General features: G+C 67.1%; 57 protein-coding genes and 4 tRNA genes (2 of these 61 only partly in view). 29 read left to right on the top strand and 32 right to left on the bottom strand.

The features are described 5' to 3' along the window. From ctaD to C3E79_RS08890, 3 genes are all read left to right on the top strand, one after another. Positions 1 to 795: the 3' portion of an aa3-type cytochrome oxidase subunit I gene (gene ctaD / locus C3E79_RS08900; protein WP_108404594.1), read on the top strand. Its footprint begins 984 nt before the window's first position; 795 of the gene's 1779 nt are visible here — the last part of the coding sequence; its start codon lies beyond the left edge, outside the window; the stop codon is at positions 793 to 795. 164 nt (positions 796 to 959) lie between these two features. Continuing rightward, the gene (gene serB, locus C3E79_RS08895) at positions 960 to 2213 is read left to right on the top strand and encodes a phosphoserine phosphatase SerB (protein ID WP_108404593.1); all 1254 of its coding nucleotides are present in this window, start codon (positions 960 to 962) and stop codon (positions 2211 to 2213) included. Between the two features lie 14 nt (positions 2214 to 2227). Then, positions 2228 to 2950 (top strand): aminoacyl-tRNA hydrolase, encoded by a 723-nt coding sequence (locus tag C3E79_RS08890; protein WP_235840707.1) that lies wholly within the window; start codon positions 2228 to 2230, stop codon positions 2948 to 2950. Here the strand turns inward: C3E79_RS08890 and C3E79_RS08885 are convergent. Both C3E79_RS08885 and C3E79_RS08880 read right to left on the bottom strand, forming a co-directional pair. Next, on the bottom strand, positions 2947 to 4917 hold the full coding sequence (locus tag C3E79_RS08885; RefSeq protein ID WP_108405137.1) for an ATP-dependent DNA helicase: 1971 nt from the start codon (positions 4915 to 4917) through the stop codon (positions 2947 to 2949). The genes C3E79_RS08890 and C3E79_RS08885 overlap by 4 nt on opposite strands. 39 nt (positions 4918 to 4956) lie before the next feature. Further along, positions 4957 to 6294: a nicotinate phosphoribosyltransferase gene (locus C3E79_RS08880; RefSeq protein ID WP_108404592.1), complete on the bottom strand. Its 1338-nt coding sequence runs from the start codon at positions 6292 to 6294 to the stop codon at positions 4957 to 4959. Between the two features lie 103 nt (positions 6295 to 6397). Here C3E79_RS08880 and clpS point away from each other — a divergent pair, with 103 nt between their 5' ends. Both clpS and C3E79_RS08870 read left to right on the top strand, forming a co-directional pair. Then, on the top strand, positions 6398 to 6697 hold the full coding sequence (clpS, locus tag C3E79_RS08875) for an ATP-dependent Clp protease adapter ClpS (RefSeq protein WP_108404591.1): 300 nt from the start codon (positions 6398 to 6400) through the stop codon (positions 6695 to 6697). 16 nt (positions 6698 to 6713) lie between these two features. Next, positions 6714 to 7262, top strand: a complete 549-nt coding sequence (locus C3E79_RS08870) for a DUF2017 domain-containing protein (RefSeq protein WP_108404590.1) — start codon at positions 6714 to 6716, stop codon at positions 7260 to 7262. On the opposite strand, the gene C3E79_RS08865 is transcribed toward C3E79_RS08870, so the two are convergent. Further along, a complete protein-coding gene (locus C3E79_RS08865; protein WP_108404589.1) occupies positions 7259 to 8929 on the bottom strand; it encodes an inorganic phosphate transporter in 1671 nt (556 codons plus the stop codon). The two genes, C3E79_RS08870 and C3E79_RS08865, sit on opposite strands and share 4 nt — an antisense overlap. 139 nt (positions 8930 to 9068) lie before the next feature. Further along, complete coding sequence (locus C3E79_RS08860) at positions 9069 to 11675, bottom strand: excinuclease ABC subunit UvrA (protein WP_108404588.1); 2607 nt, start codon at positions 11673 to 11675, stop codon at positions 9069 to 9071. Positions 11676 to 11732: 57 nt separating this feature from the next. Here C3E79_RS08860 and C3E79_RS08855 point away from each other — a divergent pair, with 57 nt between their 5' ends. Genes C3E79_RS08855 through C3E79_RS08825 form a run of 7 tightly spaced genes read left to right on the top strand, consistent with a single transcriptional unit; the run spans position 11733 to position 16915 of the window. Beyond that, on the top strand, positions 11733 to 12782 hold the full coding sequence (locus tag C3E79_RS08855) for a P1 family peptidase (RefSeq protein ID WP_108404587.1): 1050 nt from the start codon (positions 11733 to 11735) through the stop codon (positions 12780 to 12782). A gap of 11 nt (positions 12783 to 12793) precedes the next feature. Continuing rightward, on the top strand, positions 12794 to 13588 hold the full coding sequence (locus C3E79_RS08850; protein ID WP_108404586.1) for a rhomboid family intramembrane serine protease: 795 nt from the start codon (positions 12794 to 12796) through the stop codon (positions 13586 to 13588). Beyond that, positions 13581 to 14378: a glutamate racemase gene (murI, locus tag C3E79_RS08845; RefSeq protein WP_108404585.1), complete on the top strand. Its 798-nt coding sequence runs from the start codon at positions 13581 to 13583 to the stop codon at positions 14376 to 14378. Before C3E79_RS08850 ends, murI begins: the two co-directional genes overlap by 8 nt. 32 nt (positions 14379 to 14410) lie before the next feature. Then, complete coding sequence (locus C3E79_RS08840) at positions 14411 to 15181, top strand: MBL fold metallo-hydrolase (protein WP_108404584.1); 771 nt, start codon at positions 14411 to 14413, stop codon at positions 15179 to 15181. A 13-nt stretch (positions 15182 to 15194) separates the two neighbouring features. Then, positions 15195 to 15929 carry a ribonuclease PH gene (rph, locus tag C3E79_RS08835; RefSeq protein ID WP_108404583.1) on the top strand — a complete coding sequence of 245 codons (735 nt, stop codon included), beginning with the start codon at positions 15195 to 15197 and terminating at the stop codon, positions 15927 to 15929. Then, positions 15923 to 16528 (top strand): RdgB/HAM1 family non-canonical purine NTP pyrophosphatase, encoded by a 606-nt coding sequence (gene rdgB / locus C3E79_RS08830; RefSeq protein WP_108404582.1) that lies wholly within the window; start codon positions 15923 to 15925, stop codon positions 16526 to 16528. The genes rph and rdgB overlap by 7 nt, the downstream gene beginning before the upstream one ends. Positions 16529 to 16537: 9 nt before the next feature. Continuing rightward, the gene (locus C3E79_RS08825; RefSeq protein ID WP_108404581.1) at positions 16538 to 16915 is read left to right on the top strand and encodes a hypothetical protein; all 378 of its coding nucleotides are present in this window, start codon (positions 16538 to 16540) and stop codon (positions 16913 to 16915) included. 26 nt (positions 16916 to 16941) lie between these two features. Here C3E79_RS08825 and C3E79_RS08820 read toward each other — a convergent pair whose 3' ends face one another. Further along, positions 16942 to 17319 (bottom strand): DUF3817 domain-containing protein, encoded by a 378-nt coding sequence (locus C3E79_RS08820; protein WP_108404580.1) that lies wholly within the window; start codon positions 17317 to 17319, stop codon positions 16942 to 16944. Further along, positions 17316 to 17810: a hypothetical protein gene (locus tag C3E79_RS08815; RefSeq protein ID WP_412778876.1), complete on the bottom strand. Its 495-nt coding sequence runs from the start codon at positions 17808 to 17810 to the stop codon at positions 17316 to 17318. Before C3E79_RS08815 ends, C3E79_RS08820 begins: the two co-directional genes overlap by 4 nt. Before the next feature lie 149 nt (positions 17811 to 17959). Between C3E79_RS08815 and C3E79_RS08810 the strand changes: the two genes are divergently transcribed. Beyond that, positions 17960 to 18041: transfer RNA gene (locus tag C3E79_RS08810), tRNA-Leu, on the top strand. Positions 18042 to 18073: 32 nt separating this feature from the next. Here C3E79_RS08810 and bcp read toward each other — a convergent pair. Continuing rightward, the gene (gene bcp, locus C3E79_RS08805; RefSeq protein ID WP_108404579.1) at positions 18074 to 18547 is read right to left on the bottom strand and encodes a thioredoxin-dependent thiol peroxidase; all 474 of its coding nucleotides are present in this window, start codon (positions 18545 to 18547) and stop codon (positions 18074 to 18076) included. A 75-nt stretch (positions 18548 to 18622) separates the two neighbouring features. On the opposite strand from bcp, the gene C3E79_RS08800 reads away from it, so the two are divergent. Further along, positions 18623 to 18898, top strand: coding sequence for a DUF3618 domain-containing protein (locus C3E79_RS08800; RefSeq protein WP_108404578.1), 276 nt, complete (start codon positions 18623 to 18625; stop codon positions 18896 to 18898). A gap of 59 nt (positions 18899 to 18957) precedes the next feature. On the opposite strand, the gene C3E79_RS08795 is transcribed toward C3E79_RS08800, so the two are convergent. Further along, positions 18958 to 19509 carry a nicotinamidase gene (locus C3E79_RS08795; protein WP_108405135.1) on the bottom strand — a complete coding sequence of 184 codons (552 nt, stop codon included), beginning with the start codon at positions 19507 to 19509 and terminating at the stop codon, positions 18958 to 18960. 82 nt (positions 19510 to 19591) lie between these two features. Then, positions 19592 to 19664 (bottom strand) — tRNA-Lys (locus C3E79_RS08790). 199 nt (positions 19665 to 19863) lie between these two features. Here C3E79_RS08790 and C3E79_RS08785 point away from each other — a divergent pair. Continuing rightward, positions 19864 to 21042: a L,D-transpeptidase gene (locus tag C3E79_RS08785; protein WP_412778878.1), complete on the top strand. Its 1179-nt coding sequence runs from the start codon at positions 19864 to 19866 to the stop codon at positions 21040 to 21042. Here C3E79_RS08785 and C3E79_RS08780 read toward each other — a convergent pair. The 11 genes from C3E79_RS08780 to C3E79_RS08730 form a co-directional block, all read right to left on the bottom strand. After that, a complete protein-coding gene (locus tag C3E79_RS08780) occupies positions 20994 to 22520 on the bottom strand; it encodes a hypothetical protein (RefSeq protein ID WP_146183419.1) in 1527 nt (508 codons plus the stop codon). The two genes, C3E79_RS08785 and C3E79_RS08780, sit on opposite strands and share 49 nt — an antisense overlap. A gap of 56 nt (positions 22521 to 22576) precedes the next feature. Continuing rightward, on the bottom strand, positions 22577 to 23506 hold the full coding sequence (locus tag C3E79_RS08775) for an NADP-dependent oxidoreductase (RefSeq protein ID WP_108404575.1): 930 nt from the start codon (positions 23504 to 23506) through the stop codon (positions 22577 to 22579). Positions 23507 to 23652: 146 nt separating this feature from the next. Continuing rightward, positions 23653 to 23725: transfer RNA gene (locus C3E79_RS08770), tRNA-His, on the bottom strand. A gap of 23 nt (positions 23726 to 23748) precedes the next feature. After that, positions 23749 to 24408, bottom strand: a complete 660-nt coding sequence (gene orn / locus C3E79_RS08765) for an oligoribonuclease (protein WP_108404574.1) — start codon at positions 24406 to 24408, stop codon at positions 23749 to 23751. Next, complete coding sequence (cmrA, locus tag C3E79_RS08760) at positions 24409 to 25215, bottom strand: mycolate reductase (RefSeq protein ID WP_108404573.1); 807 nt, start codon at positions 25213 to 25215, stop codon at positions 24409 to 24411. A gap of 23 nt (positions 25216 to 25238) precedes the next feature. After that, positions 25239 to 25457, bottom strand: a complete 219-nt coding sequence (locus tag C3E79_RS08755; RefSeq protein WP_108404572.1) for a helix-turn-helix domain-containing protein — start codon at positions 25455 to 25457, stop codon at positions 25239 to 25241. Then, on the bottom strand, positions 25450 to 25977 hold the full coding sequence (locus tag C3E79_RS08750) for a hypothetical protein (RefSeq protein WP_108404571.1): 528 nt from the start codon (positions 25975 to 25977) through the stop codon (positions 25450 to 25452). The genes C3E79_RS08755 and C3E79_RS08750 overlap by 8 nt, the downstream gene beginning before the upstream one ends. 302 nt (positions 25978 to 26279) lie before the next feature. After that, positions 26280 to 28292 (bottom strand): NADPH-dependent 2,4-dienoyl-CoA reductase, encoded by a 2013-nt coding sequence (locus C3E79_RS08745; protein WP_108404570.1) that lies wholly within the window; start codon positions 28290 to 28292, stop codon positions 26280 to 26282. Positions 28293 to 28459: 167 nt separating this feature from the next. Then, positions 28460 to 28780: a transcriptional regulator gene (locus tag C3E79_RS08740; RefSeq protein WP_108404569.1), complete on the bottom strand. Its 321-nt coding sequence runs from the start codon at positions 28778 to 28780 to the stop codon at positions 28460 to 28462. Continuing rightward, positions 28770 to 29198: a hypothetical protein gene (locus C3E79_RS08735; protein ID WP_146183420.1), complete on the bottom strand. Its 429-nt coding sequence runs from the start codon at positions 29196 to 29198 to the stop codon at positions 28770 to 28772. The genes C3E79_RS08740 and C3E79_RS08735 overlap by 11 nt, the downstream gene beginning before the upstream one ends. Before the next feature lie 51 nt (positions 29199 to 29249). Next, the gene (locus C3E79_RS08730; protein ID WP_179948271.1) at positions 29250 to 30617 is read right to left on the bottom strand and encodes an MFS transporter; all 1368 of its coding nucleotides are present in this window, start codon (positions 30615 to 30617) and stop codon (positions 29250 to 29252) included. A gap of 148 nt (positions 30618 to 30765) precedes the next feature. Here C3E79_RS08730 and C3E79_RS08725 point away from each other — a divergent pair, with 148 nt between their 5' ends. Both C3E79_RS08725 and C3E79_RS08720 read left to right on the top strand, forming a co-directional pair. Next, positions 30766 to 31029, top strand: a complete 264-nt coding sequence (locus tag C3E79_RS08725; RefSeq protein WP_108404567.1) for an LGFP repeat-containing protein — start codon at positions 30766 to 30768, stop codon at positions 31027 to 31029. A 572-nt stretch (positions 31030 to 31601) separates the two neighbouring features. Beyond that, complete coding sequence (locus C3E79_RS08720) at positions 31602 to 32042, top strand: hypothetical protein (RefSeq protein ID WP_146183421.1); 441 nt, start codon at positions 31602 to 31604, stop codon at positions 32040 to 32042. A gap of 62 nt (positions 32043 to 32104) precedes the next feature. Here C3E79_RS08720 and C3E79_RS08715 read toward each other — a convergent pair. Then, a tRNA-Arg gene (locus tag C3E79_RS08715) sits at positions 32105 to 32181 on the bottom strand. 73 nt (positions 32182 to 32254) lie between these two features. On the opposite strand from C3E79_RS08715, the gene C3E79_RS08710 reads away from it, so the two are divergent. The 5 genes from C3E79_RS08710 (at position 32255) to C3E79_RS08690 (ending at position 37835) form a co-directional block, all read left to right on the top strand. Continuing rightward, the gene (locus tag C3E79_RS08710) at positions 32255 to 34243 is read left to right on the top strand and encodes a bifunctional copper resistance protein CopD/cytochrome c oxidase assembly protein (RefSeq protein WP_108404565.1); all 1989 of its coding nucleotides are present in this window, start codon (positions 32255 to 32257) and stop codon (positions 34241 to 34243) included. Between the two features lie 196 nt (positions 34244 to 34439). Further along, positions 34440 to 35027, top strand: a complete 588-nt coding sequence (locus tag C3E79_RS08705) for a single-stranded DNA-binding protein (RefSeq protein ID WP_108404564.1) — start codon at positions 34440 to 34442, stop codon at positions 35025 to 35027. 72 nt (positions 35028 to 35099) lie between these two features. Further along, positions 35100 to 36770, top strand: coding sequence for an energy-dependent translational throttle protein EttA (gene ettA / locus C3E79_RS08700; RefSeq protein ID WP_108404563.1), 1671 nt, complete (start codon positions 35100 to 35102; stop codon positions 36768 to 36770). Between the two features lie 13 nt (positions 36771 to 36783). Beyond that, positions 36784 to 37206 (top strand): acyl-CoA thioesterase, encoded by a 423-nt coding sequence (locus tag C3E79_RS08695; protein ID WP_108404562.1) that lies wholly within the window; start codon positions 36784 to 36786, stop codon positions 37204 to 37206. Continuing rightward, positions 37203 to 37835 carry a DUF8185 domain-containing protein gene (locus C3E79_RS08690; RefSeq protein WP_108404561.1) on the top strand — a complete coding sequence of 211 codons (633 nt, stop codon included), beginning with the start codon at positions 37203 to 37205 and terminating at the stop codon, positions 37833 to 37835. The genes C3E79_RS08695 and C3E79_RS08690 overlap by 4 nt, the downstream gene beginning before the upstream one ends. Here C3E79_RS08690 and C3E79_RS08685 read toward each other — a convergent pair. From C3E79_RS08685 to C3E79_RS08670, 4 genes are read right to left on the bottom strand one after another with little or no spacing between them, the layout of a single operon-like run. Further along, positions 37832 to 39160, bottom strand: a complete 1329-nt coding sequence (locus C3E79_RS08685) for a D-arabinono-1,4-lactone oxidase (RefSeq protein ID WP_279629118.1) — start codon at positions 39158 to 39160, stop codon at positions 37832 to 37834. The two genes, C3E79_RS08690 and C3E79_RS08685, sit on opposite strands and share 4 nt — an antisense overlap. After that, on the bottom strand, positions 39157 to 40362 hold the full coding sequence (locus C3E79_RS08680) for an alanine racemase (RefSeq protein ID WP_108404559.1): 1206 nt from the start codon (positions 40360 to 40362) through the stop codon (positions 39157 to 39159). Before C3E79_RS08680 ends, C3E79_RS08685 begins: the two co-directional genes overlap by 4 nt. Before the next feature lie 48 nt (positions 40363 to 40410). Further along, a complete protein-coding gene (locus C3E79_RS08675) occupies positions 40411 to 40815 on the bottom strand; it encodes a globin (RefSeq protein ID WP_108404558.1) in 405 nt (134 codons plus the stop codon). A 22-nt stretch (positions 40816 to 40837) separates the two neighbouring features. Further along, positions 40838 to 41824 (bottom strand): mechanosensitive ion channel family protein, encoded by a 987-nt coding sequence (locus tag C3E79_RS08670; protein ID WP_108404557.1) that lies wholly within the window; start codon positions 41822 to 41824, stop codon positions 40838 to 40840. Positions 41825 to 41921: 97 nt separating this feature from the next. Here C3E79_RS08670 and C3E79_RS08665 point away from each other — a divergent pair, with 97 nt between their 5' ends. After that, positions 41922 to 43058: a cystathionine gamma-synthase gene (locus C3E79_RS08665; RefSeq protein WP_108404556.1), complete on the top strand. Its 1137-nt coding sequence runs from the start codon at positions 41922 to 41924 to the stop codon at positions 43056 to 43058. On the opposite strand, the gene pepN is transcribed toward C3E79_RS08665, so the two are convergent. Further along, positions 43055 to 45439, bottom strand: coding sequence for an aminopeptidase N (gene pepN / locus C3E79_RS08660; RefSeq protein ID WP_108404555.1), 2385 nt, complete (start codon positions 45437 to 45439; stop codon positions 43055 to 43057). The two genes, C3E79_RS08665 and pepN, sit on opposite strands and share 4 nt — an antisense overlap. Before the next feature lie 46 nt (positions 45440 to 45485). On the opposite strand from pepN, the gene C3E79_RS08655 reads away from it, so the two are divergent. Together C3E79_RS08655 and C3E79_RS08650 are read left to right on the top strand one after the other, a co-directional pair. Further along, positions 45486 to 46100 (top strand): DsbA family protein, encoded by a 615-nt coding sequence (locus C3E79_RS08655; RefSeq protein ID WP_108404554.1) that lies wholly within the window; start codon positions 45486 to 45488, stop codon positions 46098 to 46100. Positions 46101 to 46258: 158 nt separating this feature from the next. Continuing rightward, the gene (locus C3E79_RS08650; protein WP_108404553.1) at positions 46259 to 46591 is read left to right on the top strand and encodes a hypothetical protein; all 333 of its coding nucleotides are present in this window, start codon (positions 46259 to 46261) and stop codon (positions 46589 to 46591) included. 28 nt (positions 46592 to 46619) lie between these two features. Here C3E79_RS08650 and C3E79_RS08645 read toward each other — a convergent pair whose 3' ends face one another. Together C3E79_RS08645 and C3E79_RS08640 are read right to left on the bottom strand one after the other, a co-directional pair. Then, positions 46620 to 46802: a Dyp-type peroxidase domain-containing protein gene (locus C3E79_RS08645; RefSeq protein WP_108404552.1), complete on the bottom strand. Its 183-nt coding sequence runs from the start codon at positions 46800 to 46802 to the stop codon at positions 46620 to 46622. Next, complete coding sequence (locus tag C3E79_RS08640) at positions 46799 to 47020, bottom strand: FTR1 family protein (RefSeq protein WP_108404551.1); 222 nt, start codon at positions 47018 to 47020, stop codon at positions 46799 to 46801. The genes C3E79_RS08645 and C3E79_RS08640 overlap by 4 nt, the downstream gene beginning before the upstream one ends. 206 nt (positions 47021 to 47226) lie before the next feature. Between C3E79_RS08640 and C3E79_RS08635 the strand changes: the two genes are divergently transcribed. After that, a complete protein-coding gene (locus C3E79_RS08635; RefSeq protein ID WP_108404550.1) occupies positions 47227 to 47700 on the top strand; it encodes a ribose-5-phosphate isomerase in 474 nt (157 codons plus the stop codon). Positions 47701 to 47736: 36 nt separating this feature from the next. On the opposite strand, the gene C3E79_RS08630 is transcribed toward C3E79_RS08635, so the two are convergent. From C3E79_RS08630 to C3E79_RS08620, 3 genes are read right to left on the bottom strand one after another with little or no spacing between them, the layout of a single operon-like run. Continuing rightward, positions 47737 to 48885: a glycosyltransferase family 2 protein gene (locus C3E79_RS08630; RefSeq protein ID WP_108404549.1), complete on the bottom strand. Its 1149-nt coding sequence runs from the start codon at positions 48883 to 48885 to the stop codon at positions 47737 to 47739. Further along, a complete protein-coding gene (locus tag C3E79_RS08625) occupies positions 48870 to 49787 on the bottom strand; it encodes a glycosyltransferase family protein (protein ID WP_235840712.1) in 918 nt (305 codons plus the stop codon). The genes C3E79_RS08630 and C3E79_RS08625 overlap by 16 nt, the downstream gene beginning before the upstream one ends. 15 nt (positions 49788 to 49802) lie before the next feature. Beyond that, positions 49803 to 50648, bottom strand: coding sequence for a WcbI family polysaccharide biosynthesis putative acetyltransferase (locus C3E79_RS08620; protein WP_108404548.1), 846 nt, complete (start codon positions 50646 to 50648; stop codon positions 49803 to 49805). Between the two features lie 61 nt (positions 50649 to 50709). Here C3E79_RS08620 and C3E79_RS08615 point away from each other — a divergent pair, with 61 nt between their 5' ends. Genes C3E79_RS08615 through C3E79_RS08605 form a run of 3 tightly spaced genes read left to right on the top strand, consistent with a single transcriptional unit; the run spans position 50710 to position 54610 of the window. Continuing rightward, a complete protein-coding gene (locus tag C3E79_RS08615; RefSeq protein ID WP_108404547.1) occupies positions 50710 to 51726 on the top strand; it encodes a glycosyltransferase in 1017 nt (338 codons plus the stop codon). Next, complete coding sequence (locus C3E79_RS08610; protein ID WP_108405132.1) at positions 51723 to 52826, top strand: glycosyltransferase; 1104 nt, start codon at positions 51723 to 51725, stop codon at positions 52824 to 52826. The genes C3E79_RS08615 and C3E79_RS08610 overlap by 4 nt, the downstream gene beginning before the upstream one ends. Then, the gene (locus C3E79_RS08605) at positions 52823 to 54610 is read left to right on the top strand and encodes a glycosyltransferase (RefSeq protein WP_108404546.1); all 1788 of its coding nucleotides are present in this window, start codon (positions 52823 to 52825) and stop codon (positions 54608 to 54610) included. The genes C3E79_RS08610 and C3E79_RS08605 overlap by 4 nt, the downstream gene beginning before the upstream one ends. Here C3E79_RS08605 and C3E79_RS08600 read toward each other — a convergent pair. Then, positions 54607 to 55076: the 3' end of a cytochrome b/b6 domain-containing protein gene (locus C3E79_RS08600; RefSeq protein WP_108404545.1), read on the bottom strand. It continues 928 nt past the right edge of the window; 470 of the gene's 1398 nt are visible here — the last part of the coding sequence; its start codon lies off the right edge, out of view; the stop codon is at positions 54607 to 54609. The genes C3E79_RS08605 and C3E79_RS08600 overlap by 4 nt on opposite strands.

Raw genomic sequence — 55076 nt, 5'->3', positions numbered from 1 at the left:
TTCATGACCTTCCTCATCGCGGTGCCGACGGGCGTGAAGTTCTTCAACTGGCTCGGCACCATCTGGAACGGCCACCTCACCTTCGAGACCCCGATGCTCTGGGCAATGGGCTTTTTGTTCACCTTCCTCTTCGGTGGTCTGACCGGCATCATGCTCGCCGCCCCGCCGCTGGACTTCCACCTGCACGACTCCTACTTCGTCGTCGCGCACTTCCACTACACCCTGTTCGGCACGGTTGTGTTCGCCTCCACAGCGGGCGTGTACTACTGGTTCCCGAAGATGACTGGGCGCATGCTCGACGAGCGGCTGGGCAAGATCCACTTCTGGTTCACCGTCATCGGCTTCAACATGACCTTCCTGGTGCAGCACTGGCTGGGCAACATGGGCATGCCGCGCCGCTACGCCGACTACCTCGACACCGATGGTTTCACCCTGCTCAACCAGGTCTCGACCGTTGGCGCGTTCATCCTCGGCATCGGCATGCTGCCGTTTATCTGGAACGTGTTCAAGTCCTGGCGCTATGGCGAGGTCGTTACCGTGGACGATCCGTGGGGCTACGGCAACTCGCTGGAGTGGGCGACCTCGTGCCCGCCGCCGCGCCACAACTTCACCTCCCTGCCGCGCATCCGCTCGGAGCGCCCCGCCTTCGAGCTGCACTACCCGCACATGGTTGGCCGGATGCGCCGCGAGGCTCACACCGGGCACGGTAAGGACCCTTACAAGGGTGCGCACCACGAGTTCGACTCCCAAGGCAACAAGGCCGAAGCGCAGGAGGCTGCGGGAACGCACAGCTAAGCACCTGCTGCACTGACTGACAACGAGCTAGCCCCCGCCTCCACGTGAGAGGCGGGGGCTAGCGTCGAACAGGGCACCGAAGCAGTTGGGTAGCATAAGCGGTGTGCGTGGGTCTTCGTACACACGCCCGGTCGCCTTAGCACTCACAGATTCAAGGACGCTTCATGCCCGCATTCGAAGTAGAGCTCCAAGAAGGACTCAAGCACGCCGTCATCACCACCACGGGGCCGGACCGTCCCGGGGTCTCCGCCGCGTTCTTTACCGCCCTGGCCAATCACGGCGTGCAGCTTCTTGATGTCTCCCAGGTCGATTTCCGCGGCCAGCTCATGCTCTCGACCTTTGTCGGCATGGACCCGCTGGGACTCACTGATCTAGAGCGCGAGCTGCGCGCCGGACTCTGGGAGTTCGGCCAACGCGTCACCATCGAGACGGGCCAGGCTGCCGGTGCGGTCTCGCGCCCGCGCTCGACTCACGTCATCGTCATGCTCGGCAACCCGGTACAGGCCGAACAGGTCTCCCGGCTCGGCCACCTGCTGGCGGGCTTCGGGGCGAACATCGACCGCATCAACGGCATCTCGGACTACCCTGTCACAGGGTTGGAACTGCGCGTCACCCTGCCGGACTATTCCCCGGGTGGCGGGCGTAAGATCCGGGAGGCGCTCGCGGGGCTATCTACAGAGCTCGGCGTCGACCTCGCCATGGAGCACGCTGGCCTGCACCGGCGCGCGAAGCGGCTCGTGTGCTTCGATTGCGACTCCACGCTCATTACCGGCGAGGTCATCGAAATGCTCGCCGCGCGCGCAGGGCGGGAGGAGGAAGTCGCAGCGGTGACCGAGCGGGCGATGCGTGGAGAGCTCGATTTTGAGCAGTCCCTTCGCGAGCGTGTGGCCACGCTCGCCGGGCTCGATGCCTCCGTGATTGACGACGTCGCCGCCGAGATCGAGCTTACCCCGGGAGCGCGCACGACGATCCGCACGCTGAAGTCCATGGGGTATCGCACCGCCGTCGTCTCCGGCGGGTTCATCCAGGTCCTCGACGGCCTTGCCGAGGACCTCGGGCTCGACTACGTGCGGGCGAACACGCTGGAGATCGTTGACGGCAAGCTCACCGGGAAGGTGGTGGGGGAGGTCGTCGATAGACAGGCGAAGGCGCGGCTGCTCACGGAGTTCGCAGCCGATTCCGGCCTCACCATGCGCCAGACCGTGGCGGTGGGCGACGGCGCGAACGACATCGACATGCTCGGCGTGGCAGGCCTCGGAATCGCGTTTAACGCCAAGCCGGCGCTCAAGGAGGTTGCCGACGCGAGCGTCAACCACCCCTTCCTCGACGAGGTGCTCTACATCCTCGGCATCCCGCGCGAGGAGATCGACTTTGCCAACGAGGCCGCGGGCATCGACGGCCGCGTGGCGCTGAGCTAGGCCGTCGAGTCGACGTGGAGAGCCTCGCCGCCGCGCACGAGCTGCTGCGCACTTGCCTGGAGGAGGGCAGGCGCGAGCCGGAGGATGCCGCCGCCGTCTTCGCCATGCCGATCGTGCTCAACCTGCCCAAGGGTGAGGCCGGGGCGCGGCTCGCACGCGAGGACGTGCTGGCGGACGCGGCCAGGGCCGTGGTCATGCTCTGCCTCGACCCGCGCGCAGGCCAGGAGGGCGAGCTGCGCGATGGGCTCGCCCGGTGGTATAGCGGGAGGATACGCAAGCTCGCGCGCCGCTGCAGGGGCTCGGCGTGGGAGGCGGTGCAGGAACTTCCCGGTGTCACGTGCGGACACGCCCGGGCTTTCGTGCCGTGCGCGGTCTCCCGGCCGCCGCGGCAGATAGCGAAGCTGCAGATCAGCGGCACGGACCTCCCCGCGGGCCGCGAACCTGAGCCGCTGCGCGCCTCGGCGCCCGTCGTTGCCGTCAACGGCGAGCTTGGGATGACGCTGGGCAAGGCCGCCGCCCAGGTCGGGCACGCCTCGATGCTGCTCGCCGCCCACCGCCCCCTCGCCTGGGTGCGCGCGTGGGCGGAGCAGGGTTTCCCGCTGGGCGTGCGAGAGGTCGACGGAGCGCGCTTCGCCGCGCTGGCGACGTCCCCCGGGGCGGTGCCTGTTATCGACGCCGGGTTTACCGAGGTCGCGCCAGGATCGACGACCGTGGTGGCGCTTCAGGGCGCAGGCTAGCGCTTCCGGGGGCCTGCGTTGGCGCGCGAGACAAGGCGGCGCAGCGCCGCCTTCACCGTGGCGGGGTCGGTCGTCGTCCAGAAATCGGGCATGCTCCGGCGCAGGTAGGATCCGTAGCGCTTTGTCGCCAAGCGACTATCGAGCACGGCGACGACCCCGCGGTCGTCCACCGAGCGCAGCAGACGCCCCGCGCCTTGAGCCAGCAGCAGGGCGGCGTGGGTGGCGGAGACCTCCATGAAGCCCGAGCGCCCCGCCGCATCGGCGGCCTTGGAGCGGGCCTGCAACAGCGGGTCGTCCGGGCGGGGAAACGGGATGCGGTCGATGATGACCAAGGACAGCGAGCTGCCGGGTACGTCCACGCCCTGCCACAGCGACAGGGTGCCAAACAGGCAGGAGTTCTCGCTAGCGGAAAACGCGGCGACCAGCGCACCCGTGGAGTCCTCTCCCTGAACCAGGATGTCGAAGGGCAACCGCTCCCGCATCACCTCGGCGGCCTGCTCGGCGGCGCGGCGCGAGGAAAACAGGCCGAGCGTGCGCCCGCCTGCCGCGGTGATGAGCTCGGTGATCTCGTCCAGCGCGGCCGCGCTGAGCCCGTCGCGTCCCGGCGGGGGAAGGTGTGCGGCCGTGTAGAGGATGCCGCTGCGCCGCGGGTCAAACGGGGTGCCCACGTCCATGCTGTCCCACGTCCCGTCGGGCAGCCCCCATGCCGCTGCGAGGGCCTTGACGTTGCCGCCGACACTCAAGGTCGCCGAGGTGAGCACCGCCGTGTGCTCGGCGAAGAGGCGCTCTCGCAACAATGGAGCGACGGAGAGCGGGGCGACGGAGACGGAGTCGCCGTAGCGCTCCGAGCGGGTCAGCCAGACCACGTCTGTGTGCTTGGAGGGGTCATCCTCGTCGAAGACCTCGAGGATGCGCACGACGGTATCGTGCAGTTCCTCGAGGTGGTTTTTGAGGTTTTCGCGCTCGGCGAAGGTCTCCGGGTCATTGGTGGATTCGCCGTCCGGGGCTCTCCCTACCGCTTCCCGGGCTCGCCACAGCTCGTCGCGCACGGCGACGAAGCCGCCGCGGGCGGCCTCGGAAATGGTGGTCCAACGGCCGGGCTCTTCGAGGGCCACGGCGGCCGCGAAGTCGTCGACACGCAAAGCGAGCTCACCCTTCGCGGCGCCGAGCTTATCTGCGCGTTTCGACGCCATCGTCAGCGCCCGCGCCGAGAGTTCGTTCGTCGCCACCGAGGTAATGCGGGAGTCGAGCTCGTGCGCCTCGTCGATGATGACGACGTCGTGCTCGGGCAGCACCGCGGTATCCGCGAGCGCATCGATTGCCAGCAGCGCGTGGTTGGTCACGACCACGTCGACGCCGCGGGTGCGCTCTCGGGCAAGCTCGGCGAAGCAGTCCTCCCCGTGCGGGCAGCGCGTGGCGCCCAGGCACTCCGACGAGCTCACCGAGACCTGCTGCCACGCCGCGTCCGGCACCCCCGGCTCCAGCTCGTCGCGATCCCCCGTCTTGGATTCCTGCGCCCACTCGTGGACCCGCTTGACCTGGCCGCCCAGTCGAGATAGGTCCTGCGGGCCCATGAGCGCGGTCGCGCCCTCCACGGGCTCCGGCACGGAGAGCTTGTGCAGACAGACATAGTTATTGCGCCCCTTTTGGATCGCAAACGTTGGCCGCCGCTCAAGCAGGGGCTCGAGGGCGTCCGCGAGGCGGGGCAGGTCGCGTTCGATGAGCTGGCGCTGCAGCGCGATCGTCGCCGTGGAGACGACGACCGTCGAGCCGGTCGCCTGAGCGTGGCGCAGGGCGGGCACGAGGTAGGCCAGGGACTTTCCAGTGCCGGTACCGGCCTGCACCGCGAGGTGGCGCTCCTTCTCGACGGCGCTGGTCACGGCCTCGGCCATGGCGACCTGCCCAGGGCGCCGCGCACCGCCGAGCGCCTCGACCGCGGCGGCGAGCAGCTCCGACGTGGACGGCATGAGCGGGTTATCGGTGGGGTGTTTCACACGCGTATGGCCCTACTCCGAGGGCTCGGGGAAGCCGACGAAACGGCTCGGAATCGCCGGTTCGTCGCGGGAGAGGGCAAGGCCCTCCCACGGTAGGGTCCGACGGGCGGCGTCGAGGTAGTCTCGCGTCTGCTCGAGGTCATTGAGGTCTTCGACGATATTGCCGTCGCGGACCAAGGGGATGACCATTTCCCGGTAGGTCAGCGACTTCTTGCGCGGAATCTCCACCCCCGCGGGGTGGATGAGTTCGGCGACGGCCACACCGGAGGCGCGGTAAGCACGCAATGCGGACTTCGTCCCGCCGAAGGTCACCTTGCCGCTCGAGCGCTTGGCTACCGGGTGGCCCTCGACCTCGACGAGCTTGTAGACCATGCCTGCAGTCGGGCTACCGGACCCAGTGACGACGGATGTGCCTACGCCGAAGCTGTCGACGGGGTCGCCGCGCAAGCCCGCGATGACGAATTCGTCGAGATCGGAAGAGACGATGATCCTAGTGTCAATCGCCCCGGCGTCGTCAAGCTGCTTGCGCACCTGCCGGGAGACGATGCCGAGATCGCCAGAGTCGATGCGCACCGCGCCGAGCTTTGGCCCGGCGACCGCGAGAGCGTTTTTCACGCCCTGGGTGATATCGAACGTATCGACAAGCAGCGTGGTGTCGGCGCCGAGGCTGGCAACCTGCGAGCGAAATGCCGCGACTTCATCCGGCTTGCCCTCATCGTCGACGTGCAACAACATCCAGGCGTGCGCGGCAGTGCCAGAAGAAGGAATGCCGTAGCGCAGGGAGGCTTCCATATTCGACGTGGAGGAAAACCCTGCGATGTAGGCGGCGCGCGCGGCCGAGACGGCGGCGCGCTCATTCGCGCGGCGCGATCCCATTTCCATGATCGGGCGGCCCTCCGCCGCGGTGACCATGCGCGAGGCGGCGGAGGCCACCGCGGAATCGGAGTTGAGGATGGAGAGAATCACCGTTTCCAAGATGACGCACTCGGCGAATGTGCCGCGCACCGTCATCAACGGGGAATAAGGGAAATAAATCTCGCCCTCGCGGTAGCCGTCGATCTGCCCGGAAAAGCGATAATTGCGCAGGTAGTCCTTCGCGCGCTCGGAGAGGAAATCGGCGGAGTCGAGCTGTTCCTCAGTGAAGCGGAAGTGGCAGATGGCATCGAGCACCCGCTGGGTGCCCGCGAGAACGCCGTAGCGGCGGCCATCGGCAAGCCTGCGGGCGAAGACCTCGAACGTGCACCGGCGCTCGGCAGTGCCGTCCTTAAAAGCGGCGTCGAGCATGGTGAGCTCGTACATGTCCGTCAAAAACGCCGTCGAGTGGTGCGAAGATGCCGCGGGATCAACCATGCGTCATAGACTACCCGCGCTGGCGGACGGGGAGGGGCGTGGCCAGGAGGTTGCGAGTAGTGTCGTACCCATGAATCGTTTAGCTGCGATCACTCCCCAGGCCATGGGATCGCCCGTAGCCACCCCGGACCTCGATGAGCACGTCGACGTCGACGTCGTCGTGAGCGAAAACCTCCCCTGGATGTGCATCGTGTGGGACGACCCCGTCAACCTCATGAGCTACGTCAGCTACGTCTTCCAAACCGTGCTCGGCTACGACCGCAAGCGCGCACACGAACTGATGATGCAGGTCCACACCGAAGGCAAGGCAGTCGTGTCCTCCGGGGAGAAAGACAAGGTCGAAGGCGACGTGAAGAAGCTTCACACCGCGGGGCTGTGGGCGACCATGCAACAGGCAGGTTAGGAGGACAGGCGAGAAGATGGAGCATTGGCGTCGCAAGAAGGGGCTCATGCGCGCGGGGGCGAAGTTCACCACCAAGTTCGACCCGCTGGAGCGAGAGGTCATCGGCGATCTCACCGCGACGGTCTCTGAGGCCCTCATCCAGCGGGCGCAGTCAGCACCGAAAGATGAGCTCGCCGAGATGATGGGGCTTCGCCCCGGACATTCGCAGCCGCCGGAGGACCCGAAACTCAAGCGCCTCCTGCCGGACTTCGAGATGGAGGGCGACGAGGAGTTCGACGGCGAGTCTGGGCTGCTCAGAAGCCTCCACGAAAACGACATCATCAAGGCCAAGCTTGTCAACCTGCAGGTGGTAAACGAGGCGCTCGGGCCCACCGGAGGGGTCGTGGTTACCATCGATGAAGAAGAGGCGCAGCGCTTCATCGCCGCGCTCAACGACATGCGCCTCTACGTCTCGGAGGACGACCGCGGCGGCGAGGCCGAGGCGCAGGACCGCGAGAGGCTCTTAGAGTGGCTCGGGTTCTGCCAGGACTCGCTCCTCGCCGCCATGATGGGGCCGCTGGGCTAGCCGAAGATCGACCGCAGGGCCACCAGGCCCACCGCACCGATGACCGCGGAGACCGGAACCGTGATGACCCACGCCAGGCCGATCTGCCGCATGAGACCCCAGTTCGCGTCGCGGTTGACCATGCCGACGCCCAAGACGGCACCGATGAGGATGTGGGTAGAGGAGACCGGCAAGCCCAGCAGGGAGGCGCTCATCACCACGGCCGCGGCGGAGAGCTCCGCCGAGAAACCAGAGGCCGGGTGCATCTCGGTGAGCTTGGTGCCCACGGTGGCGATGACGTGGCGGCCGATGAACCACAGGCCAACGACGAGGCCGACGCCGGCGGTGACCATGAGCGCCATCGGCACCTCGGCCTCCTCGACGATCTGGTTTTCCTTCAGCACGTCGAGCACCGCGGCGAACGGGCCGACGGCATTGGCGATGTCATTGGAGCCGTGCGAGAAGGCGAACGCGGAGGCAGTGAAGACCTGCATCCAGGAAAACAGGATGAAGGTCGAGCGCTCCAGGGAGAGCTGCCGCATCGAGCGGGCGAAGATGTAGACCGCCATCCACACCGCCGCGGAGACCATCAAGATCACGAGCACGTTGCCCAGGCTGTCGAGCGAAATCCCGGTGTTGCTCAGGCCCTTAAACAGCATCATCGCGGTGATGATGCCCGCACCGGCCGCGGCGACGAGGGGCACGAATCGGATCAATGCGCGGTGCGCGTCGACATCGTTAGCCTCCGCGTTGATCCGGTAGAGGTCCCGATAGTACTCGGACTCGAGGTCCTCGAGGTCAAAATCCTTGCTTGTCGTCGTCACCGCGTCGCGCGCCATGGCGCCGTTGACGCTGATTTTCTCCGCCTCCGGCAGGGAGTTAAACTCCTCGCGGAATCGCGCGCGGTGGTCGTTGCGCTTGCTGCGGAGATCCTCGAGCTTGTCCGCGGCGCGGTCGTTGTAGACCAGGATCGATTCCTTGACCACCCGGTAGAGGGCGTAGGCAACCACGCCGCCGAGGAGGGGAGAGAGGAACCAGCTGATGACGATCTTGCCAATCTCGCCCCACTGGACCATCACCCACGGCGAGGCGCTGCCCGTGATGTCCGTGAGGTAGCCCAGCGTTATCGCGCCGCCGACGATGGCGCCGACGATCGAGTGCGTGGTGGAGACGGGCCACCCCATGCGGGTGGCCACGAGCAGCCACAGCGCGGCGCCGAGGAGCGCCGACATCATGATGAAGGCGAAGTCCATCGGGGCGAGGTCGACGCTGTTGAGGTCGACGATGCCGGACTTGACCGTCTCGGTCACCTCGCCGCCGGCGAGGACCGCGCCGCCGACCTCGAAGACAGCCGCCACCATGAGCGCCTGGCGCAGCGAAAGCGTGCCCGCGCCGACGGAGGTGCCAAAGGAATTGGCGACGTCATTGCCCCCGATGTTGAAGGCCATGAACACACCGAGAGCGATGGTGATGATGAGCAAAAGGGCGTGGTTGCCCGGGCCGACCTGGCCCCGGGCCCAGAAGTAGAAAAGCAACACGGCGACGAAGAGCAGGGCGCCAAAAAGCGCGTCGAGGACGGGGCTTTTCGCCTCGTCCTCGATGTGGGCCTGGTCTACGCCGCCGCGTTGCGTGGCGGGCGTGCGTGGATGTGCGGGTACTTCGGTGAGTTGGGACGATTCATCGGACATCGGGACCCCCTTGGAGTAGTCGGGCGGTGGCGGGGAACAACCAGCCCCGATACGCGACGAGGCGTGGCCTGCCACTCACTATGAACCGAGACTCAACGCTGCGCAACCGGAGGCGGCGCGCACCCCGAGGCCACGCCGGCTACCTCAGCGCGGCGAGCACCCTGCCCGTGGGGGTCTGCGCATGGGCGGCGAGGCCGGCCGGGGTGTCGTCGGCGACGATCTCGCCGCCGCGCGCACCGGCGCCCGGGCCCATCTCGATCACGCGGTCGGCCTGCGCCACGACCGTCATGTCGTGCTCGACGGCGATGACGGTGTTACCCGTATCGACGAGGCGGTTGAGCTCCCTGACCAACAGCCCGACGTCGTGGGGGTGGAGCCCGGTGGTCGGCTCGTCGAAGACGTAGAGCGTGTGGGAGCGCCGGGTCTGTCGGGCGCGCTGGAGCTCGGTGGCCAGCTTGATGCGCTGGGCCTCACCACCGGAGAGCTCCGGGGCGCCCTGGCCGAGGCGCAGGTAGCCCAGCCCCACGGCCTGGAGCGCCTCGCAGGCGTGGAGCACGCCCGGCTCGTCGGCGAAGGCGTCGATAGCCTCGTCCACGGTGAGCTCGAGGATGTCGGCGATGGTGTAGCCGTTCCAGGTCACCTCGAGCGTCTCGTCGTTGTAGCGCTTGCCCTTGCAATCGGGGCACTGCGTGTAGCTGCCGGGCAAAAAGACCAGCTCGACCTCAAGGGCGCCCGCGCCGTTGCAGGTGGGGCAGCGCCCGGGCTTCATGTTGTAGGAGAAGCGGGTGACGTTCCACTTCCGCGCGCGGGCCTCGTCGGTCTGCGCGAAGAGCTTACGCACCTTGTCGAAGAGCCCGGTATAGGTCGCCAGCGTCGAGCGCGAGGTGCGGCCGATCGGCTTTTGGGTGATGTGGATGAAGCGGTCGATCTCCTCGGCGCCGGTGACCTCACCGATGCTGACCTGGTCGGATTCGCGCTGCGCGCCCGGCGCGTCGGCGGGCTCATCCCCGGCGCCGGGGTCTTCCTCGGCGGCCTCCTTCGCCGCCGCGCTGCCCTTGGTGGCCACGGTGATATCCCGCAGCGCCGTGCCCAAGGCGGTGGAGACCAGGGTGGATTTGCCCGACCCGGACACCCCGGCCACCGCGGTGAACGTGCCCAGCCCGAGGGAGAGGTCGAGGCCGTGGATCGAGCGCGCGTTGATGTCTTTGATGGAGAGCGTGCCGCTAGGGGTGCGCGGGGAGTCGTTGAGTTCGGGCGGCTGGGCGGCCAGCCTGCGGGCGGTGGCCGAGGGGCAGTCGGGGTCTTTGCCCCACTCGATGAGGCCGTCGACGGTACCGCTGTAGAGGATCTGCCCGCCGCCCTCGCCGGCGACGGGTCCGACGTCGATGACCCAGTCGGCGCCGCGCACGAGGTTCATGTCGTGCTCGACGAGCAGGACGGAGTTGCCGGCGTCAATGAAGCGGCGCATGAGGTCAGCCACCGCGTTGCGCTCTTCCGGGTGCAGGCCGGCCGAGGGCTCGTCGAGCACGTAGGCGACGCCGAAGAGCCCGCTGCTGAGCTGGGAGGCGAGCCGCAGGCGCTGCAGTTCGCCCGCAGACAGCGTCGATGCGGCGCGGTCGAGGCTTAAGTGCCCGATGCCTAGGTCGACGGAGGTTTTTAGCGTGGGCACGAGCTGGGCGAGGAGGAGCCGTTCGGCCTCGTCGCGGTTGGATTCGTTGCCCTCTTCGGCGCGAGAGCGCGCGGTGTCGTAAAGCGTTCCCAGGACCTCGCGCAGCTCCTCGAGGGGAAGCGCGTTGAGCTCGTCGATGGGCATGCCGGCGTAGGTGACCTTGAGCGCGTCGGGGGTGAGCTTGCGGCCATCGCACACGGGGCAGACGTTGTGCTCCATGAAGCTGAGGACGCGGCGGCGCAGCGGCTCGGATTCGGTCTCGGCGAGGGTGTCGGTGAGATAGTTCGCCACGGACTTCCAGGTGCCCTTGTAGGACAGCTGCACCTGGTCGGCGCCGCGGACGGGGTAGATATCGACGACGGGGCGCTCGTCGGTAAACAGCAGCCACTGGCGGTCCTTCTCCGGCAGGTCGCGCCACGGGGTGTTCATGTCGAACCCGAGCGCCTCGACGATGTCGTGGAAGTTCTTCCCCGCCCACGCGCCGGGCCAGGCCTCAATCGCTCCTTCTTCGATGCTTTTCGACGGATCCGGGATCATCGTCTCCTCGGTCGGGCGGTGCACCACGCCGGTGCCCTGGCAGTTCGGGCACATGCCGACGGTGGTGTTGGGGGAAAACGCGTCGGAGTCCAGGCGCCCGCCGTTGCGCTCGCGCACGCCTTCGGCGTAGTCGCCGCAGCGCGAGTAGAGCAGGCGCACCGAGTTCGACAGGGTGGAAAACGTGCCCACCGTCGAGCGCGCCCCGCCCGAGGTGCGCGATTGCTCGAGCGCAACCGTTGGCGGCAGGCCGTCGATGTTGCCGACCTTCGGGTCGACCGCGCCGGCGATGAGCCGGCGGGCAAACGGGGCGACGGATTCGAGGTAGCGGCGCTGGGCCTCGCCGTGGATGGTGCCGAAGGCGAGCGAGGACTTGCCCGAGCCGGACATGCCCGTGACGGCGACGAGTTTGCCGCGCGGCAGGGTGACGTCGACGTGCTTGAGGTTATTGAGGTGCGCGTCGCGCACGATAATAGAGGTATCGGCCGTCGCGTCCGCGGGGCGCGAGGGACCTGAACGAGTTGCTAATCCGTTGGCATTCATACGAATCGATTATAGGACTATTTGGCGACGCTCGCTCGTGTCTACGATGGGGGGCTTATGACGCAGAACTCAGCACACGCCAGCGCGCGGCGGGGCGCGTTTACGGTCCCCGGCGTACTCATTGGGCACCGCAGCCTCGGCGATACCGGGGTGACCGCCTGCGTGTCAGAGGACCCGGCGGGGTTGTGCGCGGCCGTCGACGTGCGGGGCGGCGGCCCCGGTACCCGCGAGACCGACCTTCTCGAACCCCACAACACGGTCGAGCGCGTCCACGCGATCATGCTCACCGGCGGCTCCGCCTTCGGGCTCGCCGCAGCCGACGGGGCGATGGCCCAGCTCGAGTCCCGCGGGATCGGCTTCCCGGTCTTCGGCGAGGGCGTGCCCGGGCCCCGGGTCCCCATCGTGCCCGCGGCGGTGATCTTCGACCTCGCCGTGGGGGATGCGGCACACCGGCCCGGACCCGCGGACGGCGCCGCCGCGGTGAGCGCGGCGTTCGGCCAGCCGGCGGGGGTGGACTCGGGCAACGTCGGCGCCGGCTGCGGAGCCACGGCCGGGGTCCTGCGCGGCGGGTTCGGCACCGCCAGCGTCTCGCTGGCGGGCCCGGGCAGCGGGTATCGCGTCGCGGCCGCGGTGGTGGCCAACCCGCACGGCAGCGTCGTCGATCCCGGCACCGGGCGCCTCTACGGAGACTGCCGCCTCCCGCCCGTCGATACCGCGCGCCTGGGTGCATTGAGCCAGCCGACGCCACAGCTCAACACCACGATCGGGCTCATCGCCACCGATTGCCCCTTCGCGCCCGCGCAGCTCAAGCGGCTTGCCATGGCGGGGCACGACGGGCTGGCCCGCGCGGTGCGGCCGGCGCACTCGCCGCTCGACGGTGACACGTTCTTCGCCGTGTCGACGGCCGCGCCGATGGCAGCGCCGATGGCAGTGTCGACGAGCGGGGGCGAAGAGGGCGTCGATACGCTGAGCGCGGCGTGCGAGGCCGCCGCCGAGGCCGTGCAGGGCGCGATTGTCGACGCCATCGTCACCGCCACCACGAACTTCGGCGTCACGGCCTGGGCCGACCTGGCAGGAGTCGCACCCCTCGGGCACGATGCGCACTAGGATTGTCCGCGATGACGAGCAACTACCCCTTACCCCCGAACAGCCCGCGCCGCCCGCGCGGTAGCGCGCCCTACGGGGCTGGATATGGCCCTGGAGTCGGCCCCGGATACGGTCCCGGATACGGGGCGCCCCCGCCGCAGCGGCGAGGCGGGGGGCGCCTCGCCCCGCCCGCGAGCCAGTACGCGCTCACCGCGAAGCAGAAGCGGGCGAGCGGGTTCCGCTTCGCCTTCGGCTTCCTCGCCGTGATCTGGGGGGTCTTTATTGTCAACGAGGTCTTCTTCCTCGGCGCGCTCAAGGCCTTCGGCGTCCATCCCCTTGACGCCAACACGCTGCTGCTTATCTTCACCTCCCCGCTGCTGCACGCGAATGTGAGCCACATCATCTCCAACTCGATCCCCGGGGCGATTTTCTGCTTCCTCATCGGTTACTCGGGGGCGAGGGTGTTTTGGGAGGTCACCGGCATAGTCACGGTGATCGCCGGGTTGGGGACGTGGGTGTTCGGCGGGATTGGCACCAACCACATCGGCGCCTCGGGCCTGATCTACGGGTGGTTGGCGTACCTCGTTGTGCGAGGCTTTTTCAACCGCTCTGCGCAGCAGATCGCGCTCGGCGTCATCCTAGGGTTTTTCTACTCCGGGCTGATTTGGGGCGTGCTGCCGGGCACCGAGGGCGTGAGCTGGCAGGGCCACCTCTTCGGTGCGATCGGCGGCATCGTCGCCGGCATGGCGATTACCTCGGACGATCCACCGGAGCTGCGCGAGCGCCGGGCGCGTCGCCAAACGGGGAGGGGGCCGCGGTATGCCTGATGCCGCTCCCATTGGGGTGTTCGACTCTGGTGTCGGCGGCTTGACTGTCGCCCGGGCGATGATGGACCAGCTCCACGGCGAGTCGATCATCTACATCGGCGATACCGCCAACGGCCCCTACGGCCCGCTCGGCATTGCCACGGTGCGCGCGCACGCGCAGGCTATTGCTGACGAGCTTGTCGAGCGCGGGTGCAAAATGATCGTCATCGCATGCAACACCGCCACCGCGGCGTTTTTGCACGACGCGCGCGAACGCTACAGCGTCCCCGTCGTCGAGGTCATTCAGCCCGCGGTGCGGCGCGCGATTGCCACCACCCGCAACGGGCGCGTCGGGGTGATCGGCACCGTGGGCACGATCACCTCGGGGGCCTACCAAGACTTGTTCTCTCTCACGCCCGGCCTCGAGGTCACGGCGGCGGCGTGCCCGGCCTTCGTGGAGTTCGTCGAGCGCGGGGTGACCTCTGGCCGCCAGATCCTCGGTGTCGCGCAGGGGTATCTCGAACCGCTGCAGGCGGCCGGGGTGGATACGCTCGTGCTCGGCTGCACCCACTACCCTCTGCTTACCGGGGTGATCCAGCTCGCGATGGGCGATGACGTCACGCTCGTGTCCTCGGCGGAGGAGACGGCCAAGGACGTCTTGCGGGTGCTCACGGAGCGCGACATTGCTGCGCCCGAAGGCAGCGTGCCCACCCGGGTGTTTGAGTCCACCGGTGATCCGGAGGTGTTCAACCGGCTCGCCGAGCGCTTCCTCGCGCCGCAGATTACGGCTGTTGGCCGCGCGTTGGGTTAGATTCCGCTGCGGATTCGTGGCATGGTGTTCCCATGAAATTGACCATTCTCGGGTGTTCGGGGAGCATGGGCGCGCCGGGTAATCCTGGGTCGTCCTACCTCGTTTCCACGCCGGGCAGGCCCGATATCCTCATGGATTTCGGCCCAGGCGCGCTGGCCGCGCTGCAGAGCCTCGGCGATCCGTCCGATGCCCACCTGATTTTTAGCCACCTTCACGCCGACCACTGCTCGGACGTGCCTTCCCTGTTGGTGTGGCGCCGCTACCACCCCACGGCGCCCGCGACGCGCCGCCACCGCATGTACGGCCCAGACCATTGCCTCGAGCACTTCGGCCGGATGAGCGCGGACAACCCGGGAGAGGTAGACGACATCACGGATACGTTCGAGTTCTCCGCGTGGCGGTCGAACGAGCCGGTGGTCATTGACGATGTCACCGTCACCCCGGTTCCCGTCGCGCACCCCGCCTGGCAGTCCCACGGGCTGCGCCTCGCAGAGCGGGGCTCGGGCAAGGTGATCGCCTTCACCGGCGATTCCGGCATGACGGATTCTCTCTTCGACCTCGCCCGCGGTGCCGATATCTTCTTGTGCGAGGCGGCCTGGGGGCCGAGCGCCGAGGGCAAGGCCGAGGGCATGCACCTCTCCGGCGAGCAGGCCGGCCTCATCGCCGCCGAGGCCGGGGTGGGGACACTAGTGCTCGTCCACATCCAGCCCTGGGCGGATAAGGAGGAGACGCTGGCGGCGGCGCGTCGCCACTTCGACGGGGAGATCCGCCTCGGTGCCGCCGGGGATGTCTTCGAGCTCTAGTACTGTGGCGGGCATGACTGATTCAGGATTGACCCGCCTCGACGGCCGCGCCTTCGATGAGATGCGCCCGGTGCGCATTACCCGTGGCTTTACCGACCACCCCGCCGGCAGCGTCTTGGTGGAGTTCGGCAAAACTCGCGTGATGTGTACCGCCTCCGTTGAGCTCGGCGTGCCGCGGTTTAAGAAGGATTCCGGGGAGGGCTGGCTGACCGCTGAGTACGCGATGCTGCCGTCGGCGACCCACGAGCGCATGCCGCGCGAGTCGATGAAGGGCAAGGTCAAGGGGCGCACGCACGAGATTTCGCGCCTGGTGGGGCGTTCCCTGCGCGCGGCGGTGGACTTGAGCCAGCTCGGCGAGAACACCATCCAGCTCGACTGCGACGTGCTGCAGGCCGATGGAGGCACCCGCACGGCCTCGATCACCGGGGCCTACGTGGCGCTCGCGGACGCGATCGCCTTCCTCACCGAGCGCGGCGTTGTGCCCGGCAAGCCGCTGCTCGCTCCGGTCGCCGCGGTCTCCGTCGGGATAATTGATGGCCACGTGGCCCTCGATCTGCCCTACGAGGAGGATTCGCGGGCGGAGGTCGACCTCAACGTCGTCATGGCGGAGGGCGGCAACTTCGTTGAGATTCAGGGCACGGGCGAGCACGGCCTGTTTGGCCGCGAGCAGCTCGGCGAGATGCTCGATGTCGCGGAGAAGGGCTGCAGCCAGCTTATCGACGCCCAGAGGGCGGCCCTCGGGTGGTAGAGCTCCTCGTTGCATCCAACAACCCGAAGAAGCTGGCCGAGCTCGAAGCGGTCCTCGCCGAGGCCGGCATCGCTGGCATCGAGCTGGTGGCCCCCGCTGACGTTGCTGCCTACCCGGAGCCCGTAGAGAACGGCTTGACGTTTCGGGACAACGCCTTGATCAAGGCCCGCGCGGGGGCCGCGGCGACTGGTCTGCCCTGCGTCGCCGATGATTCTGGCCTGGCGGTCGCCGCGATGGGGGGCATGCCCGGGATCCTCTCGGCCCGATGGGCTGGGCGGCACGGCGACGATGTGGCGAACAACGCGCTGCTTTTGGCCCAGATGGAGGATATCGAGCTGCGAGACGCGGCGTTCGTCTCGTGCTGCGCCCTGGCTACCCCGGGTGGGGAGGAGTTCAGCGTCGAGGGCCGGTGGGAGGGGCGCTTGCTACGCCGCCCGCGGGGCGCCGGCGGTTTCGGCTACGACCCGATCTTTGAGCCGCTGGGGGAGGGGGGACGCTCCGCCGCCGAGCTCACAGCGGAGGAGAAGAACGCCGTGTCCCACCGCGGCCGCGCCCTGCGTGAGCTGGCGGTCCACATCGCGGAGCTGAAAAATCGCTAGAGTGAAAGAATGACGATGAAAAAGACTATTGCAGCAGCAAGCATCCTCTTCAGTGGCGCTCTTATGGCGGCCTGTGGTTCCTCGAGCGACTACGACGGTGCCTGGAGCGGTAAGGCAACCCCGGCCGATGCGTCGAAGGGCGAGGCCACCGCGCAGATCAACCTCGACGGTGGCAAGTGCAACTGGACGGTGACCGAGGCCAGCGGCGAGACGAACGACGCCAAGTGCGAGCGCGATGGCGACAAGTTCCAGTTCGTCGACCCGAAGACCGGCCGCGACCTGAACTACAAGGCCCAGCTCAACGGCGATACCCTGACGCTCAACCCGGATAACGGCCAGGCCGAGGGCTTGGGCACCATTGTGTTGACCCGCGCGGCGACGAAGTAGGGGCCGCCGCCCGGAGGCGGGGCGCTTTAGGCCTCGTCGAGCCGGAAGGTCTCCGTGACCTCCCGGCGCCGCATCGCCTCGATGATGAAGGACATTACCGGCACGATGCCGGAGAGCGCGGTGGTGAGCCATTCGGTGGCTGACCACCGCGCTTTTGTGCCCAGGTTGAGCGAGGCCATGAGGAAGACGATGAAGGCGAGCCCGTGGACGCGGGCCACCCAGGCCAGCGCGTGGACGTCGAGATGCAGCACGTACTGCATGATCATGCGCACGACGAGGAGCAGCAGCAGCGCTCCCGTCACCCACGCGGAGATGGAGAAGATGCGCAGCGCGGTCTTGACCCGGCGCTGGCGCTCGGGGTGGATCGGCGGCTGACCGCCGGTGGAGGGGGTCTTCGTGGTCATGGGGTGTCGCTTTCTTCGGTGTGGTCAACGTGGGGGCGGCCCCGCGTGGGCCGGTTGAGCTCGTTGAATTCCTCGACGTCGAGGTGCGGACGCGGGGGGAGGAAGTCCTCTGAGATGGCCGTGGCCTCCGCCTCGTCGGTGGTGGTGGGCCCGCCGCTCTGGCCGCCGAAGCGCGCTAGGTCGGCGGCGTATAAGTCGTCGAGCGCGGCGGCCGAGTTTTCGGCGTCGATCTTGTCGTTTTCCATCCGTAGGCCGGCGCGGTAGGCGTAGACGAAAAACGCGCCGAAGAACGGCCACTGCAAGGCGTAGCCGAGGTTTTGGAAGGTGCCGGTGCCGGATTGGTAGCGGGCCCACTGCCAGTAGGCCAGCAGGAGGGAGCAGACAACTGCGAGGGCGAGCAGGGCAATGTGCCAGGCGCGCACCCGCACGTGTGGGCGGGCGCGCGTGCCGTCGGCTGTGCCCGAATTCGAGCCCGATTCTGCTTCGCTCACACCCCGGAGTCTAGCAACGCCTCAGCGGTGCGCCGAAATCAATTTCCGAAGGATCGTCGTGGTCGTTCGGGGCGCCGGCGGCAGGCGTAAGGAGTAATTCAAACCGGGCTGGGCAGGCCATGTAGACTGTTCTCCTGCAGTATTCCCGAGCGCCCGTGGCGGAATTGGCAGACGCGCTGGATTTAGGTTCCAGTGTCTTAGGACGTGGGAGTTCAAGTCTCCCCGGGCGCACACTCTGTTCCATTGCGCGCTCGCGCAACTGGCTAAACCCCCCAGTCGCGCAGGATGCGCCCGACGTGTCCTTTCGCGCGCACGTTGTATTGTAGCTGCTCGATCGTGCCGTCAGGGCCGACGAGGAAGCTTGAACGGATCACCCCGGTGACCGTTTTTCCGTAGTTCTGCTTCTCCCCGTAGGCGCCCCACTTCTCCATCACGGACTTACCCGGGTCCGAGAGCAGCTCGAAGTTCAGTGCGTGGTCGGCACGAAACTTCGCCAGGGCCTCAGGGCTATCTGGGCTGATGCCGATGACGGCGACGTTGGCGCTATTGAAAGCGTCGAGGTTTTCGGCGAAGTCGCACGCCTCGGTCGTGCACCCCGGGGTGTTCGCGCGCGGGTAGAAGTAGACGAGGACCCTGCGTCCCGCGTAGTCAGCGAGGGCGACCTCGCGGCCTTGATCGTTGGTCAGGCTGAAGGCGGGCGCCGCCTCGCCCTTTTCGAGTCGGATGTTTTCGGTCATGCCTCTCGGTTTTACACTACTGTGGGGTAGAGACTGTGTAGAGAAAACTTTCTAATCACCGAGGAGACACCGACAGTGGCACGAGATATCAACGACATCGAGCGCGACATCGAGCGCACCCGCAACCAGCTCGCGAGCACGCTCGACGAGTTGGCGAACCGCACCAGCCCGAAGACCCTGACCGATAACGCAAAGGATCAGGCGGCGGGCTTCTTCCAGGACCCGACTGTGCAGAAGGTCCTCGCCGGCCTCGGCGTCGGCGTCGCGGTCCTGGTGGGCATTCGCGTCCTCAACGGCCGCAAGCGCAAGAAGGAGCTCAAGGAGCTCCAGCGCCTGCTCGCGCGTCGCTAGGTCGCGAATACGCGCCCTTACGCCCCGCAGCACCTTGTCAGCGGTGCTGCGGGGCGCTTTTATGCCAGGGCGGCCCCCGCTGCGTGCATCTCGTCGAGCGCTGCCGCCCCGCGCGCGTCATCGACAGGGGAACACAGATCGGCCAGCACGGTGACGGCGAAACCCTCCTTGAGGCCGTCGAGGACGGTGGCGCGCACGCAGTGGTCGGTGGCGATGCCGCAGACGTCGATACGCGTGATGCCCTGATCGCGCAGCCACTGCGCGAGCGAGGCGGTGCCGTGGCCCGCCTCGAAGCCAGAGTAGGCGGCGGAGTACTCGCCCTTGTGGAAGGCCGCGTCGATGACCGCCCCGTCGAGGGCGGGGTGGAGGCGTGCGCCCTCGCTCCCGGCGACGCAGTGCACGGGCCACGTATCGGCGTAGTCGGGAGTGGGGGAGAAGTGCGCGCCGGGGGCGATGTGCCAGTCTTGCGTGGCCACGACACTCTCATACCCGTGGCTGGAGGAGAGGAGTGCAGCGATGTGCCTGGCCACCTCGTCGCCGCGCGAGGTGGCCAGGGTACCGCCGGGGCAGAAGTCGTTCTGGACGTCTACAATCACAAGCGCAGTGGTCATGGCTGTGAGGCTACCCCGTCGCGGGAGGTGGTGGAAATACGTAAAACCCCCGCCGAGAGTGGCCCCGGCGGGGGTAGTGTTGTGCGCCATCAGGGAATCGAACCCCGAACCCACTGATTAAGAGTCAGTTGCTCTACCAATTGAGCTAATGGCGCCTTGCGGCAGTGCGCGTTTTTGCAACGAAGAGAAATATAACACCCTTCTCGCGGATGGGTGAAATCGCCAGGTGATCGGCATTTTTCGAGGGGCGGCGGCGCGGGCTGGCAATCCGGGGGCGGTGGGGTATAGGCTAGGTGGGTATTTTGTATACGCGTGACTGACGCCGGGCGGGAAGCAGGTTGTGACATGGTGAAGATGCGAAGCGCCATATTCCGCGTCGTGGGCTTTTCGGCTGCTGTGTCTCTCTCGGTGGGCCTCGCCGCGTGCGCCTCCGGCCCCGCGGGGTCGGGGCAAGCAGGCGGGGTCGAGCAGGCCGCCGAGCAACAGGAACAGAAGCTTCCCGCGCCTTCGGTCTCGGTTGAGAACGATGCGACCAAGGTCTCCCCAATCGATCCCGTCACCGTCGACGCGCCTGCGGGTATCCGTGCAGTACAGCTGACGAACGAGTCCGGCAAGGTGGTCAAGGGTGAGTTCAACGCGGACATGACGAAGTGGTCGACGGCGGAGCCGCTCGGCTACGGCCGCACCTATACGCTCTCCGGGCGCGACCGGGAAGACAACTCCTTCGATCGCACGTTTACGACCGTGACCCCGAACGCGCAGACCTCGGTCTACCTCGGGCCCGGAGACGGCGCGGAAGTAGGTGTTGGCCAGGCGGTGACCATCCGCTTTAGCTACGCCCCGGGCGATCGGGAGGCGGCGGAAGACGCCATCAAGGTAACGACGTCGAACGATACCGAGGGCGGATTCTACTGGCAGAGCGACTACGAGCTGATCTGGCGCCCGAAGGACTATTGGGTGCCGGGCACAAAGGTGAGCGTGAAGGCAGACGTCTACGGCCACGACCTCGGCGGCGGGGTCTACGGCGCGGATACCTCGGAGATCTCCTTTAGCATCGGCGACGAGACCATCACGCGGGTCAACAACGCAACGAAGACACTGACCGTGCTCCGCAACGGCGAGACGATCGGTTCGTTCCCGATCTCGCTCGGCAGGTCCGGCAGGTGGGCCACCCCGAACGGTATTTACGTCGTCGGCGATAAGCAGGAGTCGATGGTGATGGATTCGACGACCTACGGCCTAGCGCTCGACGCCGGGGGGTATAAGACCCCGGTGAAGTACGCCACCCAGCTGTCCTACTCGGGCATCTACGTCCACGCGGCCCCCTGGGCTATGGGGGCGCTTGGTTCCTACAACCAGTCCCACGGCTGCATCAACGCCAGTACCGAGGATGCCCAGTGGTACCAGAGCGTGGTCAAGCGGGGCGATCCCGTCGAGGTGACCAACACCGACGGCGAGACCCTGCCCGGCTGGGACGGCCTGGGCTATTGGAACGTCGCGCCCGAGGAGCTCAGCCGGTTAGGCGGGGAGTAAGAGCTAGGGGCGGTCCCTGTGCCTGCGTCGGCCCCGACGCGCAGCAGCCGCGTCGCGGTGGCCTGCCAAAACTCGCCGGCGGGCGTAATCATTCCGGTGAGCTGGAGCGGGGCGTCGAAGGGCTGCAACCCGATGGGGAGCCGGTGGGTCTCCGCACCGGTCTCGGCATCGACCCCGATGAGGCTCACCTCGTGCTCGGCGCTGCCGTCGGCCTTCCCCGTGCTCAAAGCCCAGATGGTGTGGTCTTTCTTTGTGAGCATCGGCAGGGTGGCGATGCGGGTGTTGTTCTCCCATACCCGCGTGCAGCCCTGCGCGGTGACCTCGATTTTGGTGAGGCCGCCGGTGTAGGGGGCGTCGGCAGGCACGCTCGGGCCGTCGACGGCGAGCGGCGGGTAGTCGAACCCGTAGGTCGAGGGGATCCACAATGTCGCACCGTCGGCGATGATGCTGTTTTCGGTGCCCGGCCCGCTGGTCTCGAAGGCGGGCATGGAGCAGACGTCGGCGCCGGTGGCAACATCGAAGACGCGCAGCTGCGGGGAGTCATCGCGATTATCGACGATCGCCACCCACTGGCCGTTCTCCCCGAAAACCGTCGGGGTGGTGCCCGAGCCCCATGACAGCTGGCCGGGCTTGCGGCCGGAGCTGCGGTCGTAGTCGCGGCGCCAGGAGGTTGTCACCTCGCCATCGTCCGTGAGCGCGACCTCGTAGAGCGCGTGGCTGGTCAACACGCTGGCCCCGTCTGGGCGCCCCGTGAGACCGTTGGCGATCGACTCCGCACCGCCACCGAGCCGGGCGGTGGAGACGCGGCCGTCGTGGTCGATCACGCCGACGACGGAGTCCTTGGTGGCGAACCACACGCGATCCTCGCCGTCCGGGGCGACGCCTGCCATGGGGGCATCGGTTCCCAGGTCAGGTAAGGGGGTGCGGGTCTCTTCTGTCAGGACCCAGCGGCCGTTGGCGTTGTGGTAGCCGATGCGCACAATGTCGTGACCCTCGGCGATGACAACTCGGTCGTGCTCGTCGAGGTAGCCGTAGACGCCCCCGAGCAGGCCATCCTTGCGCAGCTCGCGGGAGGCGAGGAGCTGCGCGGAGTGCGGGTCGAACAGCGCGACCGAGGGGACAACGACGTTGAGCCCGTGCTGCACGCCGAGGTATTTCGTGCACAGGCCAACGACCATTCCGTCGGAGCCTTGGAACAGTGTCGAACACGTGGCGCCGGGCACCGACCACGCCGATATCCTCGGGTCGCTCGGCCCTGCCCACGGCACGGAATCGCTGGAGCCGAGGTCGCGGTGCATGAGGCGGGTTCCCGGCGGGGCTCCCTGCTCCGCCGGTGCCGGCGCCGGCTGCTGTTGCTCAACCACAGCAGCCCCCGCGGATGCGGGGGCTGCTGCCATGGTGACCACCGCTGTGGCGGCGGTTCCAGCCGCGGCGATGCTGGCGATGCTGTGCGATACCCTTAACCCTAATGCCCTCATACTGTGTAGATGCTACCAAGGATCTGGGGCACCGGCAGCGCGGCGGGGGAGAGGGCCTAGCCGATGGTGATGACGATCTTGCCCTGTGCGTGGCCCTCGTCGAGCTCACGGTGAGCATCGGCAGCGCGCTCGAGCGGGTAGGTGGCCGAGATGTGAGGGCGCAGCTTGCCGCCCTCAACGAGGTCGACCAGGGCGGCCAACCATTCGTCACGGGTGTTGACAGAGGTGACGTGGTGGTGGATCCCCGCCTCTTCGGCGCGCTCGTTGAGCTCGTCAGCGCCGCCGCTAATCGTGATGAGGTGCCCGCCGGGCGCGACGGCCTCTAGCGTGGGCACCCAGGAGCCGGGCGCGAGGTTGAAAGCGGTGGTAAACCCCTCAAGGGCGGCCATCGCGGCCTCGTCGTTGTAATCGACAACTTCGTGAGCACCCAGTGAGCGCAGCCACTCGTGCTTGCTCGGGCTGGCGATCGCGGTGATGGTGGCGCCAGCCGCCGCCGCGATCTGCACCGCGAGGTGGCCAACACCCCCGCCTGCACCGTTGATGAGGACCTTCTCGCCCTCCTTCACCTCGACGGTGTCGTGGAACGCCTGCCACGCGGTCATGCCGGCCATGGGCAGGGCGGCCGCCTCGGCGTCGCTAAGCGAGTCCGGGGTCGCGGCGAGGTTGCGCGCGTCCACCACGCAGTACTCCGCGAGCGCTTTGCCTGGCTTGGGGAAGCGGGGCATGCCAAAGACTCGCTGGCCGGGCTCAAACGGCGCGCCCTCCCCGACCTCAGCGACGGTACCGGCGACATCCCAGCCCGGGATGAACGGCAGCGGGGTGAACTCCTTGAGAGCCTTGCCCTCGCGGATGAGGGTGTCTAAGGGGTTGACGGTTGATGCGGTGACCTTGACCACAACTTCGCCGGCCCCCGGGGTAGGGGAGTCGACCTCGGCTACCTGCAACGTCTCGGGTCCCCCGAATTCATGTTGGACAATAGCTTTCATAGGTTTTCCTTTCGGTTGCTGTGTAGCCGACGATACACCCAGGCTCGGAGGATTGCGAGGGCGTCAGCGGTGAGCGAACACCGGGAAATTGCGGGCACGAAAAAAGAGCCGCGGGATTCGCAGCGCGGCCCGAGGCTCATTCTAGGGGTGGCTGACGGGGCTCGAACCCGCGACACCCAGGATCACAACCTGGTGCTCTACCAGCTGAACTACAGCCACCATCGCTGCCGAAGCAGCTCGCATTAGCTTAGTATGTGACCATCTTTTTGCAAAAACCGCTGGTAGGCCTCACTCGCCTCGGTTGATGCCGCGGAAGCGGCCTCAGTATCGGGCCCCGGGGAGGGGACGAAGACGGCGCGACGGTAGTAGTCGAGCTCGCGGATCGATTCGACGATGTCGGCCAGCGCGCGGTGCGCCATGCCCTTCGCTGGCTGCTTGTAGTACGCGTGGGGGAACCAGCGGCGCGAGAGCTCCTTGACGGTGGAGACGTCGATCATGCGGTAGTGCAGGGCGGCGTCGAGACGCGGCATGTGCGCACGAATGAACGAGCGGTCGGTGGCGATCGAATTTCCTGCCAGCGGTGCGGGGTGGGCGGGGTCGCAATGCTTGGCGACGAGCCCTAACACCGCCTCCTCCGCTTCCTCGATGCTCACGGTCGAGTCTTTGATATCCGCAAGCAGGCCGTTGTCGCTGTGCATCTGGACGACGACCTCGTCCATTTCCGCGAGCTGCTCCTCGGTGGCGTGGACGACGAGGTCGATGCCTTCGTCGAGGATGGTGAGCTCGGCATCCGTGACGAGGGCCGCGACCTCGACGATGACGTGGCGTTCGGGGTCGAGCCCGGTCATCTCCAGGTCGATCCAGACGATGCGGTTGTCCTTCGGAGCGATTCCTTCCGACACTTATCCTTCTCCCATCTGCGAGTAGAAGCGACCGATCAGCGGGGAGAGCCAGCCGCGCGGGGTGTAGGTAGAGACGACGTCCATTGCCTTGGACAACGGGCCGGGTACGACGCGGCGCTTGTTGCGCCGCATCGCGGCGAGGGTGTCGCTCGCGCAGGACTCGTAGGTCGTCCATAAGAAATCGGGCACGACCTTGTCCACGATCGTTTGTTCTTCCTCCGGGACGACCGAGGCGCGCACCGGGCCGGGAGCGAGCAGGGTGCAGTGGACTCCTGCGGGCTTGAGCTCGAAGTGGAGGGACTCGGTGAAGGTGTTCACCCCGGCCTTGGTGAAGACGTAGGTGGCGTTATTCGGGATCGGCATGTTGCCGGCTGCGGAGCCGACGTTGCATAGTGCGCCCTGCCCGCGCGGCACCATCTGGTCGAGTACCGCCTTGGTGATGCGGAAGACCGCCGTGGCGTTGAGGTTGTACTGGCCTACCTCGTAGTCCCAGTCGGCCTTCATGAAGGGGCCAAAGGATGCGATGCCGGCGGAGTTGATGCAGATGCTCACCGTGCGGTTGCCGATGTGCTCGATGAGAGCCGTGACGTCGCGTTCGAGCGAGAGGTCTGCGGCGAAGACCTCACAGTTGACTCCGTGGCGCTGGGAGAGGGAGTCGGCAAGGGCCATGAGCACGTCTTCGCGCCGGGCGACGAGGATGAGGTTGTAGCCCGCGGAGGCGAGCTCGCGGGCCAGGGCTTCGCCGATGCCTTGCGACGCGCCGGTGATCAGCGCGTAGGAGGTTGCGGTGGGGGAGGGGAATGTCATGGCCCCCACAGTACTAGTCGGACCTAGTCGGACTCGACAGTGAAGATGTCGCCGGGCTGGCAGTCCAGGGCTTCGCACAGCCCGATCAGGGTGCTAAACCGCACCGCCTTGGCGCGGTTGTTGCGCAGCACGGAGAGGTTGACCGGGGTGATTCCGACCTGCTCGGCGAGCGCGGCGCCGGTGATGCCGCGGGCCTCGATGAGAGAGTCGAGGTGGCAGACGACGCGGGGCTGGCTAGACAAGGCCGTCGACCTCCTCTTCGAGCGCCGCGCCCTTGCGGATCACGGCCTCGAGGCTGATGAGGACGGCGACGAGGAGGAGCGCGGGGCTCAAGTCCGACAGGGGGGTGCCCGACCCGGTGTTCCACCAGGACGTGGCGCCGAGCAGGTGGGCCGCGTAGTTGTTGGCGAGACCCTCGAGAACAATGCGCCCGAGGTACCAGACGAAGATGGAGTACGTCGCCCAGCGCAGGGACGAGACGATGGTACTATCAAAGACCCTGCCGCGCAGCATCGGGACGAAGGCGCGGGTGAGGAAGACGGCGACGGAAACGAGTGCCGCGTACTTCACGATGAGGGCAACGACGTAGAAAACGACGGCGCCTTGCGGGAGGTCGGCGGCGAGGATTCCCTCCGGCAGCGCGGGGGAGAGGCGGGTGATGAACATGCCGTTGCGCACCATCTGGACGATTTCGGGTAGGCAGTAGACGGCGACGGCGGTAACGACGAGGACGAGGGCGGCGTTGAAGCTCTTGCGTTCCATGGTGGCTCCTTGGACGAGAGGGGTATCGACAAACGATATTGTCGTAAATCGATACTATCGCAATTCGATAAGGATGCAAGGGGAAGCCCCCGCACCGATCGCTCTCGGTGCGGGGGCTCGGTCTTCTAAGGGGTGCTACTTCTCCTCGTCAGCGGAGTCGGCGGAGACTTCCTCCTGGAACTGCGCGTCGGCGTCCGGGTCGCCGATGTTGTCGATGCTGTCTTCGTTGGTCGGGCTGTTCTTCTCGGTCATTGCCATCCTCCTTTGGATCGGTTCCTGCGCCCCCGAGCCTAGACGCGCGCTCACAATCGTGCCGCCAGCCGCGTGCCCTGGTCGATCGCCCGCTTGGCGTCGAGTTCGGCGGCGACGTCCGCGCCACCGATGAGGTGGGCGCTCACCCCGCGCGCGACGAGCTCGTCGTAGGGGCCGCGCTCCGGCTCCTGGCCGGTGCAGATGACGACGTTGTCCACCGCCAGGGTGCGTTCGCTGCCGCCGACGGTGATGTGGAGCCCGGCGTCGTCGATACGCGTGTAGCTCACGCCGGCGAGCATCTCCACGCCGCGCATTTTTAAATCCGCGCGGTGGATCCACCCCGTCGTCGTGCCCAGCCCAGCGCCGACCTTCGACTCCTTGCGCTGCATGAGGGCCACCCGCCGCGCCGGGCGCTCGCGGTGCGGCTTCGTCAGCCCGCCCGCGTGCGCGTACTGCGTATCGACGCCCCACTCCCGGTAGAAATCCCCCTCGCCCGCCGTGAGGAACTCCGCGACATCAAAACCAATCCCGCCGGCGCCGAGGATGGCCACGGACTCGCCGACGGGCCGGCGCTCGCGCAGCACCTCGAGGTAGCTCAGCACCTTCGGGTGGTCGATGCCCTCGATGGCGGGCACGCGCGGGGCCACGCCGGTGGCCACGACGACCTCATCGAAGGCATCGAGCTCGTCGGCGGTGGGGCGGTGGCCGAGCCGCGTGGCCACGCCGGTTTCCCGCAGCATCTCGCCGAAGTAGCGCACCGTCTCGTTGAACTCCTCCTTGCCGGGGATGGTGCGGGCGACGTTGAGCTGGCCGCCGATGGCGGGGGAGGCGTCGAAAAGCGTGACCGCGTGACCGCGCTGGGCGGCGGTGACCGCGCAGGCAAGGCCCGCCGGGCCGGCGCCGACGACGGCGATGCGCTTGGGGTGGTCGGCGGGGGAGATCACGAGCTCGGTCTCGCGGGCGGCGCGCGGGTTAACCAGGCAGGTCGCGGTGCGATCGGCGAAGATGTGGTCGAGGCAGGCCTGGTTGCAGGCGATGCACGTGTTGATGAGGTTGGCCCGCCCCGCGGCGGCCTTGGACACGAACTCCGGGTCGGCGAGGAAGGGCCTCGCCATGGAGACCACATCCGCCGTGCCGCCGGCGAGGAGTTCCTCGGCCTTCTCGGGGGTATTGATGCGGTTCGATGTCACCAGGGGGATGGCGAAGGCGCCGTCCGCGCGGGCGTCGGCAAGCTTCTTGGTCACCCAGGCCCAGGCGCCGCGGGGGACGGAGGCCGCGATCGTCGGCACGCGAGACTCGTGCCAGCCGATGCCCGTATTGAGGATCGTCGCTCCGGCCTCCTCGATCCACGCGGCGAGCTGGACCACCTCCTCGAGCGTGGAAGCATCGGGCACGAGGTCGAGCATGGAGAGGCGATAGATGATGATGAAGTCCTCGCCCGCGGCCTCGCGGATGCGGCGAACGATCTCGCGCGGCAGGCGGGTGCGGTTGCTCAAGGATCCGCCCCAACGGTCTGTGCGCTTGTTGGTGAAAGGAGCGGTGAACTGGTTAATCAGGTAGCCCTCCGAGCCCATGACCTCCACGCCGTCATAGCCCGCCTGTTTGGCTAGAAGGGCGCAGCGCACGTAGTCCTCGATCGTCTCCTCGATCTCCGCGTCGGTGAGCTCGTGCGGCGGGAACGGGGAAATCGGTGCCTGGAGCGGACTCGGGGCCACGGCCTTGTCGTGGAAGGCGTAGCGGCCGGTATGGAGGATCTGCATGGCGATCTTCCCGCCTTCGGCGTGCACAGCATCGGTGACCTGCCGGTGCGCCGCGGCCTCATCCTCGGTGGCCATGCGCGCCGCGTGCGCCCTCGTGCGCCCCGCGTCATTGGGCGCAACGCCGCCGGTGACGATGAGCCCCACCCCGCCTGCTGCGCGCTCAGCGTAGAAGGCCGCCATGCGCGCAAAGCCGTTCTCCGCCTCCTCCAGGCCGGTGTGCATAGAGCCCATGATGACCCTGTTTTTCAGGGTGGTAAACCCCAGGTCGAGCGGTTCGAGCAGGTGCGGGTAGGTGGTAGCCATGGGGGCAGTGTAGCCGGTGGCTGGGGGTGTGGGTTGGGGATTGAGGGATGAGTGACATCGGTGACAGGTCCGATGGCATCGGCGTCATTTTTCCCAGGTCGGAAAAAGGTGTGATGTCACTGTTGTCATTCACTGCGGGTGCGGGATCCCGAAAGGTGGTTTCCGGCTTATGGGGGCGGCACCTCCCCCGCGATCTCCCGCAGCGCGGCGACGTGGGAGTCGAAAGCCTCCTTGCCCTTCTTCGTCAAGGTGACCCACACGGTGTCTTTCGCCCGGGTGGAGCCGTACTCCCGGAAACGGGTGATATAACCGTGCTCCTCTAGGGCGGTGAGCTGCTTGGACAAGGTGGCGTCGCTAAGCTTGGTGAGCTCGCGGAGGCGAGAGAACCGCATCTCGTAGCGCAGCTCGCCTTCGGTGGCGCCGCCGGCGCTTAAGGCCGCGCAGATCTTCAGGCGGTTGATGGGGTGGATGACGGTGTCAAGCGGCATTGGCTGTGAACTCCCAGTGCAGGCAGATGGCGAAGAGCGCCGCGGTGAGGACGCCGGCGAGGACGGCCCAGGGGAGCGAGCCGTAGGGGGCCAGGTTGGCCAGCGGAAGAAGGAGGATCGGGATGATTGCCCGCCATGAAACGGGCGGATCGGCCTTGATATCCTGCTTCAGTGCTGGGCGAACGCCGCGGCGCCCGTTGTGGCGCGCGGCCGCCCAGATGCAGAGCGCAATCATGGGCACCATCGCAAGCACTCCCCACGTGTATTCGAGCTTGAGCAGAGCCATGGACACGCCCGCGAGCACGCACAGTGTGGCGCTTACCCACAGCGGCACCTCCCGCCGGTCCGAACTCTGCCCGGCAGTCCTCTTCACTTCCTCCACGGCATCAAGCGCCGCCCGCACTTCCATGTTTTCCATAATGGAAAGTATAGGGGATGCGGCGACGCGTGTACAGAGCTAAATGGAATGCTAAATGGAATGCAATTCCTTGTCCTTGGTCTCCGGCGACCACAGGATCGCGGCCAGCGAGATCACCGTGACCACGGCGAGGTAGACGCCCACCGCGGCGGGGCCGTAAGAGGCGTTGAGTGCCGTGGCAATAAACGGTGCGATCGCCGCGCCCAGGATAGAGGAGACGTTGTAGGCGATGCCTGAGCCGGTGTAGCGCACGTTCGAGGGGAAGAGCTCCGGGAGGATCGCGGACATCGGCCCGAAGATCATCCCCATGAGGAACATGCCGATGAACAGGAAGAACCCCAGCGAGATCATCGTGAAGGTCTCCGGGTTGAGCAGCCACGTGAACGCCAGGCCGTAGGCGATGATCGCCACGGAGGTGAGCCCGAGCACGGGGCGCCGGCCATAGGTGTCGGCCAGGTGGCAGGCGAGCGGGATGCCCATCATGAAGCCGAAGATGCACACCAGCTGGAGCTTGAGGAAGTCCACGTACGGGATGCCCAGGCCGACGCCTTCTGCCGCGGAGCCGATGCCGTAGGAGAGGAACCACGTGGTCACGATGTAGAACAGCGTGTAGCAGCCGACCATGACGAAGGTGCCTTGGAGCAGCGGGCGCCAGGCCTTGGCGAACACCTCGGAGAGCGGGGAGGAGACCTTCTGGTCGGTCTCGATCACCTGCTGGAACACCGGCGTCTCCTCGATCTGCAGGCGCACCCACAGCCCGACGGCGACCATCACCGCGGACATGAGGAAGGGCACTCGCCAACCCCAGGTCATGAACGCGCCCTCGAGGTCGCCGGTGGAGTGGCCCAGCCAGGTCACCAGGATGAGGAAGAGGCCGTTGGAGAGGAAGAACCCGAACGGGGCGCCGAGCTGCGGCCACATCGCTGCCCAGGCGCGGCGGCCCTTCGCGGCGGTTTCGGTGGAGAGCAGCGCGGCGCCCGACCATTCCCCGCCGAGGCCTAAGCCCTGGCAGAAGCGCATGAGCGCGAGCAGCGCCGGCGCCCAGATGCCGACCTGCGCATACGTGGGCAGAAGTCCGATGATGAACGTCGCAATGCCCATGGTCAATAGCGCGAAGACGAGCGTCGCCTTGCGCCCGACGCGGTCGCCGAAGTGGCCGAAGACGACCGATCCGAGCGGGCGGGCGATGAAGGCGAGGCCGAAGGTAGCGAACGACTGCAGCAGCGCGACGGTGGAGCTCTCCGCCTTGGGGAAGAACAGGAAGGGGAACACGGCCACGGCCGCGGTGGCGTAGGCGTAGAAGTCGTAGAACTCGATGGTTGTGCCGATGGTGGAGGCGAAGCGCACCCTGCGCCGCTCCGCAGGGCTCGTTTCCTGCGGCTGTGCGTGCGCCGCACGCGTATCGACGGTTGAACTCACGTGCCTGATCCTCTCTCTGTACCAGATTCTCACCTTATGGGACAGGCATTCTAATCCGCGGGATTTGTCACGCAAAAATGGGGCCCTCACAGGAACTCTTTAGAAAGCCCGCACCTCCGAGTTGAGGGCCAGGCGTGCAGGTTGAGGGGTGCGGGTTGAGGGTGAGCGGCAAAAGTATTGCCGGCAGGATGCTGGTTTCAGCGTGCCCACCACCAAGGGGTCAGGTCCCACCCCAGACGGAATCGGGCGCTACAACGTCTTCGAAGGCGGAATGATCTACTGGACACCACAGACCGGAGCACATCCAGTGAGCGGAACATTTCTACTTCAGTACCCTGAACGGGGTTTTGAAAAAGGGCTTTTGGGCTACCCCGTAGGGGATCCGGTTGCACAAGATAGCTTCTGGCAGTAACAGGAGTTTATGGGCGGAAAATTGACGGGAGTGTCCCAAATAACCAAGGACCTCTACTGGCCGATTTTCGCTCCCGTCGTTGGTGCCCCCGTCCTCCAAGCAGAAACTTCCGATAACGATGAAGCGCGCGAAAATTACCAGGAGCGCGTTCTCCCATGTCTTGAATACACGCTTCCAGCAGATACGAAACGAGCTGCGTGGCGAGTACCGGGCAAAGGTAGGGTGACCCTGGATTGCAGACGATTCCGCACACACATGGCGCCTAATCCGGCGGTCGGGGGACATCCGGGCCATTTTGCGAATTATCCTCTAACTAGGAAAGAGTGGTATGATTTTCTGGGATGCGTCTCCTACACTTTCCAAGCGGAGGACTTCGATCGACCCGGTCTCGGCAATTGGGGAAAGCAAAGACGAAATAATCATAGTGGTGTTCGTAGCGTGGCACTTGCCCGAAACGATACTAACGAGTTTGTCACCGCGTGGGCAGGAGACGATGAGTACTCGACAGAATGGGCAAGATGCGTCAAAGGTCTTCCACGTGCGTGGCAGTAAGCCGATGGTAGCCTAGCTTCATGGAACCCCAGCGAATTTTCCTTCGGCCAGAATATGGCCACCCAAGTTCCTTGTGGGCTTCTAAAGAACTAGCAGTCGCGGGTTTCGAAACAAGGGCCTACTATCTTCCCGAGGATTTAGGTATAAAACCTGCTTTGGGAAACGAGATCCTTGAGTGGACGAGAGAATTTAGTTTAAATTTCATCGAGTTGCTCGACAGCTTTCGCGAGCGACCCCTGTGGAAAGAAGACTTCGATCGGTTTCGGTGGTACGACAAGGGCTGGGACATCACGTATAAGTTGAGGGAGGATTTCCCAGCGGTGCGGATCGTTCCTCAATTTTCTCATTTCGTGTTTTCCATCAACGAAAGACGAGAAAATCTCGGAAAAAAGCCCATCTGTTTTCCGGGGGAGAACCTCACAGGTCACGTATCCATAAGGGATGTTGGGAGGAACGGCTAGGGGGTTTTGTTAAAAATACCTAACCTTCCCTCCCTCATGCGTCACATGCACACTGGTACCATTGGCGCCCCCAGCAGGATTCGAACCCGCGACCAGCCGGGTAGAAACCGGATGCTCTAATCCACTGAGCTATGGAGGCAGTGTCACAGAAGTATAGCGCAGCCACGCCCGAGGTTAGGTCTCACGTCGGGGCGAAAAGTAGGGTATGGGCCATGGCAGAAACCCAGTCGGTCAAGGCGGCCTGGCCGCTCTACCTCACCGCCGCGGTCATCGCGGCCGTCGTCGCGGGAGCCATCTCCTCCCTGTTCTCCGGCGGCTCGCTTGCTGCGCTGGGGATCCCCGACCCGGGGCCCGCCACCACGTTCGGCCTGCCCGCGCTGCGGGCGACCGCGTGGATCCTCGCCGCACTGGCGGTAGGCTCCTTCCTGTTTACGGCCTTCCTCCTCCCGCCGCGCCAGGTGGGGGAGGACCTCAACGGTGCGCGGCTGACGGTCGACGGGGTGATAGCGGCGCGCACGGGCGGGTGGGCGTTGCTAAGCGTGGCTCTGATCGCGCTGACCATGATCCCGCTCGTGCTCTCCGATGTCTCCGGCACCCCGCTGCCCCAGGTGATCTTTTCTCCATCGGCGTGGTCGACCGCCCTGAGCCAGGTCGCGGACGCGAAAGTATGGCTCGGCGTTGCCGCCATCGCGGCGATCACCGGCTGTGCGGCGCTGGCCGCCTCGGCGTGGTGGGCGCAGGTAGCGCTGCTGATCGGCGCGATTGCCACCATCTTGCCGCTGGGGCTTACCGGTCACTCCGCGGCTGGCGGAGCGCACGATATCGGTACCAACTCTTATCTCTGGCACCTCGTGTCCATGCTTGTGTGGGTCGGCGGCCTCATGGCGCTGCTCGCGCACGGGCGCAGGCTGGGCCCGCACATGGGCTCCGCGGTACGGCGCTACTCCGCGGTGGCGCTGTTTTCCTACCTCGCGATGGTGGTATCGGGGGTGATCAATGCGTCGATACGCGTGCGCCCGGAAGATCTCTTCGCGTACAACTACGGGCTCGTGTTGGTGGTGAAAACCGTGGGGCTCATCGCGCTTGGCGTCATCGGGTACGTCTATCGCCGCCGCATCATCGACCGGCTCGATGACAACCCGCTCGCTTTTCGACGCCTCGCCACCGCCGAGATCGCCCTCATGGCAGTGATCACCGGCCTCGCCGCCACCCTCGGGCGCACCCCGCCGCCCCCGCCGCGGGTGACCGACCTGACGGAGATGCAGCTGAAGATGGGCTACAACCTCACCGCACCGCTTTCCGCCACCAACTGGCTCACGCAGTGGCGCCCCGAGCTTCTCTACAGCGTGATCGCGCTCCTGCTCGCCGGCTACTACCTGCACCTCGTTCGCCGGGTGGAAGGGTGGAGTGCGAGCCGCACCGCGTGGTGGCTCGCCGGCTGCGCGACCGTGGTGGTGACGCTGTGCTCGGGCATCGGGATGCACATGCCGGCTTCTTATTCCGCACACATGGTCGCTCACATGTCCCTGTCCATGGTCGCCCCCGTCTTCCTCGTCCTCGGCGCGCCGCTGACTCTAATCAAGGCCGCGTACCCGGCGGGGGAATTCAACCCGCGGTTGTGGGCGGAATCCTTTGAGCGCTCCCGCTTCCTGCGCGTGCTCACGTGGCCGCCGATCTCGCTCGCGCAGTTCGCGTTTTTCTTCTACGTCCTCTACGTCTCCATCCCGCTCTACGAGCTGATGATCTCCGAGCACGCCGGGCACGTCATCATGAACGGGGTGTTTTTGGTCTCGGGTTATTTCTATTTCTGGGAGCTCATCGGCCCGGACCACATCGCCTCTCGCGCCACCGCGAAGGTTCGGCTGGCCTGGCTGTGGGTCTCCATGCCGATCCACCTGTTCATGGGCGTCTACCTCATGCAGCTCGGCGTGGTCATGGGCGAGGAGTTCTACTCCTCGCTCAAGCTGCCGTGGCAGCCCGACCTGCTGGCGGACCAAAAGGCCGGCGGTGGTATCGCCTGGGCCTCGGGCTCTTTCCCGCTCGTGATCGTCTTTGGGCAGCTCTTCTACCTCTGGTGGCGCGAGGACCGAGAGGAAACACGGGCCCTAGACCAGCGTGCCGACGACACCGACGACGAGGAGTGGCGCCGCTACAACGAGATGCTCGAGCAGTACTCGGGCCACGGCGGCGGGCGCGCGTGAGCCGGGAGGGCACACTTACCAGCCCGCGTGCGCTGGCGCAAGGAATCGTGGCCTGAAGGTGCCGCCGCCTGTGGACAAGCGGGGGTTATCCACAGCCCTAGCCCGAGGGGGATGAGATCACGCGCGCAGGTGTGCAAGATGGCAACCACCGCGGCGGACCCGCCGCGGGACACCATGTGGAAAGGGGGGCTCTCCCATGAGCCAAATGCACGTCACTGTCAACGGAAACCTCACGCACGATCCGGAGCTGCTCCACTTCGGGGACCAGAAGTTCCTGGCGAAGTTCCGGGTCGCCTCCTCGCGGTCTTACCGCACGAACGAAAAAGGCAACAACGACAAGCCCATCTGGCAGGAGGTAGACAACCTCTTCATCGACGTCGAGTGCTGGGGCCAGCTCGCGGTGAACTCGATGGCCTCGCTCTTTAAGGGCGCGCCCGTCATTGCCACCGGCTACCTCGTCTCCGATATGTGGGAAGACGCCAGCCGGCTCAACGACAAGGGTGAACCCGTCACACGCCAAAAAATCGTGCTCAAGGCCTACCGGGTAGCCTTCGAGCTGGGCAACTACCAGGTCTCGTCGAAGAAGGTCTCGCACCAGGGCAACACGCCGGAAGGCATGAGCCCCGTCACGGTGGTCTCTGGTGAGGAGCTGGTGGCGCAGTCCGCCGCGGAGCGCGTGAGCGCCGAAGATAAGGTCTCGCTAGAGGGCAATTCTTTCGATGACGCGGTCGCGGAGGGCGTGGCCCACGCTGAGCTCGCCGGGGAGGTCATCGCGCCGTTTTAGCGCACCCGTGCGCCTGGCCCGTGATGTACCCTGTGTGGAGAATTCCTTCCAACACAAAAGGGGAAAAATTTCGTGGCTGAATTCATCTACACGATGAAAAACGTTCGCAGAGCCATCGGTGACAAGGTCATTCTTGACAACGTCACCATGGCCTTCTACCCGGGCGCGAAGATCGGCGTCGTCGGGCCCAACGGTGCCGGTAAGTCTTCCATGCTCAAAGTCATGGCCGGCATCGACCAGCCCAACAACGGCGAGGCTTTCCTCGACCCGGGCGCCACCGTCGGGATCCTGTTGCAGGAGCCGCCGCTGAACGAAGACAAGACGGTGCGCGAGAACGTCGAGGAGGGCCTGGGCGACATCTTCGAGAAGAAGAAGCGCTTTGAGGAAATCGCCGAGGAGATGGCGACGAACTACTCCGACGAGCTCATGGAGGAGATGGGCAAGCTCCAAGAGGCGCTCGACGCGGCGGATGCCTGGGAGGTCGACTCCAAGATCGAGCAGGCGATGGAGGCGTTGCGGTGCCCGCCGTCGGATTCTCCGGTGACGCACCTCTCCGGTGGCGAGCGCCGCCGCGTCGCTCTGGCTAAGCTCCTGCTCTCCGAGCCTGACCTGCTCCTTCTCGACGAGCCGACGAACCACCTCGACGCCGAGAGCGTGCTGTGGCTGGAGCGACACCTCCAGGACTACAAGGGCGCGGTGCTGGCCGTGACCCACGACCGCTACTTCCTCGACAACGTCGCCGAGTGGATCTGCGAGGTCGACCGCGGCAAGCTCTACCCCTACGAAGGGAACTACTCCACCTACCTGGAGAAGAAGGCGGAGCGCCTCGAGGTCACCGGCAAGAAGGACCAGAAGCTGCAGAAGCGCCTGAAGAACGAGCTCGAGTGGGTGCGTTCCTCGCCCAAGGCCCGCCAGGCGAAGAACAAGGCCCGCCTGGAGCGCTACGAGGAGATGGCGGCCGAGGCGGAGCAGTACCGCAAGCTCGACTTCGAGGAAATCCAGATCCCGACCCCGCCGCGCCTGGGCAACAAGGTCGTCGAGGTCGAGCACCTGGAGAAAGGCTTCGACGGGCGCGTGCTTATCGATGACCTCTCGTTTACACTGCCCCGCAACGGCATCGTCGGGGTGATCGGCCCCAACGGTGTGGGCAAGACCACGCTGTTTAAGACGATCGTGGGGCTGGAGAAGCCCGACAACGGAACCGTTGAGGTCGGCGAGACCGTCAGGCTGTCCTACGTTGACCAGAACCGCGCGAATATCGATCCCGAGAAGACGGTGTGGGAGGTCGTCTCCGACGGTTTGGACTACATCCACGTCGGGCAAAACGAGATGCCGTCCCGCGCCTACATCTCCGCCTTCGGTTTTAAGGGCCCGGACCAGCAGAAGCCCTCGAAGGTGCTCTCCGGCGGAGAGCGCAACCGCCTCAACCTGGCGCTGACGCTGAAGCAGGGCGGAAACCTCATCCTGCTCGATGAGCCGACTAACGACCTCGACGTGGAAACGCTCGGCTCGCTGGAAAACGCGCTACAGAAGTTCCCGGGCTGCGCCGTGGTGATCTCGCACGACCGCTGGTTCCTCGACCGCACCTGCACCCACATCCTGGCCTGGGAGGGCAACGTGAAGGAGGGGCAGTGGTTCTGGTTCGAAGGTAACTTCGGGGACTACGAGAAGAACAAGATTGAACGCCTTGGCGAGGAGGCGGCGAAGCCGTCCCGCGTGACCCACCGCAGGCTCACTCGATAGGAAAGAGGAGACCATGGCTGAAGAGACCACGTATGCGTCCCACGACTTCGAAATCACCGCGCGGTGGGACGACTTTGACCGCTACGGTCACGTCAACAACGCCGTCTACATCGAGTACGCCCAAGAGGCCCGCCTGGCCTTCTCCAACACGTACTTCGGCGGCGGGGAACTGCCGGTCTTTGTCCGCCACATCGAGGCGGATTACGTGCGCCCGATCTTGCCGGATACCCTGAGCATCCCCGTGCACACCGAGGTGATCAAGGTGGGCAACACCTCGTTTACGACCCGCCAGGAGATCAAGGACCGCCACGGCAACGTCTGCTGCGTCGTCACATCCGTTCTCGTGGTCGTCGATTCGGAGACGGCCTCGCCGCGCTCTATTAGCAAGCAGGAGCTTGGGATCCTCACCATGACCCCCGCCGAGGACGCCGAGTGACGCCAGAGTCGCTGCGCGTCGAGGCGGGGGCGGAAGGCCTCATCGCGCTCGTCGGCCGGGCCGTCGGGCTTGACGCGTCGGCCACCGCGCGGTTCGCCGAGCGTGGCGACGACACCGTCGACGTTTTCGTCACCACCCCGTTCGACTGCATCGCCTCGCGCCGGGTGAAAGGCAGCGTCTCCCGCGACGGCGCCGCCGTCGCGGCGAGCGACCTCTTGGGCGCACTCCAGGCCGGGACGAGCACAATCGGCGCGCCGCGCGACCCCAACTGGCCCGGCGCCCTGCCTCCGCGCGCCGGGTTTGTTGAGCGCGACGTCGTCCCCGTCACCGTGGTTCGCCAGCTGGCGGACGAGGGCCGCTCCCTAGCCCGGCAGTTCTCCGGCCCGCTCGGCCCGCCCGCCTCGCTGCTCAACCAGACGGTGCTCACCGCGGATGCGGAATCAGACGACCCCGTGGAGATCTCCATGAGGATGATCTTTACCTGCACCTCTCTCGGCCTCATCCCCGGGTTTGCTGCACCCGTGGAGGTGCCGCGGCACCTCCGGGTCTCCACCGCGGGGCGCTGGGTGCGTATCGACGCCCCCTTCGGCGCCGTCTACCACTCCAGCTCCCTCGGCCTGTTTGCCTAGCCGAAAAGGCGCTGCAGGTGCTCGGAGCCGAAGCGCCGGTGAGGGTCGAGCGCCTCGCGCAGCGCGCAGAACTCGTCGAAGCGCGGGTAGAGGGAGGAGAGGTCCTCGCGGCCAAGGGTGTGCATCTTGCCCCAGTGCGGGCGCCCACCGGCCGCGCGGAGGATCTCTTCGCAGCGGGGGAAATACTCCTCCGGGTCCATCGAGGTGGGAAGGTGGACGGCGATATACATCGACTCGCGCCCGGTGGAGGTTGACAGCGCGACGTCGTCGGCGGCCGTGCTACGCAGCTCGAGCGGGAAGGGGATGCGCCATCCCCGCCGGTCCATCTCTGCGCGTAGTTCCCGGACGGCCGACGGGCCCGCCTCGAGCGGGAGGGAGTACTCCATCTCGAAGAACTTCACCCGCCGCGGCGCGGAGAACACCTCGTGGGAGGCCCCGCGGTAGGGCGCGGCCCCCATCGCGCCGGCCGAGAGGGCGTTGATCTGTGGGATGAGCGCCGGGACGGCCCGTGTCAGGGCGAGCGAGCCGGCAAAGGCGGCGTTGCCGATGATCTCTTGCTCCACCGTGCGCCGCAGCCACCCCCGCTCCTGCGGATCGCCCTCGGGCGCGGGGGCGCCGGGGGCAAGCCGCGTGTTGCGTTTGACCATCGCACGGTCGGTGTGCGGGAACCAGAAGGCCTCGAAGTGGTCCGCGGCGCGGGAGCACTCCTCCCAGTCGGAGAGGACGGCGTCGAGGCTCTCGGCCCCTTCCTGGGCGATGAGGTCAAAGGCATCGACGCAGCGCACCTCAACTTCAACGATGATGCCCAGGGCGCCGAGGGAGACGGCGACGAGCTGCAGTGCCGCGGGGTCGTCATCGCTGCTGTAGTCGCGGCTGGCGCCGTCGGCGTCGATGAGGGTAAGCCCGGTAACCGTGCCGGCCAGCCCGGTAAAACCGATGCCCGTGCCGTGCGTGGAGGTAGAAATCGCCCCGGCCAAGGATTGGACGTTGATGTCTCCGAGGTTGGCGAGCGCCAGGCCGAACGGGGCGAGGAGCCTTGAGGCGTCGACAAGCCGCGTGCCCGCCAGGAAGCGCGCGCGCTTGCGCTCGCGGTCGACCGCGACGATGCCGGTGAGCTTGTCCAGGCTCATCATCGCCTGGCTTCCCGCCGCGACCGGGGTAAACGAGTGCCCTGCCCCGACGGGGCGGATGCTGCTGCCGGCCGGCAGCTCGCGCACGATGCGCGAGACCTCGGCGATGGTGGCGGGGTAGTGCACGCAGGTGGGTCTCGTCGAGACCGTCCCCGCCCAGTTGTGAAAACGTCTTGCTCTCAACGCGCGGTTCATCGCAGCGTCCATCCTTTCCCTCGGTAGGTATCCCATTGCTCGTGCGAGCCATCTGGCGCGACCGTGACGATGCTTGCAACGTGCTCCGTCATCTCCCCGGCCTTGGCGTGGCGGAACCACACCGGGTCGCCGACGCGGAGGCCCCGCGTGCCCCGCCCCCGCAGCGGGGTCTGGACCTCCCCGGCGCCCTCGGTGGGGGAGTAGGACAGCCCGGCCGGGTAGCAGGGCACGGGGGCTCGGTCGGGCGCGGGCGGGCCGGAGGCGATCCACCCGCCGGAGTTGACGGTGGCCCAGCCGCGATCCGGCAGCCGGGAGACCTGGCAGACGAAGAACGCCGCGGCGAGGTGGTTGACGTCGCTGAAGTGGTCGAAGATCGCCGGGGTGTAGAACCCGGAGCCCGCGGCGAGCTCGGTGAGCGAGGAATCGAGCGCGCTTATCCCCAGCGAACCTGTGCCCCCTCCGTTGACGAATTCGAGGTCGCTGATCTCGCGGATCGCCGCGACGCACTCCGCTCGTCGGGGCACGAGCTGGGACATCGACGTGTGGCGCATGAGGCGCATGGCCGCGCCCTTGGGCCCGCCTTCCGCGTCGCCCACCGAGGCGACCTGGCCCTCATACCCCATCGCGCCGACGAGGCGCAGGGTGCCGCGCCGCGCGATGTCGCGGGCGAGGTCGCCGGCTGCCTCCGGGGTGTGAATGGGGGAGCGCCGCGGCCCGATGACCACCCCGGGCAACCGCAGCGAGCAGTCGATGTCGATAGCCACGCGCACCGGCCCGGCCCCGGAGGCTGCGCGCTCGATGAGATCGAGGTGCTCTGCGCAATCGACCATGAGCGTGATCGCGCGGCGCAGGGCCTCGCTGCCGGCCAGCTCTTTGATGGCGGGGGCGTTCACGCTGGGGTAGGCCACCACGATGTCGGTGAACCCTTCCCGAGCCAGGTAGATGGCCTCCGGCACGCTATAGGAGAGGATGCCGCGATACCCCTCGTGCTCGAGCGCGCGGTGCAGCGCGGCGACGCTGCGGAGGGATTTCGATGCGACGCGGATGGGCAGCCCGGCTGCTCGCTCGGCCATGCGGCGGGCGTTGTGGTCGAACGCGGAAGTATCAACGACGGCGCAGGGCGCGGTCACCTCCCCTGCGGCAAGTAGCGTGGCGACGCCTTCTCTGACGTGGGGTGCGGGAACGCGAGATACGGTGGGCATAGCCACATCGTAGGCAACGAGGCGGAGAAAAAACGTGAAAATGGGGTGTTAGGTATTGATCATCATGTAGGCCACGCGCTGCATGTGGTTGAACAACAGTTCGCGCTGCGCGGCCGAGAGCTCGGCCTGGTCGAACTGATCGAGGGAGCGGCCCATGAGGGCGAGCCAGCGCTCGGCCTCGGCCTCGCCGATGGCATACGGCAGGTGGCGCTTGCGCAGCATGGGCCTGCCACGGCGCTCGTTGAACGTGTGGGGGCCGCCCCAGTATTGGACCAAGAACCAGCGCAGGCGGTCCTCGGCGCCTGCGAGGTCGTCCTCCGGGTACATCGGTCCGATGAGGTCGTCGCCCTTGACCTGTTCGTAGAAACCGTGGACGAGCCTGGCGAAGAAGTCCTCACCGAGGGCTCTAAAGAGGGTCTCGCTGCTTTCCTGGCCTGGGCGGGAGATGTCCAACGCGGGGCTCCTTCGGGTGGGTCTATGTGGTCGACGGCGGGGTCTGAAGCTTGTTTGTGATCAAGAGCGGCTGGGTGCCCGGGAGGGTGATGCCGGCGTCCTGGAGAGCCTTGAGGATGTCTTCGTACATGAACCGGGCCACGCCCCACTGCTCGCCGGGCATGGTCCTTAGCGTAACCCGGTAGGTCATGTGGTCGGTAGCGAACGTGCTTACCCCCAGCACAACCGGCTCCGAGATCACGCTCTCCGCGATGGCGGGGTCGGCGGCAGCGCGCTGCGCGGAGGTGGAGATGACCTCGGCGGCGCGCTTCGGGTCGGCGGCGAGGGAGACCGGGACCTCGAGGCGGGCCACCGAGTAGGTGTCGGATTCGTTGCCCACCTGGCTGATGTCGCCGTTGCGGATGTACCACAGCACCCCATCGATGTCGCGGAGCGTGGTCACGCGAAGGGACATGTCCTCCACCGTGCCCTCGACCCCGTTGACCGAGATCGTGTCGCCGACGCCGTACTGGTTTTCAATGAGCATGAAGATGCCGGAGATGAAGTCTCGGACGAGGGCCTGGGCGCCGAAGCCGAGGGCGACGCCGACGATGCCGGCGGAGGCGATGAGCGGGGCGACGTTGACGCCGAGCTCGTCGAGAATCCACAGCGCGGCCCACGACCAGATCACCACCGCGGCGGCGGAGCGGCCGACGTTGGAGAGGGTGCGGATGCGGGCCTGCCTGCGCGCCTCCTGCGCCCGCGCCTGCGGGCTGTCTTTGCGCGTGGCCACGCGGCGCAGGCCAAGCGTTCCACCGGGGTGGTTGATGCTGCGGGTCGCGGCGCGTCCGATGAGCCGGGAGGCAACGAAGTGCACGGCGACGGCAATGGTGATGATGAGTACCACCATGATCGGTCTGACGAGGAGGTTCTCCCTCACCTCCGGGGTGTTCCACCAGCTGGAGAGGGCGTCGAGCGGCCCGGCGGCCGCAACAAAGTGATCAGACGGGGAAGAAAGGGCATACAACATATCCCCCGCATTGTACGTGCATAATATTGCGGGAAAATGAACCGCTTGGTCTAGAATGGTGCGAAAAGCACCCAGCGCCTGAGGAAAGGAATAGACTGTGCCCTCCGGTTTCTCCACCGATGCCATCCACGCCGGCTATGAGCCCGATAGCCTCTACGGCCCGATCAACACCCCGATCTACGCCTCGACGACCTTCGCGCAGGACGATCTCGCGGTGACGCGGAACGGCTACGAGTACACCCGGGTGGGCAACCCGACGATCACGGCGCTGGAGAAGACGGTCGCATCGCTCGAGGGGGCGGAATACGCCGTGGCGTTTTCCTCCGGGATGGCCGCGGTCGATGCCGCCTTGCGCGTGTTGCTCAAGCCCGGCGACCACATCGTCATCGGCAACGACGCCTACGGGGGCACCTACCGCCTCATTCAGCAGGTGTTTACCCACTGGGGGGTGAGCAACACGGTCGTCGACATGACTGACGTCGACGCGGTGGCCGCCGCCATCGGGGACAACACGAAGGTGATCTGGGTAGAAACGCCGACCAACCCGCTGCTCGCCATCGCGGATATCCAGGCGATCGCCCGGATCAAGGGCGAAGCGACCCTCGTGGTGGACAACACGTTCGCCTCCCCCTACCTGCAAAAGCCGCTCGGCCTTGGCGCTGATGTCGTGGTGCACTCGACGACGAAGTACATCGGCGGGCACTCCGATGTCGTCGGAGGAGTCGTGTGCGCGCGTGGTGCAGAGCTGGAAGAGGAGCTGCGGTTCTTCTTCGGCTGGGTCGGGGCGATCCCCTCGCCTTTTGACACCTACCTCACCGCCCGCGGGCTCAAGACCCTGGCGGTGCGTTTGGAGCGCCACTGCGACAACGCCGAGGCCGTGGCGAGATTCCTCGAGGGCAAAGACCACGTCGCCCGTGTCTACTACCCGGGCCTGAGCACGCACCCCGGCCACGAGGTGGCCAAGGCCCAGATGAGGCGCTTCGGCGCGATGGTCTCGGTCGCGTTCGATACCGAGGACCAGGCGAAGACCTTCTGCCGTTCCACGAAGCTGTTCTGCCTGGCCGAATCGCTTGGCGGCGTGGAGAGTCTCATCGAGCACCCCGCCACGATGACGCACCTGGCCGTCGAGGGATCGGCGCTGGCCGTGCCGCGCGAGCTCGTGCGCATCTCGGTGGGCATCGAAGACGAGGCCGACTTACTCGCCGACCTCGCCCAGGCCCTAGAGAAGCTCTAGCTGGCCGCGTCGACGCGCTGGTTCCGCAGCGCGCGGGCGGCGCGGTCGCGGCCCTCTGAGAGCACGCGGCGCAGGCCCGCGGGGATGTCCTCCCGCGCAAGCAGGTCGTCGGCGGCCTTGAGCGCGTCTTCGGTGATCTCCCACATCGGGTAGATCCCCTCCAGCGTGCGCTGCGCCATCTCGTTGGAGAGCCGGTCCCACAGCTGTGGTGCGATGCGGAAGTATTCCTCGGCCGCGCCCTCGAGGCCGTTGCCGTTAAACGTCAGGCCGTCGATAAGGTAGCGCAGCTCCAAGTTGGTGTGCTCGACGGTGGTGATTTCGTTCCACGCCCAGCGCTTGTCGGCCACGGCGCGGGCGCGCAGCCTGGAGACAGCGCCCTCGGAGGAGGTGTCGTCCTCCGCGGCGGCGGCCTCCACGCCGCGCTCGCCGAAGGCGATGAGCGCGGTGAGCGCGAGCCAGCGCACCTCGCGGTTCGTCGAGGTCTCAAGCAGCTGGGCGAAGTGGCGTGACGACGCCTCGTCGAGCGGCACCCGCGCCAGCGCACGGTCGAAGATGGTGGCCGGGGCGGCGCCGCGGAAGGCGTCGTTGAGCAGCGCGAAAGCCTGGTCGCGCCAGGCGGGGTCGACGTAGAGCTTCGCGGCCGTGATCGCCTGGTTCAGCAGGCGCTCCTGCACCGCCGGCTGGTCCTCCGCGGCGGCGAAACGGGCCACGAGGCGGACGTACTCGCGCGCGGGGAGTCGGCCGTCGCGGGTGGCCTCCCACGCCGCCGACCAGCACAGGGCGCGGGCCATCGGGTCGGTGATCTGGCCCAAGTGGTCGAGCACGACGCGCATGTGCGGCTCGGTGAGCCCCATCAGGCAGTAGGTGAGATCGTCGTCGTTGACAAGCGCGAGGTCGTGGTCGATGCCGGCAAACTCTGCGACCTCGGTGCGCTCGCCGTCGATGAAGACCTCGGTGTGGTGGGTGCGGGTGAGGTGGCCGTCGATAAGGGAATAGAGCCCCACGCCGACGCGGTGCGGGCGCATGACCGCCGAGTCCTGCACGATGGTGAAGGAATCGGGGGTGATGACGGGGTAGAGGCGGGAGACACCCGTAGTGCGCAGCCACTTCTCGGCCCAATCCTGCAGGTCAAAGCCGCTGGATTCCTCCAGTGCGGCGAGCAGGTCGGCGAAGGTGGCGTTGGAATACGCGTGGTTGGCAAAGTGCGCGCGCACCCCCGCGAAGAAGGCGTCGCGGCCGACATATGCCTGCAGCTGCTTGAGCACCGAGGCGCCCTTGGCGTAGGTGATGCCGTCGAAGTTCTGCTCCGCGGTCTCGATATCCGGGGCGTCCGCGGCGATGGGGTGGGTCGAGGGGAGCTGATCCTGGGAATAGGCCCAGGCCTTCTCCACCGCGGCGAAGGTCACCCAGGCGTTTTCGTACACCCCAATCTCCGACTGCGCGATCGCCGCGGACCAGGTGGCGAAGGACTCGTTGAGCCACAGGTCGTCCCACCACTGCATGGTCACTAAGTCGCCGAACCACATGTGCGCCATCTCGTGGAGGATCGTGTCGTTGCGGCGCTCGATCTTGTACGGGGTCGGCTCGGAGGTGAAGATGTATTCGTCGCGGAAGGTCACCGCGCCGACGTTTTCCATCGCGCCCATGTTGTACTCGGGGCAGAAGATCTGGTCGTACTTGCCAAAGGGGTAGGGGCGGCCGAAGTTTTCGTGGTAGTAGGCGAAGCCCTCCTTGGTCTGCCGGAAGAGACGCTCGCTGTCCATGTGGCTGACGAGGCTGGCGCGGGCGTAGAGCCCCAGCTCGATGGTCTTGTGCTCGTCGGAGTAGGTGTCGTGGACGGATTCGTACTCCCCGGCGCACACCGCGATGAGGTAGGTCGACAGGGGGTAGTCGATGGTGCAGGACCACGTGTTGCCCTCGCGGGTGGTTGCCTCGTTGAGCACGACGACGTAGTTTTGAGGCGCGGTCACCGAGATGGAGTAGGTGGCCTTGAGATCGGGCTGGTCGAAGCAGGCGAAGACCTTCATCGCGTAGGCCGGCTCGAACTGGGTGTAGAGGTAGTCCTTGTCATCGGCCGGATCGGTGAACTTGTGCAGGCCCTCCCCAGTGCGGTTGTAGGCCGAGGTTGCGGTGACCTGCAAGACGTGCTCGCCCGCCGCGAGGTCGAGGTCGCGCCCTGCGATGTCGGTGCCGTCGAGGGTGGCGGAGAAGGAATCGGCAACGAGGTCGAAGAAGGTCTTGCCTTCCTTCGAGGTGAAGCGGGCGGTGGTGATGGAGGTAAAGGTCGATTCGCCGGTGATGTCGAGGGCGATGTCGTAGTGCACGTCGGAGATGAGCGCGGCGCGCGATTGGGCGTCGATACGCGAAAGGTTTGTCTTCATAACTTGCCAGGCTACCCGCCTCCCAGACGGCGCTAGAGTGGGGGACATGACACATACAGTGACGTTTTGGTTTGACTCGGTGTGCCCGTTTTGCTGGCAGACCTCCCGCTGGATCAAGGAAGTTGAGAAAGTGCGCGAGATCCAGGTCGAGTGGGTGCCCATGTCGCTCGCCGTGCTTAACGACGGCCGAGACCTCCCCGCCGACTACCTCGCGGGCATGGAGGCGGCCTGGGGCCCCGCCCGCGTTGCCGCCGCGATCAAGCAGGACTACCCCGAAAAGGTCGGCGAGTACTACGACGCCTTGGGCACGAAGATCCATACCGAGGGCAACGGCGCCAAGACCGGCCACGGAGCCTACGGCGAGCTCATCTCGGCCGCGCTCGACGAGATCGGGCTGCCGGTCTCCCTCGCCGAGGTCGCAGAGAGCACCGAGGCCGACGACGCGCTGCGTGGTTACCATGCCTCCGCCATCGAGGCCGTCGGCGATGACGTGGGCACCCCGGTGATCAAGCTCGGCGACACCGCGTTTTTCGGCCCCGTGATCACTCGCGTGCCGGAAGGGGAGGAGGCTGGTGAGCTTTTCGACGCCGCTGTTCGCCTTGCTGCCTATCCCTATTTTTTCGAGCTCAAACGCTCTCGTACTGAGGCCCCACAAGTGTAGCGGGCAATGGCGAAGGGGGATGGACGGCAGGCGGCATCTCGGTTGCGTAGTCACCCGTGATTTTTCCCGGATCGATGTGGCGAGGCCCTTTTAGTACTCCTAAATAAGTGCTATTCTTTGATGCGAAAAGTTGCATCTATCGGAAGAAAGGCCGCATCGTGTCTCTGATCCTCCAGATTCAGGAAATCGTCCAGGGTCCTATCAAAGACCTCTACCTCGAATGGATCCACGGTCCCCTGTTCCCACCAGCTCCCGCACTCCCTCCGATCAACGTCCAAATCGGCCCGGAGAGCATCGGCGACATCGCCCCGACCTCCTCGGTTGGTGACCTTGGGTCGTCCTTCGGCGACATGGGATCCTCGTTTGGCAACCTTGGATCCTCCGGTATCAGCCCGTCCGTCGGAGACCTTGGTTCCTCTTTCGGCGACTTCAGCCCCACCGCAGGTGACTTCGGCTCCTCCAACCTTGGCGTGAACCCGAGCCTGATCTAGCCCCGGCGCCGGGGTGCCACCCTGGAGCTTAAGCGAAGAGAGGCTGGCCGATGTAGCCCTCCGTGCCGACCCTCGGCGGCACGAGGAATGTTCCCGTATTCGTCGTTTTCAGGTATTCGACGAACATGTCGTCGTGCGCCATCGAGCGGTGCACGGTGGCAAAGCGATCCGGGGTGCGGGTGAACGCTATAAAGAACCCCCCAGCGTTCATTCGCCCCTGCTCGGCGGCGCCGTCAACAAAGTTGAACGGCCGAAGGTCAGCACCGCCCCGAGGGTGGTGCAGATCAAGGCGGCACGGACCACGCCCAGCGTCACCGTCGTGCGCGCCTGGGTGGCGCTTCTGCGGTTGACGGCGGCGTAGAGGATCCCGATGACGAGGGAGGCCTCGAGACCTTCGCGCAAGCCGACGAGGACAGCGGCGACAAACATGTGGCCCTCCTGAGGACGGGCCGCACCCAGCATGGGCTGTGCGCGGGAGAAGGCGCCGGATTAGCGTAGCCTAACCTTAATTGCTGCGCAGTGCCGGTGGCAAATTGGGGCGGGCTTTTACGTCATAACAGCGTTTTCTAAATGAGTGTTGGAATGCCCGGTCTGGGGAGTGAACACGGCTTACATGCTCCGATAGAATCGGGGCCATGCGAATTTACCTTGGAGCAGACCACGCCGGATATGAGCGTAAAAACCAGATCGCCGAGCACCTCGCGGCCCAGGGCCACGAGGTCATCGACTGCGGTGCGCACTCGTATGACGCCGCCGACGATTACCCGGCGTACTGTATCGCCGCGGCGGAGCGCACCGTTGAGGATCCCGGCTCGCTCGGCATCGTGCTCGGGGGGTCCGGTAACGGCGAGCAGATTGCCGCGAACAAGGTCAAGGGCGCGCGCTGCGCCCTCGCCTGGTCGGTCGAGACCGCCCGGCTCGCTCGGGAACACAACAACGCCCAGCTCATCGGCATCGGCGGGCGCATGCACACCGAGGAAGAAGCCCTCGCCATCGTCGACGCGTTCATCGGCCAGGAGTGGTCGGGCGAGGAGCGCCACCAGCGCCGCATCGACATCCTCGCGGGCTACGAGGACACCGGGATCGCGCCTGAGCTGCCGCAGAACTAAGCGGGGTACTAAGCGGGTACTAAGCGGGCTGGCGGCTCACCAACCGGCGAATAAGCGCTCGAGCCGGATCGGCCCCGGCGCCTCGTTGAGGCCGAGCGCAGGGCCTGTCGCTGCGGCCGGGGCCGCCCCGCGCGCACGGGCGCGCGCGGAGGTCACCGTGGATGCGTCCCCAAGCACCAGGGACGCATCCGTCGCTGCCCGGTAGAAGGCCTCGGCCTCTTTGAGGCACCACGGGCCGGCCAGCTCCACGCGGATCCGCTCGTCGCCGGGAGCGCCCTCGCTCACCCGGGGGTCGGCGACAAAAAGCGTGGGCACGGGGCCAGGGGTATAGACGTGGGCGTCGATACGCAGCCAAGAGGAGATCACCGCCTCGCGCGCGCCGGGCGAGTCGAACTCAGGCACGCTCACGGCGACGTCCGCGGTGGGGAAGACCACCCCGGCGGGCCTCGCGATGGGGTGCGTGATGCGCGCCGCCAGCGCGATCGTCTCGGCGTTTTTCACCGCGCTTTGCTCCCTCACGCCCCCCTCATCGGGCGCAAAGCGCGCCCCGAAATCCGGCTCCGGGTGGATCGCGAGCGCGGCCGGCTCGCGGACGAACCGGGCGCCGGCGTTCCAGGCCCTCCACCCAAACTCCCAGTCCTCCCCGCCGTAGCCACGAAAGCCCTCGTCAAACCCACCGAGTTCGCGGAAGAACCCCGCAGGGACCGTGAGTACCGCCGAGATGATCAAGCGCCACGACGTCGAATCGGCCCGGGCGAGATCCCCCGTAGCCGCGTAGCCCTCCGCCAGCCACGCGGGCTCGGCGAACCGGCCCCCGGCAAGCCGCCTGCCCACCACAACGGTGTGGTCGTCATCCCTCAGGCGGGCCACCGCGGCGGTGAGGTAACCGGGTGTGGGGACGGTGTCGCCGTCGATAAACGCGAAGACCTCCCCAGAACCGGCGGCGGCCCCGAGGTTGCGCGCCGCGGCTGCGCGGAACCCCTCGTCCTCCTGGCGCACCACGGTGACCCCCGCAAGCGCACCGGCGAGCGATGGCTCTCGCGAGGCTGGCGTGGGGGAGCCATCGTCCGCCACGACGATGTCCACCCGGCCCGGGTAGTCCTGCGCGCGCAGGGCGCTTAAGACTTCCCGCAGCCCGGCGGGGTTGTCGTAGTAGGGGATGATGACGCTTACATCAGGCCACATGCCGCCCACTCCCTCTGCCACATCGCGCCGACGGCGTCCCAGCCGTGGACGGGCGGGGCGACACGGCGCGGGCGGTAGGTGCTCACAGCCTCCCGCCAACTGCCGGGTTCGACCAGCGATATGCGCCCGGGCATCCAGGCGTCGATCTCGCGGGTATAGGGCGAGTCGCTGGCGAGCACGCACCGGCCCGCGCCCAGCCAGGTCATGAGCGAGCCGGAGGCCGAGTAGTGCCGGTGGGCGCAGACGGGCACCGCGATGCGCCCCATCTCGCGGGCGAGCTCGTCATCCGAGAGCCACCCGGTGATCTCCGCGTGCCGTTCGAGCGAGCGCGCCCACCGCTCATGGCCGGCAGATACGCCGCCGAGGAAGCGGAGGCGGTACTCGGTGCCCGCGAGCGCCTCGATGAGGTCCTCGTGGCCCTTGCCGGGGTAGATAAACCCGACAACGCCCACGGTCGCGGGCTCAGGGTCGAAGGGGGAATCGATGGGCTCTACCGGCAACCGGATCACCCGCACGGCCGCCCCCGGCGCGCGGGCGGCAAAAAAGCGCGCCTCGTGCTCGGAATTGACCACGGCGAGCTCCGCCGCCGCGGCCAGCGCAGCGTAGGCGGCGGCGCGGCGCTCGAAGCGCCGCTCGCCCTCCGCGCGCTGCGGGACGTCGTGGAAAGAGACAGAAAGCGGCCGCGTGCCCACGCGCCCGAGCAGTGCCTCGAGCGCCTCCCGCGGCGAGGAGCCAAAGAGGTGGTCGGTAAAGGCGACGTGGATGGGGCCGGGCGGCAGTGCTGAGTCGCCATATTCCTCCTCGCGGATCACCTCGGCCCCCACCTCACGGGCGAGGCGCTCGGCATACGCGGTCACCCCGTGACCGGCGGGCCCGACAATCAGGTGGTGCATCTTTGACATCTCGCCCCTCGTGCCCTAGGCCAACCCGAGCATCGACAGGCGCTCGGCGTGGCGCTGCATGCCGTGCGCAACCAGCGCTGGGCGGGCGCGGTAGAAATCCAACTGGGCGTGGACGATCTCGTCTCCCGCCAACGGCCCCTCCCCGCGGCGGAACCAGCGGTCGCGCCCGGTGACGCTCACCCCGAGGGCCGCGGCGGCCTCCGGATCGACGGGAGCGTCGAGCTCGCCGAGCATCTCGTAGTCCGGCGCGACCGGGTCTGCGTCGATCCCCAGCGCGGCAAGCACTCGCCCAGCAGCCACGCTCAGCGTCGCGTTATCCGGGTGGTTGACGGTGTGCCACACGGGCGAGGTCTCCAGATAATCGGAGACCACAACCGTGCCGTGGCGCCGCTCGCGGGAGCGGATCTGCTCGATGGAGTAGTCCCGGGCGCGCCGCAGTGCCTCCGGGGTGGGGCGGGGGCGAAGCGCGGCGTCGCGCCCACGCGCTGCGGCCGCCAGCAGCCGCAGGTCGTGGTAGGGCACGACGGGAGGGTTGAGCGAGGGATCTTCCGGGTCGCGGATGATCGCCTGGTAAGGCATGAGGGCGTCGAAACGCAGCACGGGCACGATCACGCTCACCGCGCCCCGCGGGAGTTGTGCGATGAGCTGCGAGGTACCCACCGGCAGGCCGCGGTACTGATCGCGGATCGGCTGGGCCACGAGGACGTCGGTTCCCGCAAGCAGCTCACCCAGCCACCCCATGTCCTCGCGCTCGAGCTCGTGGACGGGGGCAATGCGCCTCGAGTCGAACCCGCCGGCGCTAGAGAGCAGTCGGCGCAAGGATTCGGCCTGGCAGTTGCCAACGACGGTGAGTGTGGGCATGGGGACCAATCTAGCAAGCACCCGGCCGACGGTGGGATGCGCAATTGTTTATATTGGTGGGGTGACTGAGCACGTGCGCGACGTGCGGGTTTTGTCAATCCCCGCCGAACACCCCTATACCCAGGCGATTCGCCCTCCCGGGGTGTCGTACCTGCCCGATCCGGACATAGGCGGGCACTGGTGGCCCCACCCCGCCTTCGAGGCGTCTTTCTGGGAGGCCCGGCCCCGGGCCTGGGAGGCTGACCTCGTCCACATCCACTTCGGATTCGAACACCGCTCGCCTACGCAGATCGCCGAGCTCGCCGACGCCATCGACTTACCAATGGTGCTCACCGTTCACGACATCGACAACCCACACCTGTCCACCGCGCCCGAGCAGGCCGCCCATCACGAGCGCCTGCGCACCCTCATCGGCGCGGCGGATGAGGTGCTCACGCTTACCGAATGCGCAGCCGAGCGCCTGCGCAGCGATTTCGGGGCCGCGGACATCACGGTGGTGCCGCACCCGGCGATCACCCTGAACCCGGCCGCGGCGCGGCGAGAGCCCGTCGCGGGGGTATTCCTCAAATCGCTGCGCTCGAACGTCGTGAACGAGCCAGCGTTCTACCGCGCCATCGCCGAGGCCGTCGCGCTGCGCGTGTTCATCCACCGCGACGCTGACCCCCGCGTGGTGCGCAGCCTTGCCGGCGAGCTTGCGGGTAAGGCCGAGCTCATCGTCCACGACCCGTTTGATGATGCCGCCCTCCACCGCGAGGTGGCAAGGCTCACCGCCTGCGTCCTGCCCTATACGCGGGGTACGCACTCCGGCTGGCTGGAGATGTGCCGCGACCACGGCACCACTGTCGCGGTCCCCGCGATCGGCTGCTACGCCGGCCAGGCCGACGCCCCCGGGGCGGTTGAGGCCTACGCGCCGGGGGACGGCGCGAGCGCGGCCCGCGCGGTGCGCCTCCTCCTTGAGCGCGGCCCCGTTGCCTACGCCGGCTCGCGGGCCGCGCAGTTCGAGCAGGTGCGCGACGCCCACGCCCAGGCCTACGCGCGGGCGTGCACGAAATCCCGCGGCGGGGTGCGCGGCCGATGACAGTGACCGTGGCAAGCAGCGCCGCGATCTCGCGCCCCGCCGGGCTGCGTATCGCCTTCGTCGCGCCCGCGCGCTACCCCATCCGCGAGCCCTACGCGGGCGGGCTCGAAGCCTTTTGCCACACGATGGTCAAAGCGCTGCGCTTTGAGGGCCATCACGTCGACCTCTTCGCCGCGAAGGGGTCCGACGGCCACTGTGCTGAGCTGGAGCTGCCCGGGGTGAACTGGGGAGCGCACCCGGAAGAGGCGAGCGATACCGGCTACCCGCCGGGCGAGCGCGAGCGGGAGGACCGCGCCTTCGTGCGCCTGCGGCGCCTGCTGGTGCGGCGCGGCTACGACGTCGTGCACAACAACTCCCTCAACCCGTGGATCTTCCCCTCCGAGCACTCGCCGGATCACCTGCCGATGATCACGACCTTGCACACCCCGGTTATCGACGACCTGCAGCGTGTCATCGCCCGCGCCGGCGCCGAAGCCGGCGAGTTTGCCGCGGTGAGCCACGCGACGGCGGGCCAGTGGCGCACCCCCAGGCCGATCCAGGTGATCCCCAACGGCGTCAACGTGGCGGAGTGGACCCCGGGGCCGGGCGGGACCGCCGCGGTGTGGTTCGGGCGCCTCGTGCCGGAGAAGGGCCCCCACCTCGCCATCGACGCCTGCCGCCTGCTCGGCGTGCCGCTGTTCTTGGCGGGCCGCAAGGGGGACCACGCCTACTTTGAGGCGGAGATCGCCCCGCGCCTGCGCGGCGGGAACATCCGCTGGCTCGGCGAGCTCTCCCACGCGGCGCTGCGCTCTCTGGTGGGCGCCTGCGCGGTGACGGTGGTCACCCCGCGGTGGGAGGAGCCTTTCGGGCTCGTCGCCTTCGAATCCATGGCCTGCGGGACCCCCGTTGCGGCCTTCGCCCGCGGCGGGCTCGGCGAACTGTTAGCCGGCGCGCCCGCCCGCCTCGCCGAGCCCGATGACGTGATGTCCTTGGCCCGGGCGATCCACGCCGCGATGCACGTGCGGCGCGATCGCGTCCGCGAGTGGGTAGTGGCCAACCACTCGCTCGTGCAAACTGCCAGGCGCTACACCCAGCTCTATCAGGAGGCGATCGTGACATGATCGGAATCTACGCCCACCACCACGGCGCCGGGCACATCCAGCGCTGCAGGCAGATCCAGCGCCAGCTCGCGGAGCTGGGGGAGGACAGCGCCATCCTCTCCACCGCGCCGGGCGCGGACGTCGTGCTTGCCGATGACGCCATGGACGAGCACCTGCGCCCCCACGGCCGGGCGATGACGGCCGGGGCGAGCCTGCACTACGCTCCCTACGGCAACCCGGGTTTGCGCCAGCGCCTCGCCGAGATCGCGGCCTGGGTCGAGCGGTACAACCCGAAAGCCTTCTACGTCGACGTCTCGGTGGAGGTCGGGGCGTTCGTGCGGCTCATGGGGGTGCCCGTGATCACCCTCGCCATGCCGGGCCTGCGTGACGACGCCCCCCATCAGCTCGCCTACACCCAGGCCGACGCGATCATCGCCGCCTGGCCGGGATGGGTCCCGCTGCCGGAGCACCTGCGCCCGCACGCCGACCGGGTGCACGCCGTCGGCGGCATCTCTCGTCTTGAGCGCGCCCCCGGTGCGGGGCCCGGCGGCGGGCGCGACCCCCGCCACGTCGTCGTCATGGCGGGGCGCGGCGGGTCGACCTGGGAGCCGGAAGATTTCGACGCGGTGGAAAACGCCTGCGCGGGCTACCGGTTTACCTTCCTCACAGGGGACAGTCGGATCGAGGACCCGGGGGAGCTCTCCGCCTTGCTCTCCCGCGCCGGGGTGGCGGTCATTGCGGGCGGGCAAAACTCGGTGGCGGATATCGCCGTCGCCGGTGCGCCGGCGGTCGTCCTGCCGCAGCCGCGGCCGTTCATCGAGCAGAAGGCCACCGCCCGCGAGCTCGCCCGCGCCGGCCTTGCCGTTGTCGCGGAGTCCTTTCCCTCGCCCGCGCAGTGGCCGGAGCTGCTCGAGCGCGCGGGGCGGCTGCGGCCCGACTGGTCGCGCTGGGAGACCGCGGGCGCGGCCCAGCGCGCGGCGCGGGTGATCTCCGAGGTCGCTGGCGGGGCGCGGCCGGATTCGATCGCGCTGGTCTCCCTCGCCGATTCCTCCCGCGCCGCCCACCTCACCCACCAGGTCAACCTCAAGCCGGAGGGCACCGACCATGTCACCGTGGCGCTTGCCGACGCCCCTGTGCTGCGCAAGGCCGTGCCGAAGTCCCACGTCGTGTCGGGCACCCGCAACCTTGCCGCTGCCCGCAACCTCGGCGCGCGCACGGCCATCGAGCGCGGCGCGGACGTGCTGGTCTTCCTCGACGCCGACTGCGTGTGCTCGGGTGAGCTGGTGGAATACTACTGCCGGGCGCTAGCGAATCACCCCGACGCGGTGGTCGCCGGGCCCGTGACCTACATGGCGCCCGGCGAGCTGCGCACGGTGAAACCCGACCCGCACCCGGCCCGGCCCAACCCAGCGCCGGGCGAGGTGATAGCGGCGCAGGAATACAACCTGTTCTGGTCGCTCTCTTTTGGCATGCGCGCGCAGACGTGGGAGCGCATCGAGCGCGACTTCGGCGGGTTCGACACCGGCTATACCGGCTACGGCGGGGAAGACACCGACTTCGCCCGCAACCTTGCCGCGCACGGGATCGCCCTGTACTGGGTCGGTGGCGCCCACGCCTTCCACCAGCACCACCCAGTCTCCTCCCCGCCGTGGGAGCACCTCGACGACATCGTCAACAACGCCGAGTACTTCCGCTCGAAGTGGGGCACGTATCCGATGGAGGGCTGGCTCGAGGCCTTCGCGGAGGCAGGAGCGATCGAGCGTGTCGACGGCTCGTGGCGCCGCACCGGCGAGGCGAGGGCCTAGCGGTTGGACACGGTGCCGGTCAGCCGCGCCAGCGGGGCGATGAAGACCGGCCGCGCCGCGAACGCGCCGAGGGCGACAACCGCGAGGGCGATAAGGAAGATGATCGTGCCGGTCCAGTCGGTCGCGTAGGCCGCCGGGTCGACGCTGCCACGCGCGGCGAACATCGCGTTGAGGTTGCGCCGCAGCCCCGTCAGCGCCACCAAGGCGACGTGGCTGGCGATGAAGACCACGAAGAAGATCATGGTGGGGAAGTGGATCGCGCGCGCCGCCGAGACCGGCATAAACGTCCAGCCCTTCGGCCACACCGGGCTCATCCGCGCCCCGGAGACAATCGCCAGCGGGGCGGCGAGGAAGATCACCGCGAAATAGGTCAGCTCCTGCAAGGCGTTGTAGTGCACCCAGCCGTTGTCCGCGGGCCAGTGCAGCGTGAGGTACTGCAGCCCGGCGGATAGAGCGTTGGGGAAGA

The organism is Corynebacterium liangguodongii, from assembly GCF_003070865.1.
Classification (GTDB): domain Bacteria; phylum Actinomycetota; class Actinomycetes; order Mycobacteriales; family Mycobacteriaceae; genus Corynebacterium; species Corynebacterium liangguodongii.
Note: the sequence above shows the minus strand (reverse complement) of the source record. Positions and strands in the feature narration are given on the sequence as shown.

Coding starts and splice junctions, on each gene's coding strand:
- C3E79_RS08865 (WP_108404589.1), bottom strand. CDS start 8,929: ATGTCCGATGAATCGTCCCAACTCACCGAAGTACCCGCACATCCACGC.
- C3E79_RS08620 (WP_108404548.1), bottom strand. CDS start 50,648: ATGCCCACACTCACCGTCGTTGGCAACTGCCAGGCCGAATCCTTGCGC.
- C3E79_RS08635 (WP_108404550.1), top strand. CDS start 47,227: ATGCGAATTTACCTTGGAGCAGACCACGCCGGATATGAGCGTAAAAAC.
- C3E79_RS08775 (WP_108404575.1), bottom strand. CDS start 23,506: ATGAAAGCTATTGTCCAACATGAATTCGGGGGACCCGAGACGTTGCAG.
- rph (WP_108404583.1), top strand. CDS start 15,195: ATGACTGATTCAGGATTGACCCGCCTCGACGGCCGCGCCTTCGATGAG.
- cmrA (WP_108404573.1), bottom strand. CDS start 25,215: ATGACATTCCCCTCCCCCACCGCAACCTCCTACGCGCTGATCACCGGC.
- C3E79_RS08645 (WP_108404552.1), bottom strand. CDS start 46,802: ATGAACGCTGGGGGGTTCTTTATAGCGTTCACCCGCACCCCGGATCGC.
- C3E79_RS08795 (WP_108405135.1), bottom strand. CDS start 19,509: ATGACCACTGCGCTTGTGATTGTAGACGTCCAGAACGACTTCTGCCCC.
- C3E79_RS08625 (WP_235840712.1), bottom strand. CDS start 49,787: ATGTCAAAGATGCACCACCTGATTGTCGGGCCCGCCGGTCACGGGGTG.
- C3E79_RS08855 (WP_108404587.1), top strand. CDS start 11,733: ATGACGCAGAACTCAGCACACGCCAGCGCGCGGCGGGGCGCGTTTACG.
- pepN (WP_108404555.1), bottom strand. CDS start 45,439: ATGAAGACAAACCTTTCGCGTATCGACGCCCAATCGCGCGCCGCGCTC.
- C3E79_RS08670 (WP_108404557.1), bottom strand. CDS start 41,824: ATGTTGTATGCCCTTTCTTCCCCGTCTGATCACTTTGTTGCGGCCGCC.
- C3E79_RS08685 (WP_279629118.1), bottom strand. CDS start 39,160: ATGAACCGCGCGTTGAGAGCAAGACGTTTTCACAACTGGGCGGGGACG.
- C3E79_RS08885 (WP_108405137.1), bottom strand. CDS start 4,917: ATGCCGTCCACGTCGGAGCTGCTCGCCGCCGCGGTCGAGGCGCTCGGC.
- C3E79_RS08740 (WP_108404569.1), bottom strand. CDS start 28,780: ATGCCGCTTGACACCGTCATCCACCCCATCAACCGCCTGAAGATCTGC.
- C3E79_RS08850 (WP_108404586.1), top strand. CDS start 12,794: ATGACGAGCAACTACCCCTTACCCCCGAACAGCCCGCGCCGCCCGCGC.
- serB (WP_108404593.1), top strand. CDS start 960: ATGCCCGCATTCGAAGTAGAGCTCCAAGAAGGACTCAAGCACGCCGTC.
- C3E79_RS08780 (WP_146183419.1), bottom strand. CDS start 22,520: ATGAGGGCATTAGGGTTAAGGGTATCGCACAGCATCGCCAGCATCGCC.
- clpS (WP_108404591.1), top strand. CDS start 6,398: ATGGGATCGCCCGTAGCCACCCCGGACCTCGATGAGCACGTCGACGTC.
- C3E79_RS08785 (WP_412778878.1), top strand. CDS start 19,864: ATGCGAAGCGCCATATTCCGCGTCGTGGGCTTTTCGGCTGCTGTGTCT.
- C3E79_RS08720 (WP_146183421.1), top strand. CDS start 31,602: ATGGAACCCCAGCGAATTTTCCTTCGGCCAGAATATGGCCACCCAAGT.
- C3E79_RS08735 (WP_146183420.1), bottom strand. CDS start 29,198: ATGGAAAACATGGAAGTGCGGGCGGCGCTTGATGCCGTGGAGGAAGTG.
- C3E79_RS08860 (WP_108404588.1), bottom strand. CDS start 11,675: ATGAATGCCAACGGATTAGCAACTCGTTCAGGTCCCTCGCGCCCCGCG.
- bcp (WP_108404579.1), bottom strand. CDS start 18,547: ATGACCGAAAACATCCGACTCGAAAAGGGCGAGGCGGCGCCCGCCTTC.
- C3E79_RS08630 (WP_108404549.1), bottom strand. CDS start 48,885: ATGTGGCCTGATGTAAGCGTCATCATCCCCTACTACGACAACCCCGCC.
- C3E79_RS08840 (WP_108404584.1), top strand. CDS start 14,411: ATGAAATTGACCATTCTCGGGTGTTCGGGGAGCATGGGCGCGCCGGGT.
- C3E79_RS08610 (WP_108405132.1), top strand. CDS start 51,723: ATGACAGTGACCGTGGCAAGCAGCGCCGCGATCTCGCGCCCCGCCGGG.
- C3E79_RS08745 (WP_108404570.1), bottom strand. CDS start 28,292: ATGGCTACCACCTACCCGCACCTGCTCGAACCGCTCGACCTGGGGTTT.
- C3E79_RS08880 (WP_108404592.1), bottom strand. CDS start 6,294: ATGGTTGATCCCGCGGCATCTTCGCACCACTCGACGGCGTTTTTGACG.
- C3E79_RS08750 (WP_108404571.1), bottom strand. CDS start 25,977: ATGGAACGCAAGAGCTTCAACGCCGCCCTCGTCCTCGTCGTTACCGCC.
- C3E79_RS08695 (WP_108404562.1), top strand. CDS start 36,784: ATGGCTGAAGAGACCACGTATGCGTCCCACGACTTCGAAATCACCGCG.
- murI (WP_108404585.1), top strand. CDS start 13,581: ATGCCTGATGCCGCTCCCATTGGGGTGTTCGACTCTGGTGTCGGCGGC.
- C3E79_RS08605 (WP_108404546.1), top strand. CDS start 52,823: ATGATCGGAATCTACGCCCACCACCACGGCGCCGGGCACATCCAGCGC.
- C3E79_RS08640 (WP_108404551.1), bottom strand. CDS start 47,020: ATGTTTGTCGCCGCTGTCCTCGTCGGCTTGCGCGAAGGTCTCGAGGCC.
- C3E79_RS08680 (WP_108404559.1), bottom strand. CDS start 40,362: ATGCCCACCGTATCTCGCGTTCCCGCACCCCACGTCAGAGAAGGCGTC.
- C3E79_RS08710 (WP_108404565.1), top strand. CDS start 32,255: ATGGCAGAAACCCAGTCGGTCAAGGCGGCCTGGCCGCTCTACCTCACC.
- C3E79_RS08820 (WP_108404580.1), bottom strand. CDS start 17,319: ATGACCACGAAGACCCCCTCCACCGGCGGTCAGCCGCCGATCCACCCC.
- C3E79_RS08825 (WP_108404581.1), top strand. CDS start 16,538: ATGACGATGAAAAAGACTATTGCAGCAGCAAGCATCCTCTTCAGTGGC.
- C3E79_RS08655 (WP_108404554.1), top strand. CDS start 45,486: ATGACACATACAGTGACGTTTTGGTTTGACTCGGTGTGCCCGTTTTGC.
- C3E79_RS08705 (WP_108404564.1), top strand. CDS start 34,440: ATGAGCCAAATGCACGTCACTGTCAACGGAAACCTCACGCACGATCCG.
- C3E79_RS08870 (WP_108404590.1), top strand. CDS start 6,714: ATGGAGCATTGGCGTCGCAAGAAGGGGCTCATGCGCGCGGGGGCGAAG.